At 67.5% G+C, this 57,671-nt stretch carries 42 protein-coding genes (2 of these 42 only partly in view); 19 read left to right on the forward strand and 23 right to left on the reverse strand.

Annotated features, from left to right (window positions below; all coding sequences use genetic code 11):
* Positions 1-799 carry the 5' portion of a PEN family class A beta-lactamase, Bcc-type gene (blaPEN-bcc, locus tag AB3K92_RS19445; RefSeq protein ID WP_369465633.1) on the reverse strand. The gene continues 140 nt to the left of window position 1, outside the view, so 799 of the gene's 939 nt are visible here — the first part of the coding sequence; it begins with the start codon at positions 797-799; its stop codon lies off the left edge, out of view.
* Between the two features lie 128 nt (positions 800-927).
* Here blaPEN-bcc and penR point away from each other — a divergent pair, with 128 nt between their 5' ends.
* Positions 928-1,818: a beta-lactamase transcriptional regulator PenR gene (penR, locus tag AB3K92_RS19450; RefSeq protein WP_059488332.1), complete on the forward strand. Its 891-nt coding sequence runs from the start codon at positions 928-930 to the stop codon at positions 1,816-1,818.
* Between the two features lie 499 nt (positions 1,819-2,317).
* Here penR and AB3K92_RS19455 read toward each other — a convergent pair whose 3' ends face one another.
* The 5 genes from AB3K92_RS19455 to AB3K92_RS19475 all read right to left on the reverse strand — a co-directional run bounded on the left by AB3K92_RS19455 (position 2,318) and on the right by AB3K92_RS19475 (position 16,194).
* The gene (locus AB3K92_RS19455) at positions 2,318-2,569 is read right to left on the reverse strand and encodes a hypothetical protein (protein WP_006482135.1); all 252 of its coding nucleotides are present in this window, start codon (positions 2,567-2,569) and stop codon (positions 2,318-2,320) included.
* A gap of 94 nt (positions 2,570-2,663) precedes the next feature.
* On the reverse strand, positions 2,664-4,886 hold the full coding sequence (locus tag AB3K92_RS19460) for an amylo-alpha-1,6-glucosidase (RefSeq protein ID WP_021158801.1): 2,223 nt from the start codon (positions 4,884-4,886) through the stop codon (positions 2,664-2,666).
* A gap of 155 nt (positions 4,887-5,041) precedes the next feature.
* Entirely contained in the window at positions 5,042-13,648 is an 8,607-nt protein-coding gene (locus AB3K92_RS19465) for an autotransporter-associated beta strand repeat-containing protein (RefSeq protein ID WP_369465634.1), read from the reverse strand.
* A gap of 552 nt (positions 13,649-14,200) precedes the next feature.
* Positions 14,201-14,890, reverse strand: coding sequence for a YdcF family protein (locus AB3K92_RS19470; protein ID WP_369465635.1), 690 nt, complete (start codon positions 14,888-14,890; stop codon positions 14,201-14,203).
* Between the two features lie 269 nt (positions 14,891-15,159).
* The gene (locus AB3K92_RS19475; RefSeq protein ID WP_027789592.1) at positions 15,160-16,194 is read right to left on the reverse strand and encodes a rod shape-determining protein; all 1,035 of its coding nucleotides are present in this window, start codon (positions 16,192-16,194) and stop codon (positions 15,160-15,162) included.
* Between the two features lie 271 nt (positions 16,195-16,465).
* On the opposite strand from AB3K92_RS19475, the gene AB3K92_RS19480 reads away from it, so the two are divergent.
* Positions 16,466-18,859, forward strand: a complete 2,394-nt coding sequence (locus AB3K92_RS19480) for a patatin-like phospholipase family protein (protein ID WP_059484033.1) — start codon at positions 16,466-16,468, stop codon at positions 18,857-18,859.
* 57 nt (positions 18,860-18,916) lie between these two features.
* Here AB3K92_RS19480 and AB3K92_RS19485 read toward each other — a convergent pair whose 3' ends face one another.
* The 3 genes from AB3K92_RS19485 to AB3K92_RS19495 all read right to left on the reverse strand — a co-directional run bounded on the left by AB3K92_RS19485 (position 18,917) and on the right by AB3K92_RS19495 (position 21,762).
* Positions 18,917-19,540, reverse strand: coding sequence for an FMN-dependent NADH-azoreductase (locus tag AB3K92_RS19485; RefSeq protein WP_021162770.1), 624 nt, complete (start codon positions 19,538-19,540; stop codon positions 18,917-18,919).
* A 316-nt stretch (positions 19,541-19,856) separates the two neighbouring features.
* Entirely contained in the window at positions 19,857-20,987 is a 1,131-nt protein-coding gene (locus tag AB3K92_RS19490; protein WP_021162771.1) for an ATP-binding protein, read from the reverse strand.
* A gap of 64 nt (positions 20,988-21,051) precedes the next feature.
* Positions 21,052-21,762 (reverse strand): response regulator, encoded by a 711-nt coding sequence (locus AB3K92_RS19495; RefSeq protein WP_027789596.1) that lies wholly within the window; start codon positions 21,760-21,762, stop codon positions 21,052-21,054.
* A gap of 218 nt (positions 21,763-21,980) precedes the next feature.
* Here AB3K92_RS19495 and AB3K92_RS19500 point away from each other — a divergent pair, with 218 nt between their 5' ends.
* The gene (locus AB3K92_RS19500; RefSeq protein WP_369465636.1) at positions 21,981-22,895 is read left to right on the forward strand and encodes a glutaminase; all 915 of its coding nucleotides are present in this window, start codon (positions 21,981-21,983) and stop codon (positions 22,893-22,895) included.
* 257 nt (positions 22,896-23,152) lie between these two features.
* On the opposite strand, the gene AB3K92_RS19505 is transcribed toward AB3K92_RS19500, so the two are convergent.
* Positions 23,153-24,043, reverse strand: a complete 891-nt coding sequence (locus AB3K92_RS19505) for a LysR substrate-binding domain-containing protein (protein ID WP_063806976.1) — start codon at positions 24,041-24,043, stop codon at positions 23,153-23,155.
* 233 nt (positions 24,044-24,276) lie between these two features.
* Between AB3K92_RS19505 and AB3K92_RS19510 the strand changes: the two genes are divergently transcribed.
* The 3 genes from AB3K92_RS19510 to AB3K92_RS19520 all read left to right on the forward strand — a co-directional run bounded on the left by AB3K92_RS19510 (position 24,277) and on the right by AB3K92_RS19520 (position 27,242).
* Positions 24,277-24,738: a Rid family hydrolase gene (locus AB3K92_RS19510; RefSeq protein ID WP_226286377.1), complete on the forward strand. Its 462-nt coding sequence runs from the start codon at positions 24,277-24,279 to the stop codon at positions 24,736-24,738.
* A gap of 556 nt (positions 24,739-25,294) precedes the next feature.
* On the forward strand, positions 25,295-26,173 hold the full coding sequence (locus AB3K92_RS19515; protein WP_369465637.1) for a hypothetical protein: 879 nt from the start codon (positions 25,295-25,297) through the stop codon (positions 26,171-26,173).
* 430 nt (positions 26,174-26,603) lie between these two features.
* Complete coding sequence (locus AB3K92_RS19520) at positions 26,604-27,242, forward strand: isochorismatase family cysteine hydrolase (RefSeq protein ID WP_369465638.1); 639 nt, start codon at positions 26,604-26,606, stop codon at positions 27,240-27,242.
* A 163-nt stretch (positions 27,243-27,405) separates the two neighbouring features.
* Here AB3K92_RS19520 and AB3K92_RS19525 read toward each other — a convergent pair whose 3' ends face one another.
* Complete coding sequence (locus AB3K92_RS19525; RefSeq protein WP_006498851.1) at positions 27,406-28,137, reverse strand: ribonuclease T2; 732 nt, start codon at positions 28,135-28,137, stop codon at positions 27,406-27,408.
* 230 nt (positions 28,138-28,367) lie between these two features.
* On the opposite strand from AB3K92_RS19525, the gene AB3K92_RS19530 reads away from it, so the two are divergent.
* The gene (locus tag AB3K92_RS19530) at positions 28,368-28,757 is read left to right on the forward strand and encodes an OsmC family protein (RefSeq protein ID WP_059649453.1); all 390 of its coding nucleotides are present in this window, start codon (positions 28,368-28,370) and stop codon (positions 28,755-28,757) included.
* A gap of 81 nt (positions 28,758-28,838) precedes the next feature.
* Here AB3K92_RS19530 and AB3K92_RS19535 read toward each other — a convergent pair whose 3' ends face one another.
* Together AB3K92_RS19535 and AB3K92_RS19540 are read right to left on the reverse strand one after the other, a co-directional pair.
* Positions 28,839-29,417, reverse strand: a complete 579-nt coding sequence (locus AB3K92_RS19535) for a hypothetical protein (protein ID WP_021162777.1) — start codon at positions 29,415-29,417, stop codon at positions 28,839-28,841.
* A gap of 96 nt (positions 29,418-29,513) precedes the next feature.
* A complete protein-coding gene (locus AB3K92_RS19540) occupies positions 29,514-30,917 on the reverse strand; it encodes an HdeD family acid-resistance protein (protein ID WP_369465639.1) in 1,404 nt (467 codons plus the stop codon).
* Positions 30,918-31,277: 360 nt separating this feature from the next.
* Here AB3K92_RS19540 and AB3K92_RS19545 point away from each other — a divergent pair, with 360 nt between their 5' ends.
* From AB3K92_RS19545 to AB3K92_RS19575, 7 genes are all read left to right on the forward strand, one after another.
* The gene (locus AB3K92_RS19545) at positions 31,278-31,955 is read left to right on the forward strand and encodes a hypothetical protein (RefSeq protein ID WP_059553059.1); all 678 of its coding nucleotides are present in this window, start codon (positions 31,278-31,280) and stop codon (positions 31,953-31,955) included.
* A gap of 54 nt (positions 31,956-32,009) precedes the next feature.
* On the forward strand, positions 32,010-32,567 hold the full coding sequence (locus tag AB3K92_RS19550) for a helix-turn-helix transcriptional regulator (RefSeq protein WP_059553061.1): 558 nt from the start codon (positions 32,010-32,012) through the stop codon (positions 32,565-32,567).
* Between the two features lie 82 nt (positions 32,568-32,649).
* Entirely contained in the window at positions 32,650-33,231 is a 582-nt protein-coding gene (locus tag AB3K92_RS19555) for an HD domain-containing protein (RefSeq protein WP_369465641.1), read from the forward strand.
* Positions 33,232-33,286: 55 nt separating this feature from the next.
* A complete protein-coding gene (locus AB3K92_RS19560) occupies positions 33,287-34,015 on the forward strand; it encodes a bifunctional 2-polyprenyl-6-hydroxyphenol methylase/3-demethylubiquinol 3-O-methyltransferase UbiG (protein ID WP_059553063.1) in 729 nt (242 codons plus the stop codon).
* Positions 34,016-34,302: 287 nt separating this feature from the next.
* Positions 34,303-35,496, forward strand: coding sequence for a macrolide transporter subunit MacA (macA, locus tag AB3K92_RS19565; RefSeq protein ID WP_369465642.1), 1,194 nt, complete (start codon positions 34,303-34,305; stop codon positions 35,494-35,496).
* 2 nt (positions 35,497-35,498) lie between these two features.
* Positions 35,499-37,559 carry a MacB family efflux pump subunit gene (locus AB3K92_RS19570; RefSeq protein WP_060280407.1) on the forward strand — a complete coding sequence of 687 codons (2,061 nt, stop codon included), beginning with the start codon at positions 35,499-35,501 and terminating at the stop codon, positions 37,557-37,559.
* A gap of 13 nt (positions 37,560-37,572) precedes the next feature.
* The gene (locus AB3K92_RS19575) at positions 37,573-38,946 is read left to right on the forward strand and encodes an efflux transporter outer membrane subunit (protein ID WP_369465643.1); all 1,374 of its coding nucleotides are present in this window, start codon (positions 37,573-37,575) and stop codon (positions 38,944-38,946) included.
* A gap of 51 nt (positions 38,947-38,997) precedes the next feature.
* Here the strand turns inward: AB3K92_RS19575 and AB3K92_RS19580 are convergent, their stop codons facing one another.
* On the reverse strand, positions 38,998-40,536 hold the full coding sequence (locus AB3K92_RS19580) for an MFS transporter (RefSeq protein WP_369465644.1): 1,539 nt from the start codon (positions 40,534-40,536) through the stop codon (positions 38,998-39,000).
* Positions 40,537-40,714: 178 nt separating this feature from the next.
* On the opposite strand from AB3K92_RS19580, the gene AB3K92_RS19585 reads away from it, so the two are divergent.
* A complete protein-coding gene (locus AB3K92_RS19585; protein WP_059485170.1) occupies positions 40,715-41,620 on the forward strand; it encodes a LysR family transcriptional regulator in 906 nt (301 codons plus the stop codon).
* A gap of 59 nt (positions 41,621-41,679) precedes the next feature.
* Here AB3K92_RS19585 and AB3K92_RS19590 read toward each other — a convergent pair whose 3' ends face one another.
* The 9 genes from AB3K92_RS19590 to AB3K92_RS19630 form a co-directional block, all read right to left on the reverse strand.
* Positions 41,680-42,723, reverse strand: a complete 1,044-nt coding sequence (locus AB3K92_RS19590) for an AbrB family transcriptional regulator (RefSeq protein ID WP_369465645.1) — start codon at positions 42,721-42,723, stop codon at positions 41,680-41,682.
* Complete coding sequence (locus AB3K92_RS19595) at positions 42,720-44,093, reverse strand: FAD/NAD(P)-binding protein (protein ID WP_369465646.1); 1,374 nt, start codon at positions 44,091-44,093, stop codon at positions 42,720-42,722. The genes AB3K92_RS19590 and AB3K92_RS19595 overlap by 4 nt, the downstream gene beginning before the upstream one ends.
* A gap of 90 nt (positions 44,094-44,183) precedes the next feature.
* Positions 44,184-45,407: an acetyl-CoA carboxylase biotin carboxylase subunit family protein gene (locus AB3K92_RS19600; protein WP_059675958.1), complete on the reverse strand. Its 1,224-nt coding sequence runs from the start codon at positions 45,405-45,407 to the stop codon at positions 44,184-44,186.
* A gap of 707 nt (positions 45,408-46,114) precedes the next feature.
* Complete coding sequence (locus tag AB3K92_RS19605) at positions 46,115-47,254, reverse strand: enoyl-CoA hydratase/isomerase family protein (RefSeq protein WP_060224656.1); 1,140 nt, start codon at positions 47,252-47,254, stop codon at positions 46,115-46,117.
* On the reverse strand, positions 47,251-48,042 hold the full coding sequence (locus tag AB3K92_RS19610; protein ID WP_059485175.1) for an enoyl-CoA hydratase: 792 nt from the start codon (positions 48,040-48,042) through the stop codon (positions 47,251-47,253). Before AB3K92_RS19610 ends, AB3K92_RS19605 begins: the two co-directional genes overlap by 4 nt.
* Positions 48,039-48,941 carry a 3-hydroxyisobutyrate dehydrogenase gene (gene mmsB, locus AB3K92_RS19615; RefSeq protein WP_369465647.1) on the reverse strand — a complete coding sequence of 301 codons (903 nt, stop codon included), beginning with the start codon at positions 48,939-48,941 and terminating at the stop codon, positions 48,039-48,041. Before mmsB ends, AB3K92_RS19610 begins: the two co-directional genes overlap by 4 nt.
* A 15-nt stretch (positions 48,942-48,956) precedes the next feature.
* Positions 48,957-50,486 (reverse strand): CoA-acylating methylmalonate-semialdehyde dehydrogenase, encoded by a 1,530-nt coding sequence (locus tag AB3K92_RS19620; RefSeq protein ID WP_059485176.1) that lies wholly within the window; start codon positions 50,484-50,486, stop codon positions 48,957-48,959.
* A gap of 108 nt (positions 50,487-50,594) precedes the next feature.
* Positions 50,595-52,301, reverse strand: coding sequence for an AMP-binding protein (locus AB3K92_RS19625; protein ID WP_021161956.1), 1,707 nt, complete (start codon positions 52,299-52,301; stop codon positions 50,595-50,597).
* Positions 52,302-52,485: 184 nt separating this feature from the next.
* A complete protein-coding gene (locus AB3K92_RS19630; RefSeq protein ID WP_059588757.1) occupies positions 52,486-53,619 on the reverse strand; it encodes an acyl-CoA dehydrogenase family protein in 1,134 nt (377 codons plus the stop codon).
* 137 nt (positions 53,620-53,756) lie between these two features.
* Here AB3K92_RS19630 and AB3K92_RS19635 point away from each other — a divergent pair, with 137 nt between their 5' ends.
* From AB3K92_RS19635 to AB3K92_RS19650, 4 genes are all read left to right on the forward strand, one after another.
* Positions 53,757-54,791, forward strand: a complete 1,035-nt coding sequence (locus tag AB3K92_RS19635; protein ID WP_021161959.1) for an AraC family transcriptional regulator — start codon at positions 53,757-53,759, stop codon at positions 54,789-54,791.
* Between the two features lie 121 nt (positions 54,792-54,912).
* Positions 54,913-56,505, forward strand: coding sequence for a nodulation protein NfeD (locus AB3K92_RS19640; RefSeq protein ID WP_369465648.1), 1,593 nt, complete (start codon positions 54,913-54,915; stop codon positions 56,503-56,505).
* Positions 56,502-57,275, forward strand: a complete 774-nt coding sequence (locus AB3K92_RS19645) for a slipin family protein (protein ID WP_059588752.1) — start codon at positions 56,502-56,504, stop codon at positions 57,273-57,275. Before AB3K92_RS19640 ends, AB3K92_RS19645 begins: the two co-directional genes overlap by 4 nt.
* Before the next feature lie 156 nt (positions 57,276-57,431).
* On the forward strand, positions 57,432-57,671 hold the beginning of the coding sequence (locus tag AB3K92_RS19650; RefSeq protein ID WP_369465649.1) for an Abi family protein. It continues 702 nt past the right edge of the window; 240 of the gene's 942 nt are visible here — the first part of the coding sequence; its start codon is at positions 57,432-57,434; its stop codon lies off the right edge, out of view.

The raw sequence follows: 57,671 nt of genomic DNA on the forward strand, positions 1-57,671 counted from the left end.
TGGTCGTCCCGTAGTCGCCGGTGCCCGTCTTGTCACCGACCGTCCACCCGGCCGGCACGCCCGCGCGGAGCCGCTTGTCGCCCACCTTGTTGCCACGCATCCACGCAACGAGCTGCGCACGCTGCGCGGCCGGCAGCGCATCGCCGACCATCAGCACGCGCATGCTCGCGGCCATCGCGGCCGGCGTCGTCGTGTCGCGCAGGTCGCCCGGCAGCGCGGTATTCAGTTCGGTCTCCCATCGATCGAGCCTGAACGTGTCGTCGCCGATCGAGCGCGCGTAGGCCGTCACCGCCGACGGGCCGCCGAGCAGCTCCATCAGCAGGTTCGCGGCCGAGTTGTCGCTGTACTGGATCGCGGCCTCGCACAGCGCGGCGACCGTCATGCCCTCGCCGACATGCTTCTCCGACACCGGCGAATAGTTGACGAGATCGGCCCGGGTATACGTCACGCGCTGTTGCAGCAACGCCGGACGCTCGACGCTCTGCGCCAGCACCGCCGCACTCAGCATCGCCTTGAACGTGCTGCAGAACGGGAAGCGTTCGTCCGCGCGATGCGCGATGACGCGGCCGCTCGCCGCGTCGATCGCGCACACGCCGAGGCGGCCGCCCACGCTGCTTTCGAGCTCGGCCAGCATCTGCCCGGCGGCGGCAGGCGCCACGGCCGCCGCAGCGGCCGCGGCGGCGGCGCTTGCCTCGTCGGGCGCGGCGGCCTGTCGCGACGCGCACGCGGTGACGGTAAGAACGAGCGGCGCCGTCGCGGCGGCCAGCAACAGGGTTCGACGTTTCGATGAGTAGGTCATGTCGGTTGTCTCGTGATGGAATGGAGGCGAATCGATAGTGAAAACGGCCGGCCGCCGAGACAGCACTATCGTGACTTTACGGTTGCCTGACAAGCAACGATAATTGAGCGCTGACAAAAGAAAATCTTATGACCAAGCTCCGCCCTCATCTTCCGCTCAATGCCCTGCGCGCGTTCGAATCGTCGGCGCGCCACCTGAACTTCACGCGCGCCGGCCTCGAGCTGAGCGTGACCCAGGCCGCGGTCAGCCAGCAGGTGCGCTCGCTCGAGGAGCGGCTCGGCTGCACGCTGTTCACGCGGCTGCCGCGCGGCCTCGGGCTCACCGACGAGGGGCGCGCGCTGCTGCCCGTGCTGAGCGACGCGTTCAGCCGCATCGAGACGGTGCTCAAGCAGTTCGACGGCGGGCGCTTCCACGAGGTGCTGTCGCTCGGCGTTGTCGGCACCTTTGCCATAGGTTGGCTAATGCCACGGTTGAAGCAGTTCGGCGATACGCACCCGTTCGTCGAGCTGCGGCTGCGGACCAACAACAACGTCGTCGATCTCGCCGCCGAGGGCCTCGACTTCGCGATCCGCTTCGGGGAAGGCAGCTGGCCGGCGACGCGCAACGAGCACCTGCTCGACGCGCCGCTCACCGCGCTGTGCGCGCCGGACATCGCGCGACGCCTCGCGCAACCGGCCGATCTCGCGAACGAAACGCTGCTGCGCTCGTACCGCACCGACGAATGGCTCGGCTGGTTCGACGCCGCGCAGCTCGCGCCATGGGCGGTCAACGGGCCCGTGTTCGATTCGTCGCGGCTGATGGTCGAGGCCGCGATGCAGGGCGCGGGCGTCGCGCTCGCGCCGGCATGCATGTTCGTACGCGAACTTCAGCTCGGCCTGCTCGCACGGCCGTTCGACATCGACGTGCGCGCCGGCGGCTACTGGCTCACCTCGCTGAAGTCGAAGCCGCTCACGCCGGCAATGACGCTCTTTCGCGACTGGATCGTGGCCGAAGCAGCCGCCGCGGCGCAGGCCGAATGACACGGCTCCGCTTGTCCACAGAAAGTGTTGGCAAGGATGTGGATATCCTGGGTACCCGGGGCGTAAGCCGTTGATCGCGCACGAATTAGCGTGCGGACGCAGACATCGGGCAGCCCGTGTGCACCGGGCTTCTCGAGCGGGCCCCTCGGCGGCCCGATCCTCAACTGTCGCGACGCAATCGATTGCGAGTTATCCACAGAATATGTTGGCAAGCCTGTGGATATCCCGCCGATGCGGCGCGTAACACGCTGATACAAAAGGGGATTCGATACCAGGACCTTGCGCGGTCAACCGTGTGGCACCGCACACGCTTTCGCACGGCACGCGCCGCACCTCCGGCCCGGGGCCGGACGGTTCTCCACAGATTGTGTTGGCAAGCTTGTGGATATCCTGCGCATCGGCCACCTAACTCATTGAGCGCACGGGGTTTTGTGCTTCGTCTGCGGAATCGGGCAGCGCCGGCGCAGCCCTTTCGGCCAACGCCGGCGCCAGCCGCGCATCAATGCCGGTCAAGCCCGCCGCGCAGTTCGCTCGCCTTGTCGCGCAGCGCCTCGTAACCCGAGCGCGCGTGCTCGGGCAGGTCGGGATCGCCGATCAGCGCGCCGAGCGTTTCGATCAGGCTGAACAGAATGCCTTTCGCCGCGCCGACCGCGATGCTCTGCGATTCGATCGACTTGTGCAGGTGGTCGACCGCCGCTTCCAGATTCTCGAGCTTGTGCTCGCCGTCGTCGGGCCGGTTGTCGGTCGTCATCGTTTACCTCCGCCATCGTTCAAGGGTCATGTCACGATTCTATGCCGCGTCGTGCGAACGTGGCGCGACATCGCGCAACGTTCGCGCGGCACCGCTACAGCACCGCGACCACCTTCACGCGGCCCGGCTGCTCCGCCGACGCGACGACCTGGCCGTCGACGCGGCGGAACGTGAGCGACACGGTTTCCTCACCGACGCGCAACGCGTCGATCCGCAGCCAGTCGACGCCTTCCGGCAGCGCCGGACGCTCGACGCGCACCTCGTGACGCGACGCGTCGATGCTCACGCCGAGGCAGGCCTGCAGCATCATGAACGGCGCGCCCGCCGCCCATGCTTGCGGCAGGCAGGCCACCGGATACGCGGTCGGCGGTTCGCCGCGCCGGCGCGGAAACCCGCAGAACAGCTCGGGCAAGCGCATCTCGAAACTCACCGCCGCCTCGAACAGCGCGCGCAGCAGGTTCACTGCGGCCGTCTTGTCGCCGTAGCGCGCGAGGCCGCGCGCGATCAGCGCATTGTCGTGCGGCCACACCGAGCCGTTGTGATACGCCATCGGGTTGAAGCGCGGCTGGCCGGCGGCCAGCGTGCGGATGCCCCAGCCGGTCTGGAACAGCGCCGAGCCGAGCACGCCGGCAACCGCCGCGCCGCGCTCGGCGTCGGGCAGCCCGAACGCGAGCAGGTGGCCCGCGTTCGATGCGAACACGCGGCACAGGTCGCCATGACCGTCGAGCGCGATGCCGTAGAAATCGCCTTCCGGCATCCAGAACAGCGCGTCGACCTGCTCGCGCAGCGCCTTCGCGCGCAGCGCATAACGCGTGGCGTCGGCCGCGTGGCCGCGCCGGTACGAGCACATCGACATCGCATCGAGCGCCGCGCACGCATACGCCTGCACTTCGACGAGCGCGATCGGCCCATCCGGAAAGCGGCCGTCCGCATGGAAGACCGAATCGTGGCTGTCCTTCCAGCCCTGGTTCGCGAGGCCGCGCTCCGACGTGCGCTGGTAATCGAGCAATCCGTAAGGGTTGCGGTCGCACTTGTCGATCACCCATTGCGCGGCGCGCTCGAGCGCGGGCCACAGTTCGTCGATCAGCGCATCGTCGCCGGTGCGTTCGACGTACGCGCCCGCGAGCACGATGAACAGCGGCGTCGTATCGACACCGCCGTAGTACAGCGCGAACGGCACCTCGCCCGTCGCGGCCATCTCGCTGCGGCGGAACTCGTGCATGATCTTGCCGGGCTCGGCATCGCGGAACGCGGAAGTCTCGCGCGCCTGGTGCTCGGCCAGGAACCGCAGCACGCCGCGCGCGAGCGACGGCTGCAGCCAGAGCATCTGCAACGACGTGATGACCGCGTCGCGGCCGAACGGCGTCGAGAACCACGGAATGCCCGCATACGGGTACGGCCCCGTGTCGAGCTGCGTCGTGAGCAGCCCGAGATCCGCGAGCGAACGGTCGAGCCACGCATCGAACAGCGGATTGCCGGTGTTCACGCGCGCCATCGATTCGCGCCGCGCGCGCATTTCGCGGTGCACGCCGACGAGCGCGGTGCGCAGCGCGACGCGGCCGCATCCCGGCCCTTCCTCATGCACCGGGCCGAGCGTCGCGTCGACGGTCAGGTAGATCGACACGCATGCCTGCGCGGCGATCGTCAGCGTGTAATCGGCACGATCGACCGACAGCGCGTCGGGCGCCGGCGAGAAATGCACGGTCACGTTGCGCTCGACGCTGTCGAGGCCGTCGTAGCGCAGCCGCACCGCGCCCGCGTCGACGCGCGGCGCCACCACGGTGCCGCGCTTCGGGCGCTGGGTGCCGCGCACCTCGAACATGTCCTTGAAATCGGCCGCGAACGACAGCGACAGCGGCACCTCGGCCTCGCTCGAGCCGTAGTTCGTCAGCGTCAGCGCTTCGTAAAGCACGTCGCCCGCGAGCACGCGCATCCGTTCGATGTGGATCACGCCCTCGGGCGTTTCGTGGCCGCCGAGCGGCGGCAGCGGGCGGTTCGTCAGGTGGGCGGTGAACGACGCGTTGTCGGCGCTCGTCGCGCCCGACAGCAGCGACGGCGCGCGGCCGCCGAACGTCAGGCGCCACTTCGACAGCACGCGCATGTCGTCGACGAACAGGCCGTCGTCATGACCGCCGATGTCGCCGAGCGCGTCGCTGACCACGAACGCGTTGCCGGATTTCAGCACGTACTGGTTGTTGCGCGCCAGTGCCTGCGGATCGGCTTCGGGCGCGATGAAGGCGGGGCCCGACGCGTGGGTCGGGGCAGTTGGCGCAACCTGCGGCGCCTGGGTCGTCGTGGCTTCGGCGTGATTCGGCATCGATGCTCCTGTGTCGAGCGCGACGCGCGTCGCGCGCCGCGTGGTTCGCACAGGATAGGACAGAACGGGGAACGTGCGCAGCGACGAAAAGAGCGCGACGCCATGCGACGTTGCCGTCGCCGCCTGGCGTCGCTTGCAGGCACATCAAGTGCGGATCAGAATTTCCACAGGATGTTGCCGAGGATCGCGTTGTCGCGCACGCCGCTGCCGTACTGGCCGCTGTACGTGAGGCCGAGCGTCAGGCGCTTCGTGATGTTCGCGTCGATGCCGGCCTCGAGCACGGCGCTGTCGCGAGCAATCGGCACGCCCGACACCTGGAACGACGTGCCGCCGTTCGCGAACGTGAACGCCGACGACGGCCGCACGTTGCCGAACGCATGCCGCCAGCCGACCGTCCCGCGCGCGGTGAACGTGCCGCTCCCGATCGAGCCGAGTTGCGACGCCGCGCGCAAGCCGAGCGTCGAGAAGCCGACGTGGGTCGTCTCGCCGCCGGCACGCAGTGCGGCCGCGCCGCCCGTTTCCGTATAACCGTCGGTATGCAGGTTCACATACGCGAGGCCCGCGAACGGTTCGATCGCCACGGGCCCGACCGGCAGCGCGTAGCCGACTTCGCCGAACACCTGCGCCGAATTCGCGTCGTAACCGGCCGAATCGTGATCGGAGAAGCCCGCGAAGCCCGGATTGCGGTCGCTGTTGATCCGGTACCACGTGTACGACGCGCCGCCGCGCACGCCGAGCGCACCGTACTGCGCGCCGCCGTACAGCGACAGGTAGTAGCTGTTCACCGACGCCGACGAACTCTGGGCGTTGTCGAGCGAGCTGTGCGTGACGCCCGCGGCCAGGCCCGCACGCCACTTGTCGTTAAGCGCCATGTCGGCACCGGCGATGAAGCCCGTCATGCTGCGGTTGATCGTCGACGCGTTGCCGTCGCCGGTGAGCCGGCTGCGGCCGCCGAACGCCTGCCCCCAGACCACCGGTTGATAAGGCGTGCCGCCGTAGCAGCCCTCGCGCGAACCGATCCGGCGTTCCGGCGGCAGCGTCGGGTCGACCGCGCCGGCCGTGTTGTCGCCGCACAGCGCGGCACCGCCCGACGACAGCGCGGCAAGCGGGCCCGATCCGGGCGCGAGGCCCTGGCGGACGCGATCGGTCACCGCGTCGCGCACGTAGCGGCTGTCGAGCAGCAGCATGCTCTTCAGGCTCGCCTGCAGTTCGCCGTCGAGCAGCCCGTATGCGCGGCGTGCGGTCGGCACGTCGGTCGTCAGGACTGCGTCGTACAGCGGATTGCCGGCGCCGAGCCCGCCGAGCGCGGCCGCGACCGCGCGCTGGTTGGGCGTCGTCGCGACGTCGGGCAGCGACGTGCCGTTCTGGACCAGTCGCAGGTACACGTGATTCGGGTCGTAGCTGAGCGTCGGCATCAGGAACGCATAGTTCGCATTCACCTGGCTGAACGCGCCCTGCACGCCCGATGCCGCGGTCACGATCGTGTAGGTCGTGCTCGGCTGGTAGCCGCTCTGGTTCGCGAGCACCTGCACGGTGCCGCCGTTCAGCGTCGCCGTGCCGCCTGCCGCGAGGCTGCCGCTTTGCTGCGGCGACGCCGCGACCTGGAACGTCGAGCCCGGCTGGAACGTGACGTTGCCGCCCACGTTCAGCGCCGCGCCCGGCTGCGACGCGGCTGCCGTCGCGCCGCCCTGCACCACGAGGCCGCCGATCGTGCCGGTGCCCGTGACCGTCGCGCCGTTCTGCACGGTGACGGTCGACTGGCCGAGCGACCCGTTGACGGCGAGCGTGCCCGCGCTGACCGTGGTCGGCCCGCTCAGGGTGCTGGTGCCCGTCAACGTCAGTTGCCCGCTGCCGACCTGCGTCAGCGAGCCCGCGCCGGACAGCACGCTCGCAATCGTCACGTTGCCGGATTGATTGACGATCAGCGCGCCGTTGTCGACGACATTGCCGGCGATGCTGCCCGACGTGCCGCCGTTGCCGAGTTGCAGCGCACCGCCGGCCGCGATCGTGGTGCCGCCCGTGTACGTGTTCGCGCCCGTCAGCGTCTGAACACCGGTGCCGGCGATCGTCACGCCGCCCGCACCGCCGATCGTCCCGCCGAACGTGCCGTTGCCGCTGCCGTTCAACGTCAGCGCGTTCGCGCCGAGATTGATCGTCGCGCCGGTCGCACCGTTCAACGTGCCGATCGTCTGCGCGCCCGTCGCGGCGCTTACGTCGAGCGTCGCACCCGTGCCCGCGAGATTCACCGCGCCCGCCGACGCCAGGCTGCCGCCCGCGCCCAGCGCGAGCGTGCTGCCGCCGTTGATCGTCGTGCCGCCCGTGTAGGTGTTCGCGCCCGTCAGCGTTTGCGTGCCGCTACCGGCAACCGTCACGCCGCCCGTGCCGCCGATCGTCCCGCCGAACGTGTTGTTGCCGCTGCCGTTCAGCGTCAGCGCATTCGCGCCGAGGTTCACGTTCGAGCCGCCCGTGCCGGTCAGCGCACCGATCGTCTGCGCGCCCGTCGCGGCGCTTACGTCGAACGTCGCGCCCGTGCCCGCGAGATTCACCGCGCCCGCTGACGCGAGGCTGCCGCCCGCACCCAATGCCAGCGTGCTGCCGCCGTTGACCGTCGTGCCGCCGGTGTACGTATTCGCGCCCGTCAGCGTTTGCGTGCCGGCACCCGCGAACGTCACGCTGCCCGTGCCGCCGATCGTCCCGCCGAATGTCCCGCCGCTTCCGTTCAACGTCAGTGCGTTGCCGCCGAGGTTCACGTTCGTGCCGACCGCGCCGCTCAGCGCACCAAACGTCTGTGCGCCCGACGCGCCGCTCACGTCGAACGTCGCACCCGTGCCGGCGAGATTCACCGCGCTGCCCGAAGCCAGGCTGCCGCCCGCGCCGAGCGCGAGTGTGCTGCCGCCGTTGATCGTCGTGCCGCCGGTGTACGTATTCGCACCCGTCAGCGTTTGCGTGCCGGCACCCGCGAACGTCACGCTGCCCGTGCCGCCGATCGTCCCGCCGAATGTCCCGCCGCTTCCGTTCAACGTCAGTGCGTTGCCGCCGAGGTTCACGTTCGTGCCGACCGCGCCGCTCAGCGCACCAAACGTCTGTGCGCCCGACGCGCCGCTCACGTCGAACGTCGCACCCGTGCCGGCGAGATTCACCGCGCTGCCCGAAGCCAGGCTGCCGCCCGCGCCGAGCGCGAGTGTGCTGCCGCCGTTGATCGTCGTGCCGCCGGTGTACGTATTCGCACCCGTCAGCGTTTGCGTGCCGGCGCCCGCGAACGTCACGCTGCCCGTGCCGCCGATCGCGCCGCCGAACGTGTTGTTGCCGCCGCCGTTCAGCGTCAGCGTATTCGCACCGAGGTTCACGTTCGTGCCGGTACCGCCGGTCAGCACGCCGAGCGTCTGCGCGCCCGATGCGCCACCGAGGTTGAGCGTCGCGCCCGTGCCGGCGAGACTCACCGCGCTGCCCGACGCGAGGCTGCCGTTCGCGCCGAGCGCGAGTGTGCTGCCGGCGTTGATCGTCGTGCCACCCGTGTACGTATTCGCACCCGTCAGCGTTTGCGTGCCGGTGCCCGCGTACGTCACGCTGCCCGTGCCGCCGATCGTCCCGCCGAACGTGCCGCTGGCCGTGCCGCTCAGCGTCAGCCCGTTCGCGCCAAGATCCACGTTCGTATTCGCCGCGCCGTTCAACGCGCCGATCGTTTGCGAACCCGATGCGCCGCTCAGGTTGAACGTCGCGCCTGCGCCGGCAAGGTTCACGGCACCGCCCGACGCCAGGCTGCCGTTCGCGCCGAGCGCCAGCGTGCTGCCGGCGTTGATCGTCGTGCCGCCGGTGTAGGTGTTCGCGCCGGTCAGCGTCTGCGTGCCGGTGCCCGCATACGTCACGCTGCCCGTGCCGCCGATCGTCCCGCCGAACGTACCGCTGGCCGTCCCGCTCAGCGTCAGCCCGTTCGCGCCAAGATCGACGTTCGTATTTGCCGCGCCGTTCAGCGCGCCGATCGTTTGAGAGCCCGATGCGCCGCTCAGGTTGAACGTCGCGCCTGCGCCGGCAAGGTTCACGGCACCACCCGACGCCAGGCTGCCGTTCGCGCCGAGCGCCAGCGTGCTGCCGGCGTTGATCGTCGTGCCGCCCGTGTACGTATTCGCACCCGTCAGCGTCTGCGTGCCGGTGCCCGCGTACGTCACGCCGCCCGTGCCGCCGATCGTACCGCCGAACGTACCGCTGGCCGTGCCGCTCAGCGTCAGTCCGTTCGCGCCAAGATCCACGTTCGTATTTGCCGCGCCGTTCAATGCACCGATCGTTTGCGCACCCGACGCGCCGCTCAGGTTGAACGTCGCGCCTGCGCCGGCAAGGTTCACGGCACCACCCGACGCGAGGCTGCCGTTCGCGCCGAGCGCCAGCGTGCTGCCGGCGTTGATCGTCGTGCCACCCGTGTACGTATTCGCACCCGTCAGCGTTTGCGTGCCGGTGCCCGCGTACGTCACGCCGCCCGTGCCGCCGATCACGCCGCCGAAGGTGCCGCTGGCCGTACCGCTCAGCGTCAGCCCGTTCGCGCCAAGATCCACGTTCGTATTTGCCGCGCCGTTCAACGCGCCGATCGTTTGCGGGCTCGACGCGCCGCTCAGGTTGAACGTCGCGCCTGCGCCGGCAAGGTTCACGGCACCGCCCGACGCCAGGCTGCCGTTCGCGCCGAGCGCGAGTGTGCTGCCGCCGTTGATCGTCGTGCCGCCGGTGTACGTATTCGCACCCGTCAGCGTTTGCGTGCCGGCACCCGCGAACGTCACGCTGCCCGTGCCGCCGATCGTCCCGCCGAACGCGTGGTTGCCGTTGCCGCTCAACGTCAGCCCGTTCGCGCCAAGATCCACATTCGTATTCGCCGCACCGGTCAGCGCGCCGATCGTTTGCGAACCCGAAGCGCCGCTGAGGTTGAACGTCGCGCCCGCACCGGCGAGGTCCACCGTGCCGGTCGACGCGAGGCTGCCGCCCGCGCCGAGCGCCAGCGTGCTGCCGCCGTTGATCGTCGTGCCGCCCGTGTAGGTGTTCGTGCCGGACAGCGTTTGCGTGCCCGTGCCGGCCACGGTCAGGCCGCCAGTGCCGCCGATCGTGCCGCCGAAGTTGCCGCTGGCCGTCCCGCTCAGCGTCAGCCCGTTCGTGCCGAGATTCACGGCCGAGCCGGCCACGCCGCTCAGTGCACCGATCGTCTGCGCACCCGTCGCGGCGCTCAGGTCGAGCGCCGCGCCCGCGCCGGCCACGTTCACCGTGCCCGTCGCCGCGAGGCTGCCGCCGGCACCGAGCGCCAGCGTGCCGGCGTTGATCGTCGTGCCGCCCGTGTAGGTGTTCGCGGCCGTCAACGTCGTGGTCGCCGCGCCGTCCTTCACGAGACCGCCCGCGCCGGCGATGCCGCCGGTCAGCGTGAGCGCGTTGCTGCCGCCGAGCGTCAGCGTCGAACCGTTGCCAAGATTGACCGCGTTGTCGACCGACAGGTTCGTGTTCGTGTCGAGCGTCGCCGCACCGCCGACGTTCAGCGTGCCCGTGCCGAGTGCCGAGTTGTTGCCGAGCACGACGCTGCTGCCGCCGTTCAGGTTCGTGCCGCCCGAGTAGGTGCTTGCGCCGTTCAGCGTCTGCGTGCCGGTGCCGGCCAGCGTCAGGCTGCCCGTGCCGCCGATCGCGCCGCTGAACGTGCCGCTGGCCGTCCCGCCCAGCGTCAGCCCGTTGCCGCCCATGTTGACGTTCGTCCCGGCCACCCCCGACAGCCCGCCGATCGTCTGCGCGCTCGTCGCGGCGCTCAGGTCGAGCGCCGCGCCCGCGTTGGCCAGATTCACCGCGCCGGTGGCCGCCAGGCTGCCGCCCGCGCCCACCGCGAGCGTGCCGGCGTTGATCGTCGTGCCGCCGGTGTAGGTGTTCGCGCCCGTCAGTGTCGTGGTCGCCGCGCCGTTCTTCACGAGAGCGCCCGCGCCGGCGATGCCGCCGCTCAGCGTGAGCGCGTTGCTGCCGCCGAGCGTCAGCGTCGAACCGTTGCCAAGATTGACCGCGTTGTTGACCGACAGGCTCGTGTTCGTGTCGAGCGTCGCCGCGCCGCCGACGTTCAACGTGCCGGTGCCGAGCGCCGCATTGTTGCCGAGCACGACGCTGCTGCCGCCGTTCAGGTTCGTGCCGCCCGAGTAGGTGCTTGCGCCGTTCAGCGTCTGCGTGCCGGTGCCGGCCAGCGTCAGGCTGCCCGTGCCGCCGATCGCGCCGCTGAACGTGCCGCTGGCCGTCCCGCCCAGCGTCAGCCCGTTGCCGCCCATGTTGACGTTCGTCCCGGCCACTCCCGACAGCCCGCCGATCGTCTGCGCGCTCGTCGCGGCGCTCAGGTCGAGCGCTGCACCCGCGGTGGCCAGGTTCATCGCGCCGGTCGCCGCCAGGCTGCCGCCCGCACCCACCGCGAGCGTGCCGGCATTGATCGTCGTGCCGCCGGTGTAGGTGTTCGTCCCCGTCAGCGTCGTGGTCGCCGCGCCGTCCTTCACGAGGGCGCCCGCGCCGGCAATGCCGCCGCTCAGCGTGAGCGCATGGCTGCCGCCCAGTGTCAGCGTCGAACTGTTGGCGAGGTTGACGGCGTTGTTGACCGACAGGTTCGCGCTCGTATCGAGCGTCGCCGCGCCGCCGACGGTCAACGCGCCCGTGCCGAGTGCGGAGTTGTTGCCGAGCACCAGGCCGCCGGCATTCAGCGTCGTGCCGCCGGCGTAGTTGTTCGCGCCGGACAGCGTCACGGTCGCCGCGCCGTTCTTCACGAGACCGCCGCCGCCCGAGACCGTGCCGTTCAGGCCGACATCGGCGCTGCCGACGAGCGTCAGCGTCGTGCCGGTGGCGACGTTGACATTGTTCGCGAGCGATACGTTGGCGGTCGCGTCGAGCGACGACGAGCCGTTGACGTTCACCGCGCCGATGCCGAGCGCCGTATTGCTGCCGACCGCGAGGTTGCCGCCGTTCAGGTTCGTGCCGCCCGAGTACACGTTCGTGCCCGTCAGCGTCTGCGTGCCGCTGCCGGAGAGCGTGATGCCGCCCGCGCCGCCGATCGAGCCGGCATACGTCGCATTGGTGGTGCCGTTCAGCGTCAGCGAATTGCCGCCGAGGTTCACGCTGGTACCGGCCGAGCCCGCCAGCGCGCCGATCGCCTGAGCGCTCGTCGCGGCGCTCAGGTCGAGCGTCGCACCCGCGTTCGCCAGGTTCACCGCACCGGTCGCCGCCAGGCTGCCGCCCGCGCCCACCGCGAGCGTGCCGGCATTGATCGTCGTGCCGCCCGTGTAGGTGTTCGCGCCCGTCAGTGTCGTGGTCGCCGCGCCGTTCTTCACGAGACCGCCGTTGCCGCTGATGGTGCCGGCCAGCCCGAGATTGTTGCTGCCGCCGACCGTCAGCGTGCTGCTGTTGGCGAGATTGACGTTGTTGCCGAGCGTCGTGTTCGCACTCGAGTCGAGCGAGGCCGCGGCGTTGACGTTCAGCGCACCGCTGCCGAGCGCCCCGTTGTTGCCGACGACGATCCCGCCGCCGTTCAGGTTCGTGCCGCCCGTATAGCTGTTCGCGCCGTTCAACGTCAGCGTGCCGCCGTCGTTCTTCGTCAGCGCGCCGCCGCCCGTCACCGCGCCCGACAGCGTGAGCCCGGTCGCGCCCTGCACCGTCAGCCCGCCCGCGCCGAGCGTCACGGTATTGGCGACGTTGAGCCCCGCGGCACCCGCCTGCAGCGCGCCGCCGTTGGCCGTGACGTTACCGGTGCCGAGCGACGCGTTGTCCCCGATGATCGCGACGCCGCCCGCCAGCGTCGTGTCCTGCGCGGTCGACGCGCCGTTGATCGTCCAGTTGCCGCTCTGGACGTCGACGTGATTGAAGTTGACGTAATTGTTGACCGCGATCGTGCCGTTCGCGCTGGTGCCCTGCTGCAGGTTGAGCGTGTTGTTGCCGCCCGCGCCGCCGTCGACCGTTCCCGTCGCCGCCACGTTGATCGTGTTCGGGCCGATCGTGATGTTGAACCCGCCGCCGGTGCCGCCCGCCGTGTTGACCGACGAACCCGTCACGGCATTGAACGTGTTGGTGCTGTTCGCGCCCATCGACACGCCGCCGTTGATCGTGCCCGAGTTGGTAAACGTATTGCCCTGGCCGGGCGTGCCGTTCGAGCCGAGCGACACGCGGCCGTTGATCGTCCCGCTGTTCGTCATGTTGACCGTGGCGCCGCCGTACGCAGCCACCACGGGCGCGTCCGCGCCGACGAGGGTCGCGCCGACCAGCGGGTTCGAGCCGATCGTGCCGGTGTTGTTGATCGTCGACGTACCGCCCGTGCCGTTCTGGACCGACAGCGCCATGCCCGTCACGCCGCTGATCGCCACGCCGGTCGAGCCGTTCATCGTGCCGTTGTTGACGACCGTGGTGTTCGCGCTCGCGGACGCATTGCCGACCACTGCCCCGCTCGACAGCACGCCGAGGCCCGAGCCGAGTGCGGATGGATCGATCGTGCCGTTGTTGGTCAGCCTGACGCCGTTGCCGGTCAGCGACATCGCGGTGCCGCCGACGCCGAGCAGAACGCCCACGCTCGCGCCGGGATTGACGGTGGCCTGGACGTTGTTCGCGCTGTTCGCATAGCTCGGCGCAAGCGGGTTGGCGACCCCGGAGCAGGTCACCGTCGTGCCCGCCGTGCTGCAGGTCGCCTGGGCGGGCACGATACCGGCGCCGGACAACGCCAGGAAAACGCCCGTCGGCAACAGCAATCTCGGAAACGGTTCGCCGGCTTTTTTCGAACGCGCAAGATTCATGCTTTCCCTCGTTATTGGAATTGGTATTACCGTGAAATCGAACGGCCGGCAGCAGAAAATCGCGGACAAAAGCATCCACGCCGCCTGTCGCGATGCGACGTCGGTTAATTCATGGACGTATCTTTAATTGGCCCGGGAAGGCAGGCGTGAAACTAGTCGAATGACATGTCGATGGCCCCTGTTTTTCTGCAGCGATTTTCTGGTTGATTTGATCACCGCCCTGCTTTTGTCAGACAAGGCTATATCAAAAAAACAGGCTTTTCCAGTCGATCTTTTCCCCATTTGATCGAGGTCCGGCGGGCATGCATTTTTTACTTATCGGGACGCGTCAGACAGGTAAATCGGCATTCCTTTTTTGTCAATTTCCCGGATATTTATTTACAGCAGCGAAAATGACGCATCCGTGAAAACACGGATATCCACGCGATTATCACGGCCGAATTTTTTTGCAACGCAATATCCACATGCGCGGGAAGTATCGACACTCGATAATCCACCCGCCCTAATTCGTCAGACGAAACATCCGGGATGTCCAGGGTTAGTCGATGTTCGTCACGCGTCGACCGGAAAACCCGCACCGCGTGACGAAAACAGCCGTATCAGATAAAGCATCGGCCGGAACGAGACGGGCCGCGCATCGGGGTTGACCCACAACCGCACCGCATACACCGCGTAGGCCGGCACTTCGCGCCAGCTCGAATAGATGTCGCGCAACTGGAAACGGGCCGGGTACGCGGCGGAGATGTTCGCCCGCGCGATGCCGACGCGCTCGAACGCGAGCCGCGCCCGCGCGAGGTGGTAGAACTGGCTGACGATCAGCACGCGCGACACGCGGTGCGCCTGCAGGTAAGCGAGCGTGTGCTGCGCCGTCGCGAGCGTGTTGTTGCCCTGGTCGTCCACCGCGATCCGGTCGGCCGGCACGCCGCGCGCCACCAGATAGTCGCGCATCGCGGTCGCCTCGTTCAGCCCGGGGCCGTCGATCGCGCCGCTGACCAGGAACGCCGGGCACTGCCCCGTGCGGTAGCAGCGCACGCCGACATCGAGCCTGGCGGCGAGTACGGGCTTCGGCGCGCCGGTCGCGTCGAGCGCATTGCCGAAGATCACGGCAACGTCGGCCGGCTCGCTCGGCATCCGCAGCCCGTGCGCGACGAGCGCAACGGCTGCGACGATCCACAGGCAGGCAACGATGGCCAGCAGGCGGCCCGTTCGGGCGAAGAAGCCCCGTTTGGTACGGTTTTCCAAGGTTTTCGGTCTCTCAGGTCGTCGGACTCGTCGGGCTCGCCGGGCATTTCGGCGTGCCCGGCCCCGCGCGGGCGCGTAACGCTAGCACGGTGCGCGTTCGGATGTCCACGCGGCGGACCGATGCCGGACGATGGCCGGCCTTCCGGCAAGTCGACCGGAGCAGCGTGCCCGGCGAAGCGGGCAGGCAACTGGAAAGGGAAAGTCTCCGGAAATTTACGGAGATCGAAGAAACGTGAATGACCGTGCCGCGATGCACGGCCCAGCCCGAATCAGTCGACCGGGCACATCGCGAGCCGCCCCATCGCCTCGCCGGCGCCGCGCACCGCGCAGGTGGCCGGCTCGTCGGCGATCCGGGCGACGAGGCCCGTCTCGTCGTACAGCAGGCGCTCGAGATCCGCGAGCAGCGCGCCGCCGCCCGTCAGCACCACGCCGCGATTCGCGATATCGGTCACGAGCTCGGCCGGCGCGTTCTCCAGCACCGACTTCACCGCGCCGATCACCTGCTTGAGCGGCGCGACCAGCGCGTCCGCCACGTCGTGGTTGGACAGCTCGATCGAGCGCGGCAGGCCGTCGCCGACGCTGCGCCCGACCGCGCGCGTCGACCTGCGCGGCACCGCGCTGGTGGCCGAGCCGATCGACTGCTTCACGTGCTCGGCCGTCTGCTCGCCGAGCAGCACGCCATACAGGTTGCGGACATGATTGACGATCGCCGCGTCGAACTGGTTGCCGCCGACGCGGATCGCCTCGCGGTAGACGATGCCGCCGAGCGCGATCACCGCGACTTCCGTCGTCCCGCCGCCGATGTCGACGACCATCGAGCCGACCGGCTCGGTCACCGGCAGGCCCGCGCCGAGCCCGGCCGCCAGCGATTCCTCGATCAGTTCGACCTCCGATACGCCCGCCGCGAACGCGGCCTCGCGAAGCGCGCGGCGCTCGACGGCCGTCGCATCGGACGGCACGCACAGCGTGACCTCGACGCGGCGGCCGAAACGCGACCGCGTGCGCGACATGTCGATGAAGCTGCGGATCATCTGCTCGGCCGCGTGCGCGTCGGCGATCACGCCGTGCCGCATCGGCCGCACGGCTTCGAGATGCCCGGGTTCGCGGCCGAGCAGCGCCTTCGCGAGCTCGCCGACGGCCTCGAGCGTCGGCCGTGCGTCGGTCGCGCCGGCCTTGCGGAAGCAGACGACCGACGGCTGGTTCAGCACCACGCCGCGTTCGTGCGTATAAATCCGCGTACTTGCCGTTCCAGGGTCGATCGCAACGGGTTGCGCAAACAACTTTCCGAACAGCGGTGTCGACATATCAAACCCTTGTAATCGAACGGACGCGGGGCAGCCGCGCCGCATTTCCGTGGCGCGGCCATGCCGCTCCATCACGGACTTAGCGGCAAATCGTTCCGATACTTTAGGCAATTCCAATGATTTTTTCGCGACGCAATTGTCAAATGTGCCGTTCCGGACACATCCGGCTACGCCACAGCCTCTCGCATTGCGTCTGTAAAACACGGTAATCTCTCGGTCTTGCCTGCTCCCGGCAGGCCTCAGACGCCCGATCACGCCAGGTATTTCCTCCATGACAGCGACCGTTTCCTTCCGCTGGGCGCGGGTGCGCCCGCTTTGCACGACGCTCGTCGCCTTCTGGTGCTGCACGGTCGCCGCGCAACCGCTGCCGGCCCCCGAATCCGCCGCCGCCCAGGCCACCGCCGCCAGCGCGCCGGCTGCCACGCCCGCCGCATCCGGGCACACCTGCGACGCCGACGGCGGCCCGGCCGGCCGCCCGTCGATCGGCCTCGTGCTGTCCGGCGGCGGCGCGCGCGGTTACGCACACCTCGGGGTCCTGAAGGTGCTGGAGGACAACCGCATCCCGATCGACTGCATCGCGGGCACCAGCATGGGTGCCGTGGTCGGCGGGCTGTATGCGAGCGGCATGGCCGCCGGCGAGATGCAGAAGCGGCTCTCGGAGGTCAACCTCGCGGACATCGCGTTCGACGTGACGGACCGCGCGGACCTGCCGCAAACCAGCCGGGAGGACGAACGCCTGTACATCAACGGGCTGACGCTCGGTTTCGGCAAGAAAGGCGTGAAGGCGCCGGTCGGCCTCGTGCAGGGCAACCGGCTGCAGGCGCTGCTCGCGAACTGGACGGCCGCCGTGCCGACCAACCAGCCGTTCGATCGCCTGCCGATCCCGTACCGCGCGGTCGCGACCGACCTGCAGACGGGCCAGATGGTGGTGCTCGACCACGGCTCGCTGCCGCTCGCGATCCGCGCGAGCATGGCCATGCCGGGCCTGTTCGCGCCGGCCGAGATCAACGGGCGCGCGCTGGTGGACGGCGGGCTCGTCAGCAACCTGCCCGTCGACACCGCGCGGCAGATGGGCGCGAACGTCGTGATCGCGGTCGACATCGGCTCGCAACTGCGCCCGCTCGACGCGCTCGCGTCGCCCGCCGACGTGATGCAGCAGATGGTCGGCATCCTGATCCGCCAGAACGTGACCGCTCAGCGAAAGCAGCTCGACGCGCAGGACGTGCTGCTCACGCCGGACCTCGGCTCGCTCGCGTTCACCGATTTCCAGAACGCGAAGCAGGCGATCGCCGCCGGCGCGGCCGCCGCGACCGCGGCGCTGCCGAGGCTGCAGCGCTTCGCGCTCACGCCGGAACAATATGCGGCGTACCGCTCCGCGCACGCGCAACCGCTGCCGCCGCCGATCCGGATCACGCGCATCGAGATCAAGACCTCCGGCGGCGTGCCGAAGCGGGTCGTCAGCAACGCGCTGCACGTGAAGCCCGGCGACACGTACGATCCGAACACCGTCAGCCAGGATCTGCTCGGCCTCACGACGGGCGGCAACTTCGAGAGCGTCACGCAGCAGATCGTGAGCCGCGGTGACGAGAACGTGCTCGAAATCGACGCCCGCGAGAAATACTGGGGGCCGAATTTCCTGCTGTTCGGGCTCGGCATGTCGAGCAGCTCGACCGACGAGGGCGGCTTCCGCCTGCATGTCGGCTACCGGCGCCCGTGGCTGACCGAATCAGGGCTCGAATTCCGCGCGGACACGACGATCGGCAGCGACCTGCAATCGGCGCGCGTCGAATTCCGCCAGCCGCTGTCGATGGCGTACGGCGTCTATCTGTCGCCCTACGCCGAATACCAGCGCCGCTACGCGAACCTGTACGACGACTCCGGCGACGTGAAGATCACGCAGTACCTGATGCAGACCGCGCGCGCCGGGCTCGATTTCGGCCTGCCGATCGCGCGGCTCGGCGATTTCCGGATCGGCGTCGGGTACGTGACCGGGCACGGCTCCCCGACCTACAACGTGCCGTTCGACGACGGCAGCGGCCAGACGCTGCTGTGGCCGAGCTTCACGTCGCAGGCGCTGATCGCGCGCGCGCGGCTCGTCATCGACCAGCTCGACGATCCGCTGTTCCCGCGCAAGGGTTATTTCACCGAGTTCCGCGTCGAGCGCTCGCTGGTGTCGCGCAACGGGGGCTCGGCAAGCGAATTCGACGACAGCATCAACAACGCGCCCTACACCGAGATCTACGGCAAGGCGATGGTGGCGCAGCAGTTCGGCAGCCACAGCGTCAGCGCGACGATCGAAGGCGGCAAGAGCATCGGCGGCACCAACCTGATCAATGCGTTCAACTTCACGCTCGGCGGCTTCCAGCATCTGTCCGCGTATGCGGCCGACCAGCTGAACGGCAACGAACTCGCGTATGCGCAGGTGACCTACATGAACCAGCTGATGACGTTCAACGCATCGCCGATCAAGGCGCTGTCGGTGGGCGCCAGCGCGGAAGTCGGCAACGTCTGGTCGAGCGGGCAGCAGATCGGCGGCGGCGCGCTCAAGCAAAGCTATACGTTCTTCACGAGCCTGTCGACCGCGTTCGGGCCGGTCTATCTCGGCGTGGCGCTCGCGCCGGGCGGCCGCCGCAACTTCTACCTGCAGCTCGGCCGCACGTACTGAGCGTGCGCGGGTGCCGCTTCGGCGGCATCCGCCACGCCTTCGCGCGACACGCCCGGATCAGAACGCCGCGGCCATCGCGACCGCCCGGGCCTGTGCCTGTTCGATGCTGTCGCTCGCCCGCGCCCCCCACGTGTGTTCGACGGTCAGGCTCCTGACCTCGCTCACGCCGATGAACTTCAACCAGAATTCGATGTAGTCGGCCTGATGCCGGAACCCGGGATTGTCGGCACCCGCGCCCGTCTCACGGCTCTGTCCGCGAACATGGATGACCAGCGCGCGCGGAATCTCCAGCAGCGGACCGTAGGCCTTGCCGTCGAACGTGAACAGCATGTTCCGCTGGCTGACGAGATCGATCAGCTGCTTGAGCTTGTACGGATAGCCGAAATTCCACATCGGCACGCCCACGACGATCCGGTCCGCTTCCTGAAAGCGCTTCACGAGCGCCTGGATGCGCCGCCAGACCGACTGTTCCGCGTCGTCCATCGGCGCGTTGGCGACGCCTTTGTACTTCGCGCCGATCGCGTCGCTGCCGAAGTCCGGCAAGTCTTCTTCCCAGACATTCAGCGTATCGACGTCGATCGATGCGCCCGTTTCCCGGAACGCATCGACAAAGGCATTGGCGACCGCGATCGACGCCGACCTCGCGCCGCGGGGAGAAGACACGATATTCAAAAGCCGCATGACGTATGACCCTGACAGGAATGCATGAACAACGGAGCGGCCATCGTGGCTGCCCCGGCTTCACGGCTGCGTCGCGGGCCGCCCGCCTCCATTGACACGGATCGGCCCGCCCACACAGTTGCAATTGCAATCGTAATGCAAAGCGCGCACGTGCGGCAAACGAATCGTCATGCGGTGGCGGTGCGGGCAGACATCGGGACGGGAAAGGAACGGCGGGACAAGCCGGCGACGCGCTCGAATCCGGCGCGCGCGGCTGTCGTGGGGTCGTGCGGGGTTGCTGTCGAGTCCCGGGGCCCGGGATTCGTGTTGCGGATCGTCAGACCGGCCAGCTGATCTCGAAGCGTGCGCCGCCGAGTTCCATCGGGTCGACGACCGCGATCCGGCCGTTGTGCGCGTGAAGCACCTGCCGCGTGATCGACAGGCCGAGGCCATAACCGCCGGTGCGGCGGTCGAGACGCACGAACGCGTCGAAGATCCGCTCGCGCTCGCTCTCCGGCACGCCGGGGCCGTCGTCCTCGACGAAGATCCCGATGTTGCCGTGCACGAGCGAGATCCCGACGACGATCCGCGACCTCGCGTACTTGCTCGCGTTGCGCAGCAGGTTGCGCATCGCGTACGACATCAGCCGCCGGTCCATCTTCACCCGCAGGTCCGACGCGATCGCGATACGCGACTCGATCGCGCGTTCCGGATACAGCAGCTGCGCATCGTTGACCTGGTGTTCGAACCACGCGACGGGGGCCGTCATCTCGAGATTCGACTGCAGCGAACTGTATTCGAGCCGCGCGAACGTCAGGCTCATGTCGATCAGTTCCTCGAGCTCGGTCACGTCCTGCGCGATGCTCTCGAGCGCGCTCTGGTATTCGGCCGCGGAACTTGGCTCGCGCAGCATTTCGAGCGCGAAACGCACACGTGCGAGCGGCGTGCGCAGCTCGTGCGAGATGCCGTTCGTGAGGTCGCGCTGCGCGGCGATCAGGCGCTCCATCCGCATCGCGAGCGCATTCAGCGTCCGTGCGAGCGGGCCGATGATCACGCTGTGCGATTCGCGCGCGCGTGTGTTGAAGCGGCCGCCCGTGAAGTCGATCGCGCGCTCGCGCACCATCACGAGATCCGACCACACCGGCCGCATCCACCGGTACGCCGCGAGCGCGGGTGCGGCGAACACGAACGCGAGCACGATCCAGATGTCGCCGGGCAGCGAATCGAACGCATGCCACACGACCTGCGGCGACAATTCGACACACAGCGCGAGCGCCGGCACGAGCGCGGTCAGCAGCACGAGGCCGAGCAGATGCAGGTAGGTGCGCACGTAAAGGCGCGACCAGCTCGGAATGCGGTCGGCGCGCGTATCGGTCCACGCGCGGCGGAAATGCAGCCAGCGCCATTTGACGTAGCGCAGCGTCGGCAGCGGCGGTGCATCGGGGTGCGAACGGGTTCGTCGGATCATCTCGGCTCCCGGCCGGCAGGGGGAATGCCCGCGCGGAACGTGACGGCATCGCCCGAAGGCCGCGTCATTCCCACGCGTGCTTGCTGAATTGATAACCCTTGCTGCGGATCGTCTTGATCCGCTGCGGGTTGCTCGCGTCGTCGCGCAGCTTGCGGCGCAGCTTCGAGATGCGCCCGTCGATCGTGCGGTCGAGGCCGTCGAACTCGACGCCGCGCAACTGCAGCATCAGGTCGTCGCGGCTGACGACTTCGCCCGCGTGGCACACGAGCGCCCACAGCAGGTCGAATTCGGCCGACGTCAGGTCGGGCGTGCTGCCGTCGGGCAGCACGACGGAGCGGTCGGTGCGGTCGATCGAGAACTTGCCGAACGCGTAGCGTTCGGGCTGCGGCGCGCTGCTCTCGGGCGCGCGCGCGGGCGCACGGCGCAGCTGGGCCTTGATCCGCGCGAGCAGGATGCGCGGCTCGACCGGCTTGTGCACGTAGTCGTCCGCGCCGAATTCCAGGCCGAGCAGCTCGTCGAACGGCTCGTCGCGGGCCGTCACCATGATGATCACGCCGTCGTACTGCTTGCGCGCCTCCCGGCAGATTTCGAAGCCGTCCTTGCCCGGCAGGTTCACGTCGAGAATGACGAGATCGGGGCGAATGGACAGGATCGCCGGCACCGCGGCGTCACCATGCAGCACAGTGTCGACTTCATAGTCGTTCTTGCGCAGGTAGCCGGCGATCAGCGTGGACAGGCGGGTGTCGTCTTCGACGAGCAGGATGCGAAAAGACATGGGCAGCGGTCGGTTCATCGGGGAAGCCGCGGCGGCGCCGGCCGGTGCCGGACGCCGGCCAGTGGCCGAAACGTACCGCATGATACTGCGACAGCCGATTGCCTGTTTAGCGGTCTTGAAAATAAGGGAACGATATCGGCCGAGCTTGACGAATCGGCGCCGGGACGGTTCCATACGGGCTCGCCTGAATCCGGGCCATGCGCTGCCCGCCTGACTTGATGAATTATCAAACGATCCTCGAACGCATCCACACCGAACTCGCCCCCTGGATTGGCCAGGGACGGGTCGCCGATTACATTCCCGAACTCGCGAAAGTGCCCGCCGACAAGTTCGGGATGGCCGTCGTCACACTCGATGGAAACGTTTGCACGGTCGGCGACGCGCGCGAGCGCTTCTCGATCCAGAGCATCTCGAAGCTGTTCGCGTGCACGCTCGCGTTCCAGCTGCTGGGCGACGACCTGTGGGAACGGGTCGGCCGCGAGCCGTCCGGCAACGCATTCAACTCGCTGGTCCAGCTCGAGAGCGAGCGCGGCAAGCCGCGCAACCCGTTCATCAATGCGGGGGCGCTGGTCGTCACCGACGTGCTGTGCCGGCGTTTCGTGAAGGCCGAGACGGCGCTCGTCGAATTCGTGCGGCGGCTGATCGGCGCGAACGACATCGACTACGATTCGCGCGTCGCGACGTCGGAGTTGCAGCATGCGGAGCGCAACCGCGCGATGGCGCATTTCATGGCGAGCTTCGGCAACATGCAGATGCCGCCGGATACGGTGATCGACGCGTATTGCCGGCAGTGTGCGATCGAGATGAACTGCGTCGAGCTGGCGAGCGCGGCGCTGTTTCTCGCGAATGGCGGGGTCGCGCCGGTGACCGGCGAGCGGATCGTGGATTCGAGTTCCGCCAAGCGGCTGTCGGCGTTGATGCTGACCTGTGGCACTTACGATGCGGCGGGGGATTTTGTGTATCGCGTCGGGTTGCCGGCGAAGAGTGGTGTCGGTGGCGGGATCGTGGCGGTGCTGCCCGGGGAAATGGCGGTTTGTGTGTGGGCGCCGGGGCTCGATGCTAATGGGAACTCGTTGGCGGGGACGCTGGCGTTGGAGTGGTTGACGACTTATTCGGGAAGGTCGATTTTTTGAGGGGGTGAGCAGAAGCACGCTTCATCTGGCGCAACGGCGGTCGATTCATATCTGCGTGGCCCGCTCGATTTCGGAATTCGGCCATTGGCAGCCGCCCCGAAACAGTCACATGGCTTGCCCGGTACCGAACGTTCGACATGGGCGTGGAAGGTGCCCTTGTATTGCCCGGCTACCGGAGCATGCTGATCTGTAGTGGCAAAGCGCCACCACGTGCGAATTGTCGCAGACCCAATTCACTCGGCCACAGATTACGTTTTCTAGTCGCGCCGCAGATTTGCGGACGCGGCTTTCAGCACGTCTGCGAAAGTGGTTGCGGCACGAGTTCGCCCCGTTCCTTTCGGCCACAACAAACCGAGTTTTCGAGACAACTCCGGATGCGTGACGGGTATCAAGTTGACGCGTTCGAAGCCGGAACCAGCACGTTCCGGAACGATAGTTGCAAGTTGCCCTTCTGCGGCAACTGCCAGAAGCGACTCCGTGGTATCCATTTCCACAACTACCCTCGACTGGACGCCGGCAGTTTTGAACGCCTCTTCGATCAGGGTGCGCGTCGAGAATTTTGGTGTCAGCAGCGCAAGGGGAATTGAATCGAGCGCTTTCCATTGGACCCGGCGCCTCTGTGCGAAGGGGTGGCTCCGGCCGACAGCAAGGACAAGTCGCTCCGTGAAGAGATACTCGGATTCGACATCGTCCCGCGAAGCTGGATGGAAGGCGAGACCGAGATCGAGTGTTCCGAGTGCCAGTTTCTCCTCGAGCTCAGTTGCGAGTAGATCCTCAACTACGATCCGGACCTTCGGATACTGCTGATTAAAGGACGAGACCGCTCGAGGTAGAAATGACAGCGGAAATATCGGGATCGCACCCAAGGTAAAGGTGCCCGCGTTGAGCTCGTTCAGTTCCTGTAGGGCACGTCTTGCTCGTATCGTTTCATTGCAAGTGCGTGCGGCATAGTCGCGGAAAACCCGGCCGGCCTGTGTAAGGCGAATGCCACGCCCGACTCGATCGAACAGAGCAATTCCCAGTTCCTCTTCGAGTTGCCGAAGGGCGTGCGATAGCGTGGATTGCGCGACGCACATTGTTTCGGCCGCACGGGAAAGGTTGTTGAGTTCGACGATGGCCAGAAAATAGCGAAGGTGGCGCAGTTCCATATGTCTCCCAGTGGGCTTAGGCAGACGCAGCAGCATCGATCGACGCTGTCGAATGATTTTATCGAATCAATTCATTTTCCCGATCGTCGATACCTCCGTATTATTCCCCGTCGACACAGCCTCGATATCCGCATCGACAACGAGCGGGCTCGTCGCAAGTGGCAGATGTACGTCACGGAAAGGCAATTCAACTGACGGCACCAGGACCGTCAGTCTCACCTCTGGAGCACCTGATGAGCGTCACCATTGTGCGGCACCCTACCCCCGCGTATCTCGAAGAATCGTGGGCACGCGAATTTTCGGAAGCAATCGAGATCCCTGCATGCGCGACAACCATTACGTTGAGCGGGATAGGCGCACTGCCGTCGAACCTCGATGCCGAGCCGCACACGATCGACTATTTCGGTGATATACAAACACAGACTAAAAGTGTGCTGGATCAAATCCAGCGAATCCTCGAAAGAAAAGGGTATGCATTGGGGGATGTGATTGCCGTGCAAGCGCTTTTCGTCGCTAATCCCGCGAGCGGCGGTGCCCCGGACTACGAGCGTTTCTCGAGTGTCTATGCTGAATATTTTGGTTCGGCCGTGCAACCAAACCTGCCGGTCCGAACTCGCGCACAGGTAGTTGGGCTTGTCGAGCCCGGCTGGCTGGTCGAGGTGACCGTGACAGCAGCGAAGGTCACGAATGCCTGATCGCGCTACTTTCAATCCGACGCATTTGTTTATCGATTCCGCAACATTGTCGACAATCCTGACACGTCGGTGAGCGGCCCTCTTGTGGCCAATCTCGGACGCCAAAGGAGGCGTGCCGCTCGCCCGTCGGTCTGTGCCGAAGGAATCACATGAGAGCCATATTTCCTGAACACATGCGCTCAGGGGCTTGAGCAATTGGCAACCTACACCAGCGGTTCAATATTCTGATCCGGTCGCCATCGGTTTACATTCACGGAGTGCGGGGACGCTGGCGTTGGAGTGGTTGACGACTTATTCGGGAAGGTCGATTTTTTAGAGCCGGGCGAAGTCAGACATGGTTAATTCAGCTGCAAAAGCAGTAACACAATCGAAACTCCAAAGGCGTGCGGATAAGCAACGCACGCTTGGCGAATCGCCCGGACCACGGTGTTTTCAATAGCGGCCCCCGACACATAAGCTATGCTCGCTGCACATCTGCCCGACATCAGGGTCTGGTCGATACGGACAGCACTTCAACGAGGATCGTGGCAGAAACTGATCAAACGGAGACTCGATCGTGGCGTTATACGGGATATCAGACTGGGCGATTCTGTTTTTTCTGGCGCTTGCCGCCACCATACCGGTCACGCTGATCGTCGCGGCCTTCGGGTTAAACAGTCGCGTTCGAGCGCATAAGACATGGAGACGCGGCGTCGTATTTCTCTGCTGCCTGGTGTTCGTGCAGGCTATCGCATTTGCCAACCATCGTTCAATTGCTGACAGCTATGACCATGCTATAAGCGCCTGGTACACCCACCACCTCACACGGGCAACGGTATTTGACGGAATGACGTTTCCGCCCGGCTCAACGGTCGTTCTCGAAGTGAATTCACCCCATTCGGTCAAAAGCGGCACCGTCCCGTCGAACACACCGCTTCTGGGACTGAACGTGAGCGGCGACTTCTACGTGCTACGTTCCGACGACAGCACGAGCTACATTAATTACGGGACGCTTGCGAAGCCGGCGTCGATCGGCGGGATCGAGTGTGCACCCGGCCAATTTACACATCGTAAGGAGCGCACCTTCTTCGACCACGAAAAATATCTGGACGACGTGGAGTGCACGCTTGCCTCCGGGTTTCGAGACCGCGAACTCGATCTCCCTGCTGGAGCCCGCGTCAAGGCGCACGCTGTCGACGGTACCGTCTCAGAGTCGATTTCGGGAGAGCTACCCCACTCGTGGAAAATTTTCGGCATTGAATGTGGTGCAGGGGCATTTGAATACGACACACTCAAACACCTCTCCTGCATCTCGGCCGTAGATCAACGTGTGGGGGACTACGAGCTACCTCGCGGGAAAACGATTAGGGTATCGAGGGACCAAGACGGCAGTCTCACGCTCTTTGAGGGGTATCGAAAAGTCGGTGAGCGTATTGCGCACCCCGGTCAGGAGTAAAGACAACTAGTGCCGTGGCAGCGGCTTGTCCGGCCCCCACCCGCGACGAATGGGCCGGTATTTTCGGCAACAACGGACACGATGTCGATCGAACGCATATCGACGCTTCCTTCAGTTTGAACGGTCGCCGCATACGTATGTTGCGTTGGACGTATTCAAATATCCTTTCTGGCAGCGACGTTGCGTGCAACGATGCGTGTCGGCCCTCGGGCAGATCCGGGCCGTGCTGATGGACCACCGGTTTCAGATTCACCGCGAACGACCGTTGGTCTCTAATTGCGGCTGCGCACAAACGTGGCGCCGGTGTGACGGAGACCACCGCGCGACGCAACAAAATGCCCCTACGAAAATCGCATCGGCAACCACCCCGATTTTCCGGTACAAATCGGGGACGCTGAAATTCCCCGCGAGCTATCGGAGACCCTCGTTCATGACTCGGCAAAACGCACCGGAAATCGCCACAACGGCCCCCCGCACGAACCCCGGCGACGCCCCATCCGCACCGATTCCCGCGATCGTGCCGTCGAGCACCGCGCTGCTCGTCATGCATTACCAGACCGACATCCTCGGCCTCTTTCCGTCGGTCGCGCCGGGTTTGCTCGCCAATACGCGCCGGCTCTGCGACGCGGCGCGGGCAAGCGGCATCGGCGTCTGGTTCGCGAACCTCCGGTTCAAACCCGGCTATCCGGAAGTCAGCCCGCGCAACAAGAACGGCCAGGGCATCAAGCAGCTCGGCCGCTTCATCGACGACGGCCCATGCCCGGAGTTGGGTCGGCAGGCCGACGAGCCGCTGATCGTCGCGCACCGCGCCAGCGTGTTCTTCGGCACCGATCTGCAAGCGCGCCTGGTCGAGCAAGGCGTCGATTCGCTGATCATGGTCGGCATCGCGTCGACGGGCGTGATGCTGTCGTCGGTCGCCCACGCGAGCGATGCGGACTTCCGCCTCTTTACGGTCAAGGATTGCTGCTACGACCCGGACCCGGTGGTTCACGAACACCTGTTCGCCACCGCCTTCGAATCGCGCACGACGGTACTGTCGCTCGAAGACGCGTTGCAGCTGCTCGCGTAAACGCACGCACGCACGCACGCGAGCGTGACAGGCCAACGTCATCCCCCGAGTCGACCTGCAGGGTGACGGCCACCAGCCCCGGCTGCCGTGGTCGAGCGTCCCGCCGAACCCGTAACGGGCGACGGCGTGCGCGATGCCGCGCGCGCCGCCCCCTTCTTCCGCGTTACTTCGCGATAAACACACCCGAAGTCGGGCACGTGCCCTGCGTATTGCCGTCGGTCACGAGCGACGCGGCGCTCGGGAACTGCGCGGTCGCATTGGTCTTCACCGCGATCCACGCTTCGGTGAAATAGCTGACGCCATTCGTCTTCGTGCACTTCAGCGACACCGCGCTGCGCGTGTTGCTGCCGAACGCGCCTTCGAATGCGGACAGCAACTGATTACGCGTGACCGTCTTGCCCGCATTAGCCTGCAGGAACGCGTTGAACGACGTATTGCCGAGCCGGCTGATCATGCCGGACGCCTGGTTCCAGTACGCATCGGGCGTCGCCGAGTTCGAGCAGGTGCCGTGCTTGAACCATTCGTGCTTGTCGAGGCACGACGCAACGCCCGGCATGTACGTCGACAGCGTGTTGCGGGTCGCGCTGCTGATCGGGTAGGCGTCCATGCTGCACCACTGGTGCGCGTTGTCGAGGTCGATGTCGTTCTGCGGCACGCCGCAGTAGAACGGCTGGTTGCCGTCATAACGATTCGGCCACAGGCCATGCAGCGACAGGCTCGTCGCCGCATACGAGCCGGCGAGGTTCGTGCATTCCGGCGTGTCGTGCGACGCGCAGAAGCCGGGCTCCCACGATGCGGCGAGCAACAGGTAGTCGTAGCTGGTCTGCGCGGCGGCGTGCAGCGACACGGAAGCAACGGCGAGTGCGGCAGCGGCGCGGGCGAGCGTCTTGAGCATGGCGTGTTTCCTCGGAAAAGGCATGCGGTCGCGGGATGCGCCGCACGGTTGTCGAATGTCCGACCGCGATTGTTGCCGTCGCAACGTGGCACGAATGTGAAGGTGGACGAAAGAATGCGCGGGTCGCCGCCGAGCCGGTTACAACCGGTACCGGTACCAGCGGTTGCCTTCCGCCGCACGCGACGCCGGCGTACCGTGTCGCCACCCTCATCCTGCAACGGAGCATCGCCATGGTGACCGCGACACGGCTCGGCAAGCCATATTGCGTCGAGATCGGCAACGGGCGCAGCGTCGTGCGCTCGGACACGCACAAGGACGGCCAGGGCGGCGACGCCGGCATGCGGCCGCACGAACTGCTCGAAAGCGCGCTCGCGGCCTGCGTCTGCATGTCGATCGACCTGGCCGCACGACGCGCGGGCGTGACGCTGCCCGCTTGCACGGCGGACGTCGCCGTCGATCGCCTCGACCACGAAACGGGCTTCGACATCGCACTGCGCTTCGCGGTGCCGCTGTCGCACGCGCAGCAGACACTCGTGCGCGACGCGGTGCAGGCTTCTCCGGTCGCCCGGACGCTCGGCAGGCCGATACGGGTCAGGCCGGCCACGATCGTCAGCGGCTGACCGTCACGGCGCGCCGGACTCGGCACGATCGACGGCCGCGCGTCGATGAACACACGACAGGCATCCGTGGCGAACAGGCACTCACGACCCGGTGCCGAGCTGTGTGCACGCGCGGGCGGACGCTTCGGGGCCTTCGAGCGCGAGGATCTGCCACACGCCGATGCTGACGCGCTGGCGCGCCGCCGTCGACGCATCGGCCAGCAATGCCTCGACGCGCGGCGCCGCGTCCGGCGCCTGCTGCTTCAACGCCGCGTGATGCCGCGCACGCGATGCCGGTTCGGATTCGTACACGTCGCACAGGCGCACCATGCCGGCGAGACCGGCAACGTCGTCGTCCTTGTCGATCGCGCGCGGCTCGACAGGCGCGAGCCCCTTGCGCTCCGCCGCCGGCAGCTTGTTGCGCGCGCCTTCGTCGATCGACACGGCGGATGCCGGCGGCAGGCCGCCGATCGCCGCGACGATCCGGCTGCCCGCGGCAATCATGTCGCCCTGGCACGCGATCTTCTCCGCGGCCGCGACGTTCGAGCAGAACGACACCGAGGTGCGGTACACGTCGTCGCTCATGTGCGGCACTTCGTCCGCGCTCGCCTGCGCGAAACCGGCGCTCGTCAGCGCCAGCACGGCGGGAATCAGGATGCGGAATGCGCTCGTCTTGTTCATTGTTGTTCGTATCTGTGGGTTCTTGTGGCGGGCAACATCGCCGGGCCGCGCAGTGGCGGCCTCAGTGGCGCCGGGCCCTCGTCCGGCGGCACGCGGTCACTTCAACGACGCGGCCTCCGATCCGCCTGGCGACAGCGCCGCGTTGTCCTGCTCGCGCCACGTGCGGCGCGACTCCATGATCGCCTTCACGGCCGAGCGCGCGACCTTCCACCACGCGAACGGCCGCGGGTCGGCAAGCATGCTGAGCGCGCGCGCATAGTCGAGCGTGAGCCCGGGCGTCCATGCCATCGTCACCGCGCGCTTGCGGATCTGCGCGGCAACCCACAGCTCGGGCGTGAGCAGCAACCGCACGAACGCGCCCCATCCGGCGCGCGCCCCCTTCAGCCGCCACACCGCGCCGTCGAGCGCGGCTTCGAGTGCGTTCGACACGGTGCTCGAGCAGTTGCGGTGCGTGAGGTTGTACGTCACGTTCTGCCGGTACGACGACCAGAACGCGTCCAGCTTCGCCGGATCGTAGTTGCGGATCCGCACGCGCACGGTCGACGGGCACCATGCCTTCGACTCGGTCGCGTAGTCGGGCTGGAACAGGCCCGGCACGTCGTTTTCGCGGGTTGCACGCAGGATGCGCGTGAATTCGTCCGGAGAACGATCGATTTCGACGCCCGGATACAGGCTGATATAGATGCCCTCCGGCGATTCCAGTGCCGCGTGCCCGGTCGAGATCACGCCGTTGACGTCCACCGCCGCGATATAACGGTCGATCACCGGGTAGCGTTGCGCTTCGGCTTTCGACGTGCCGGTCGGCGTCCACACGTGCACAGTGAGCGCATGCTCGCCGTCGGCGGGCGGGCCGTCCCATTCGGATTGGGAAAAATGCGGCAGGTCGCGCGCATCGTCGAGGTCCGGTGCGAGTGCCGGCGCCGGCGAGGTCGCGAACGCCGGATTGCGCGTCAGTCGCCGCACGCGTGCGGCGAGGCTCAGCATGTGCATCCCGCCGAATATCAGCAGCAGGCCGAGGCAGTACGGCACGGTGCCCACGTAGTGGGTCGGGTACGGCTGGTAGAAGAAGATCGCCAGCAGGATTTCGACGACGCCCCACGCGAAGGCGACGTTCCAGCGGCGATAGCGCACCATCCACGCGGCGGTGCACTGCAGCAGCCCGTCGACGAGGAACAGCGTGCCGAAGATCATCGACAGCAGGAAATGGCCGTGATGATGCCCCGCGAACACGAGCCCGGCGGCCACCACGACCGCGATCCCCTTCACGTAGCGCAGGACGCGCTGCCCGCCGACGCCGCTGCCGGCCACCGCGAGCGTCGCGAGCCCCTCGATCAGGAACAGCCACGCGAAGATCTGGATCGGAAAATGCAGCGCGCCGTCGAGCGCGTCGACGAAGATCACCACACCCGCGCCGACCCACACCCAGCCAAGTGCGGTCAGCCCGCGCCAGCGGGTGCGCAAGTATTCGATGCCCAGCAGCAGCAAGACCAGTCGTACCATCGCGCCCTCTCGTGATTTTTTTGGGACACGCGCTGGCCACGCGGGTCCTGTCGTTTCGACCGAGCGTCGAGCGACGCACCGGCCGAAAAGCGGTCATTCATGCCGGCGCGTCATGCCTCGACATGACCGTTGGCGGCCGGTACGCCTCCGCACTGGCCGAATAATAAGATATGGCGGAGGCGGTTGAAAGCGCGACGAAAACGTTGGCGGCGGGTCGGGAGAGCGCAGCATGCCGCCGGACAGGGCCGGATTGCGAGCGCTGCCCAGGCAGATTTCCCGTTCGACAACGCGCGGCGGATACGCGAGAATCCGGCTTCCGAGGGCGTCAAAAGACCAAACCGCACAAGACGGGACGAGACCATGACCATATCGATCGCACGCCGACGGTGGCTCGCCGCCGCATTTGCCGCGGGCTGCGTCGCGCTGCCGGGCTGTCACAAGCCGCAGGCGCAAGCCGAGCCACCGCCATCCGAGGATCAGCTGTTCAAGTCGGGGCTGGTACGGGACGCGCCGTACGACGAAGTGGTATCCGGCTTCATGACCACCGCAGACCATACGAAGCTGGTCGTGCTGGGGCGCCCCGTGCACTTCGTCCTCGATCTGCCGGACACGCTGCGGTCGGCCTTGTCGTCCCGCTACCGGGCGTCGCTGCGTTGGTCGTTTACCGAATTCCAGGCGATCGGCGGGCATGTCAAAGGCCATTACCGTGTCGTGCTGCCGGATGGCGCTTCGGCAATCGATCGGCTGGCAGCGGTCGCGCACGGGTACGTCGCCGTGCGGGACGGTTTCGCGCTCGAGGGCAATATCGCCGGTATGCGTTATTCCACCCAGGGTTTCGACATACCGCCGAAGGTCGCCGCCCAGTTGCTCGACCGGCCGTACACGATCCCTGCCCGGCATGTGACAACCGCACTGGCGGGCCTGAATCTCACGATGCAACCCACGCCGATCACCGCCACCGCCGATGGCGATCTCGTCGTCGGCGGCGCGGCACTGGTTCCGGTCGAACTCGTCGTGCTTCAGGCGCCGCAGGAATGACGATTCCATCCACCGCAGCCGCCACGCGACGCACACACCGAACGGAGCATCGCCATGTCTGCCTCACCGCTACACACGCCGCCACTCGGCCCGCAACTCAAGCGCTGGCGTGCGCTGCACCGCGTGAAACAGAGCCACGCGGCGGAACTGTTCGGCGTGGCGCAATCGACGATCTCGCGCTGGGAAGCCGGCCTGCAACAGATGTCGCCCGGCGAACGCGCGACGGCCGAACGGCTGCTCGCCGCGCGCCTCGATTCCGCGGGCGATCACGCGCTTGCGCGGCTCGTCGCGGGCAGCGCGGGCCGCATGCATCTCGTGTGCGACCTCACGCACCGGCTGCTCGCCTGTTCGCCTGCGCGTGCAGCCGAATTCTCGCAACCGCTGTCGATGCTGCTCGGCACGTCGCTGTGGCGCTATGCGACGCCGGAAATCGTCCGCATGGAAACCGCGCTCGATACGCTCGGCTGGCATGATCGCGCGGGACCGCCGAGCGTCGAATTCGACACCGGCGCGAATGCGTCGCGCGTCGTGCCAATCCGCGGCAGCCTGTGCCGGTGGACACGGATGACGTTGTCGGACGGGTCGGCCGCGCGGCTCGTGGAAACGCTGTAGTACGACCCCGCGCATATTTCATGCGTGGACGAACCGTGCGTGGCCGCCTTACGCTTGACGGCTCATCGCACGGACACCGACCATGAATCCCGATACGATCCACGCGCGGCTCGCGTTCCTGCGCGAAGCCGAACGCCTGAAGGATGTGCTGCGCAGCGGCCACACGTCGGCCGGGCGCGCGGAAAGCACCGCCGAGCATAGCTGGCGGCTGTGCCTGATGGCACTCGTATTCGCCGACGCGCTGCCCGGCATCGACACGCTGAAGCTGCTGAAGCTGTGCGTCGTCCACGATCTCGGCGAGGCGCTGCACGGCGACATCCCCGCGATCGAGCAGGCCGCGCACCCCGACAAGAGCACGCACGAACGCGACGACCTGCTGACGCTGACCGCGCCGCTCGATCCGGCACAGCGCGACGAGATCGTCGCACTGTGGGATGAATACGAAGCGGCCGCGTCGCCGGAAGCGCGCGCGGCAAAAGCGTTCGACAAGCTGGAGACGATCCTGCAGCACACCCAGGGCCGCAATCCGCCCGGTTTCGACTACGCGTTCAATCTCGGCTACGGCCGCCGCTATACCGACGCCGCACCGCTGTTCAGCGCGATCCGCGACATCGTCGACGCCGACACGCAACGCCGGATCGACGCGAGCGGGCAGCACGCGTAAGCTCGCGGAACCGGGCGCGCGACACCGCGCACCCAGCCCGCACGAGGCCCTACGCATGACGCAGAACATCTACGACGACCCGGCCTTCTTCGAAGGCTACAGCCGCCTGAACCGCTCGATCCACGGACTCGACGGCGCCCCCGAATGGCCCGCGCTGCGCGCGCTGCTGCCCGACCTGCACGGTCGCCGCGTGCTCGACCTCGGCTGCGGCTACGGATGGTTCAGCCGCTGGGCCGCCGGCCAGGGCGCGGCAAGCGTGCTCGGCATCGACGTGTCCGAGCGCATGCTCGAACGTGCGGCATCGAGCGCCGCGCATCCGGCGATCACGTACCGCCGCGCCGACCTCGAAACGCTCGCGCTGCCGGATGCCGCGTTCGATGTCGCGTACAGTTCGCTCGCGTTCCATTACATCGCAGACCTCGATACCTTGTTCCGCACGCTCCATCGTGCGCTCGTGCCGGGCGCGCGGCTCGTGTTCTCGATCGAGCATCCGGTCTATACGGCGCCGCGCCGGCCCGGTTTCGTCGTCGACGCGCAGGGCAACCGCTCGTGGCCGCTCGACGGCTATCAGCGCGAAGGCGAACGCGTGACCGACTGGCTCGCGCCGGGCGTCGTCAAGCAGCACCGCACGCTCGGCACGCTCGTGAACCTGCTGATCGGCAGCGGCTTCACGCTCACGCACCTGGACGAATGGGGGCCGACGCAGGAACAGGTCGATGCCCTGCCCGCGCTCGACGAGGAACGCGACCGGCCGATGATGGCACTCGTCGCCGCGCAGCGATAACGCGGAGCGCGGTACGCACGCGGGCCGTCGTCCGCAGACTTCACAGATCGCAACAATGACGCCGCGCGGCCCCCGCTCCGGCGCGGCGTCCGCACAATTCAGCACAATTTCCACACGATTTGTCGTGAATTCCTCGCTTACCATGAGCGCCTGATTCGAATCGGCACGCCCGCGCGATGCGTACGCGGATTCCGTCGCGGGCGACACGCCCTGCATGCGACGCCGGCCGGATCGTCCCGGTCGGCCGCACGCATCGCCGGCGCCCGCTTCATCCTCGCTGCGCTCTCATGACTCAGAAGACCCATCGCCGCCGGCGCATCGTGCTGGCTTCCCTCGCCGTCGTCGCGATCGCCACCGGTGTCACGCTGAAGGCGTGCGCACCCGACAAGCATCCGCAATACCTGTCCGCGCCCGTCTCGCGCGGCGACCTCGAAAACGCGGTGCTGGCCACCGGTGCGCTGCAGGCATTCAGGCAGGTCGACGTCGGCGCACAAGTCTCGGGGCAGTTGAAATCGCTGAAGGTCAAGCTCGGCGACAAGGTCACGAAGGGCCAGTGGCTCGCCGAGATCGACCCCGTGCTCTCGGAAAACGCGCTGCGCCAGGCACGCGCCAGCGAAGAAAGCCTGCGCGCGCAGCAGCAATCGACCGCCGCGCAACTCACGCAGGCGGAACTCGCGTTCCGGCGCCAGCAGGCCATGCTGCCCGACGACGCGACGTCGCGCGAGTCGTTCGAAGCCACGCGCGCGACGCTCGACGTGCAGCGCGCGACGCTCGCGTCGCTCGCCGCGCAGATCCGCTCGGCCCGCATCCAGATCGAGACCGCGCAGGCCAACCTCGGCTACACGCGCATCGTCGCGCCGATCGACGGCCAGGTCGTCGCGATCGTCACGCAGGAAGGCCAGACGGTGATCGCGCAACAGCAGGCGCCGGTGATCCTGAAGCTCGCGGATCTCGACACGATGACCGTGAAGGCGCAGGTGTCGGAAGCCGACGTGATCCGCGTGAACGCCGGCCAGACCGCGTATTTCACGATCCTGGGCGAACCGGACAGGCGCCACTACGGCAAGCTGCGCGCGATCGAGCCGGCGCCGCAGAACTACGCCGAAACGCAAGGCGCGCTCGGCGGCGGCGCGGGCGGCGGCGCGAAACCGAATTCAGCGGTGTTCTACAACGCGTTGTTCGAGGTGCCGAATCCCGAGCACCGGCTGCGCATCTCGATGACCGCGCAGGTCAACATCGTGCTCGGCAACGCGCGCAACGCGCTCAGCATTCCGGCCGCCGCGCTCGGCGAGAAACGCAAGGACGGCACCTACGCGGTGCGCGTGCTGCGCGCCGACGGCAGCACGGAAACGCGCAACGTCCGTATCGGCATCAACAACAACGTGCGCGTCGAAGTGCTGGCCGGCCTGAAGGACGGCGAACGCGTGGTGATCGGCGAAGCGTCCGCGGACGACCACGCGCCGCTGGCGGACGTGGTGTGACGATGAGCCAGCCCCTGCTGAAACTCTCCGCCGTCACACGACGCTTTCCGGCCGGCGACAAGGACGTCGTCGTGCTGAACAACGTCAACCTGTCGATCCACGCGGGCGAGATCGTCGCGATCGTCGGCGCATCGGGCTCCGGGAAGTCGACGCTGATGAACATCCTCGGCTGCCTCGACCACCCGAGCGAAGGCACCTACACGGTCGGCGGACGCGACACGCACATGCTCGACAGCGACGAGCTCGCGCAACTGCGTCGCGAGCACTTCGGCTTCGTGTTCCAGCGCTATCACCTGCTGCCGCACGTCGATGCCGTCGCGAACCTCGAAATGCCCGCGATCTATGCCGGCACGCCGCGCGCGGAGCGGCACGCGCGTGCACGCGAGCTGCTCGCGCGCCTCGGGCTCGCGGATCGCGCGCACCATCGCCCCGGGCAACTGTCCGGCGGCCAGCAGCAGCGCGTGAGCATCGCACGCGCGCTGATGAACGGCGGCCACGTGATCCTCGCCGACGAACCGACCGGCGCGCTCGACACGAAAAGCGGCCAGGACGTGATCCGCATCCTGCACGAGCTGAACGCGCTCGGCCACACGATCGTCATCGTCACGCACGACAAGGCCGTCGCGCGCCATGCGCGGCGCATCATCGAGATCAGCGACGGCGAGATCGTCGCCGACCGGCCGAACCGCCACCATGCGGAAGCCCTCGCGGAAGCAGCCGCGGGCGCAGATGCAGCGGAAGCGAGCGAAGCGGAAACCGGCACACCATCCACCCGCGATCGTCACGACACGCTGTCGCCGCCCGCGGCAGTCGCGCCCGACCCGCAGGCCGATGCCGCCCCGCGCGTGCGCCGCTTCGCGGCCGGCTCCGGACGCTTCGCCGAGGCCTGCCGGATGGCGTGGATCGCACTCGTGTCGCACCGGCTGCGCACGCTGCTGACGATGCTCGGCATCATCATCGGCATCACGTCGGTCGTGTCGATCGTCGCGATCGGCGAAGGCGCGAAGCGCTACATGCTCGACGAGATCGGCAGCATCGGCACGAACACGATCAACATCTACCCGGGCACCGACTGGGGCGACAGCCGCGCCGATGCGATCCAGACGCTCGTGCCCGCCGACGTCGCCGCGCTCGCCGAGCAGCCGTATGTCGACAGCGCGACGCCCGAAACGTCGCGCACGCTGCTGCTGCGCTACCGCAACGTCGACGTGAACGCGCTCGTGAGCGGCGTCGGCGACCGCTTCTTCCAGGCGCGCGGGATGCGTTTGGCGCTCGGTGTCGCATTCGATGAGGATGCAGTGCGCCGCCAGGTGCAGGTGGCCGTGATCGACCAGAACACGCGCCGCAAGCTGTTCGGCGCGACGCGCAACCCGATCGGCGAAGTGATCCTGGTCGACAACGTGCCGTGCGTGGTGATCGGCGTGACGGCGGACAAGAAGAGTGCATTCGGCAGCGTGAAGAGCCTGAACGTATGGGTGCCGTACACGACCGCGAGCGGGCGCCTCTTCGGGCAGCGTTATCTCGACAGCATCACCGTGCGCGTGCGCGACGGGCAGCCGAGCGCCGCCGCCGAAAAAAGCCTCGAAACGCTGATGAAGCAGCGCCACGGCCGCAAGGACTTCTTCACGTACAACATGGACAGCGTCGTGAAGACCGTCGAGAAGACCGGCCAGTCGCTGACGCTGCTGCTGTCGTTGATCGCCGTGATCTCGCTCGTCGTCGGCGGGATCGGCGTGATGAACATCATGCTGGTGTCGGTTACCGAGCGCACGCGCGAAATCGGCATCCGGATGGCGGTCGGCGCGCGCCAGTCCGACATCCTGCAGCAGTTTCTCGTCGAGGCCGTGCTGGTCTGCCTGCTCGGCGGCACGATCGGCATCGCGCTGTCGTTCGGGCTCGGCGCGCTGTTCTCGATGTTCGTCGCGCAGTGGAAGATGGTGTTCTCGGCCGGCGCGATCGTGACCGCGTTCGTCTGCTCGACGCTCACCGGTGTGATATTCGGCTTCATGCCCGCGCGCAACGCATCGCGGCTCGATCCGATCGATGCGCTCGCGCGCGACTGACGCAAGGCCCGCCATGACGCATTCCTCACCGTTTCAGCGCCTCGGCGCATTCGCATGCGCGGCCGCGCTGCTCGCCGGCTGCGCGGGCGCGCGCCATGATCCGCTGCCCGCCGTCGCGATACCCGCGAACTGGGCGGCGCCGGTTTCCGCCGACGCACCGGCCACGACGCGCGACTGGTGGCGCAGCTTCGGCGATCCGCAACTCGACACGCTGATCGACGACGCGCTGCGCGCCAACAACGACCTCGCGATCGCGGCGATCCGCGTGTACCGCGCGCAACTGCAGGCCGGGCTCGCGAATACGAACCTGACGCCCAACGTGACGCTCGGCGCGAACGGTGCCGTGTCGCGCACGCTCGATACGCACCAGATGAGCCGGTCGAGCAACGCGAACGCTTCGCTCAGCTATGAAATCGACCTGTGGGGCCGGCTGGCCGCGCTGCGCGACGCCGCGCGCTGGGAAGCCGACGCGACGGCCGCCGATCTCGAAGCCGCGCGGCTGTCGCTGATCGGCACGACCGCGTCGCTGTACTGGCGGATCGGCTTCCTGAACCGGCAGATCGCGCTCGGCGACGCGAACATCGCGTATGCGGTCCGCACGCTCGCGGTCGTCCGGTCACGACACACGGCCGGCGCCGTGTCGGGGCTCGACCTTGCGCAGGCCGAACAAAGCCTCGCCACGCAACGGGCCGCGCAGACACGCCTGATCCAGCAGCGTACCGAGAACCGTCACGCCCTCGCGATCCTGTTCGACCGGCCGCCACAACAGCGCGCGGCCGAACCGCCGACGCTGCCCGACGCGCCGCCGCCGGAAGTGGCGGCCGGCCTGCCGGCCAGCCTGCTCGGCCGGCGCCCCGACTTGCGCGCGGCGGAATTCAGGCTGCGCGAATCGCTCGCACAGGTCGACGCGACACGTACCAGTTTCTACCCGACCTTCACGTTGACCGGCGCGGCCGGTACGTCGAGCACGAGCCTCGAGCGCGTGCTCGCGAATCCGGTCGGCACGCTCGGGCTCGGCCTCGCCCTGCCGTTCATCCAGTGGAACACGATGCAGCTGCAGATCAAGGTGTCGAAGACGCAGTACGAGGAGGCCGTCGTCGGGTTCCGGCAGAAGCTCTACACGGCACTCGCGGAAGTCGAGAACGCGCTGTCGGCGCGCGTCCAGCTCGAACGCGAGGCCGAACAGCGCGCGCTGTCGCTCGAACAGGCGCAGCGCGCGGAACGGCTCGCCGCCGCGCAGTTCGCGGCCGGCGCGACCGCCGTGCAACCGTGGCTCGACCAGCAGCAGCGGCTGCGCGATGCGCAAAGCGCCGACGAACAGACGCGGCTGGACCGGCTCAACAATCAGATGACGCTGTACCGCGCGCTCGGCGGCGGGATGTCCTGACCGGCCCGCGCACCGGGCCGGCCGCCCCTGCCCCGCCAGCCACGGGCGGCGTCATTCGCACACGGCCGCCCCGCGCCGCGCCGGCGCGAACGCCACCGCGCTCGCCGTCGCGAGCACGGCCACGCCGGCCGCGCCGTACACCATCACCCAGCCGAACCCATGCACGAGCGCCGCATGCAACGCCGCGCCGGTCGGGTCGGCCTGTGCGAGCGCCGGTGCGATCTCGTGCAGCCCGTCGGTTCGCCCGGAAGCAATCTCCTGCGCGAGCCGGCGCAGCGCCCCGTCGCCGATCGTGCCCGCGACACCGCCCTTCAGGCTCGCGACGATCCCCGCGACCAGCACGAAGCCCATGGCCGCGATATTCAGTGCGAGCGAGATCATCCGCGCGCTCATGTCGATGCCCGACGCCATCCCCGCCCGCGCGCTCGGCACCGCACCCGTCGTCGTATTGGTCACCGGCGTGTTCGTGAGCCCGAGCCCGATGCCGGCGATCACGCAGCCGGGCAGCATCGTCACCCAGCTTGCGTGGTCGGCCGCGCTGCCGATCCGCATCAGCACAAAACCGGCGGCAATCGTGAACAAGCCGCCCGGGATCACGACGCCCGGCCCGTAGCGCAGCGCGAGCCGTTCGCCGAACGGCGGCGCGACCAGCGTCGGCAGCGTGTACGCGAGCAACGCGAGGCCGGCCGTCACGCTGTCGTAGCCGAGCGCGACCTGAAACCAGATCGGCAGGTAGATCATGAACGGCCAGAAGCTGAAGTTCATCCCCATCGAGCCGAAGATCGCGCCGGTGAACGCGCGGATCCGGAACACCGAGAAGTCGAACATCGGCCGCGCGCTCACGCGTTCCGCGAGGAAGAAGCCGGCCACCGCCAGCACGGTCGCGCCGAGCACGCCGAGGCCGGCGGCACTCGTCAGCCCGAGTTCCGCACTTTGCGTGATGTAGAAGGCCAGGCCGAGCACCGCGAGCGACAGCGTGACGATGCCCGCCACGTCGAGGCTGCCCGCGTGCGGATCGCGCGACTCCTGCACTGCGCCGCCGATCAGCGCGAGCGCGACGGCCGCGAGCGGTGCATGAACGAGGAACACCCACGGCCAGTTCGCCAGCGCGACGATCGCGCCGCCGACGATCGGCCCGAAACCGAGCCCGATGCCGAACACGATCCCCCAGATCCCGAATGCGCGGCCGCGCTCGCGGCCCTCGCGGAACTGGTGCGACAGCACCGCAATCTGGCAGATCAGCATCGCGCCGCCGCTGGCGCCCTGCAGCAGCCGGCCCGCGACGAGCACCGGCACGTTCGGCGCGAGCCCGCACAGCAGCGACGTCGCGCCGAACAGCAGGGTGCCAATCACGTACACGCGCTTGCGGCCGAACCGGTCGGCGAGCGTGCCGGCCGCCATCAGCACGGTCGTACACGCGATCGTGTACGCGTTCATGATCCACTGCATGCCGTTGAAATCGCCATGCAGCACGTGTTCGAGCGTCGGCAGGATCACCGGCACGCTCGAGATTTCGAGGCCGAACATCAGCGACGTGAGACAGACGGCCGCGAGCGCGACCGCATTCCTGCGGGAGTCGGATAGCGTCATGCGTATTGCGCGGCGGCCCGGCAACGGGCCGCGCGCCTCCAGATGAGAAGGATGGGTCGCGCGCGGCCGGCAACGCACGCTGAACCGGAATCGGTACTATAGTGAGAATTCCCATCCCCATTGACGCAAGCATTTCTCCAGACTGGGGAACCATAGGACTCAATCACCCCTCCTTCCGATGACCGACAGACTCGACGGCGTGACGACTTTCGTCCAGGTAGTGGAATCGGGCAGCTTCGCGCTCGCGGCGGAGCGGCTCGACATGACGCGTTCGGCCGTCGGCAAGGCGGTCGCGCGGCTCGAGAAGCGGCTCGGTGCGCGGCTGCTGCAGCGCACGACGCGCAGCCAGAGCCTGACCGACGACGGCCAGGCGTACTACGACCGCTGCGTGCGCGCGCTGGCGGAACTGGAAGCGGCGGAGGCCGACCTCGACTGCGGCCGCAACGAGCCGCGCGGCAAGCTGCGCCTGAGCGTGCCGCTCGCGTTCGGGCACCACTGCGTGACGCCCGTCGTGCTCGATCTCGCACGCACCTACCCGGATCTGCGGATCGACGTGTCGATCACCGACCGTTTCGTCGATCTCGTCGAGGAAGGCATCGACCTCGCGGTGCGGATCGGCACGCTCGCGGACAGCACGAGCCTCGCGGTGCGGCGGCTCGGCACGCAATACGGGAGCCTCGGCGCGGCGCCGTCGTATCTCGCGCGCCACGGGATGCCGAAGACGCTCGACGACCTGAAGCATCATCGGACGATCGCGTATTCCCGCTCGGGGGTCGTTCAACCGTGGGACTTGCGCGCGCCGGACGGCACGACGGTCCGTATCGACATGCCGCACCAGCTCAGTTTCGACGACGTGCAGGCGATCGCGGCGGCCGGCGCATCGGGTTTCGGGATCGCGTGGCTGCCGAGCTGGCTGCTCGATCACTACGTGAAGCGCGGCGAGATGACGGTCGTGCTCGACCGCTGCTTCGTCTGCGAAGGCGACATCCACGCGATCTGGCCGAAGACGCGCTACCTGCCGCGCAAGACGCGCTGCGTGATCGACGCGTTCGCGCAGGCGATTCCGCCGATGATCGAGCGGTGACGGTACGTGGCAGTGCGTGACGGGCCACATGCCTGTACGGGCCGCCCGCTGTCGTGCGTCTATTCGCCGGCTTCGCTCCCGATCGCCGGCACGCGTCGGCGGCGCGCACGGACGAGCACCGCCGGCGCGAAGTGCAGCACGACCAGGCGCGTCAGATGATGCATCAACACGAACACGACGCTCAGGCCGCCGCCATACGCGACGATCGTGATCGTCTCGATGGCGCCGGGCGCGTACGAGAGCCACAGCGGCAGCACGCCGTAGCCGGACAAGCGCGCCGTCACCCACGCGAACGCACCGGCAACCATCAGCATCAGCGCGATGCACACGAGGCCGGTGCGGCCGTAGCGCAGCCCGTCCGCGATGCTGATCTGCCTGAACTGCGCGCCGATCAATGCTCCCAGGATGACCGATGCCGCATCGACGCTCCACGTCGGCATCTCGAACGCATGCAGCCAGCCCGCCTTCACGAAGACGCCTGTCAGCACGATCGCGGTGATCATGAACGGCGCGGGTACGCCGAGCCCGAGCAGCGCGCGCCCGACCAGCACGCAGAGCGCCACCAGCACCGCCAGCGCCAGCACTGCCGCTGCCGGCAGTGCGGCGCCGGTCGCCGGCAGCGATACGCCGCCGTGCATGGGGATGAAGAAGCTCACCAGCATCGTTATCGAGATGAGCCGCACCAGATGCACGACGATCACCTTGCTCGACGCGCGCTCGGACTCCAGCAGGTCGAATACAGCGGCGAGCGCGCCGGGATAGACGGCCAGCAGCGCGTCGGTCCGGTTCCAGCGCGATACGCGAGACAGCCAGAGGCTACCGGCCGCGACCTGTGCCGCCAGACAGACGAGCAGGACGCCGAGGCTCGGCACGATCGAGACGACCATCTGCGTGTCCCATGACTTGAACAGCAAGCCGGTTGCCATGCCGAGCACGATCTGCACGTACTCGAGCCCGAAACGCATCCCGGGCGCGAGGCCGAACCGGCTGGTCACGATCGAAGCGGCGAGGATCGAGCCGAGCAGCAGGCCGTGCGGGACGCCCGCATACTGCAGCGCCATGCCGACCGCGGCCAGGCAGGCGAGATAGGCGAGTGTCTTCATCGGGCAGCGTCCCGGCGGCCGGCCAGGCTTCGGCAGATCGTGTCCGCCTGCATCTGCAGGACGTCGATGTTGCTGACCGCATAGAACACGCCCGCAGTCGGATTGCCGATCGCGAAGATGTCCGACGGCCCGTGAGCCCCGATCACGCGGCAATCGTCGTAACGCACCTGGATGCCGCCATACGGGTGCCGGACGCACATTCCGGACGCCGACATGTTCGCGTAGATCGCGCTATCCATCGCATTGCCCGCGCCCGTGGCGTTGATGATGTGCGAGAACGCGCCGGTGAAATCCCGTCCTTGCGCGACAAACCCGTCCGCACACGCGCGAACCTCGCGCACCCCGACGTGGCATGCAAGCCGTCCGGCGCGCAGGTAATGCTGAATCTTCATCCAGTTGTCCTTGGGAATCGGCACCCGAAGCTGGCGCCACGGCCCCCGGAGCTTGCGGATGAAAAGCTTCCGTTCCCGCTCGGGCAACGCATGCCAGAGCATCGGCACGACGAGGTTGGTGGCCGACAGCACGGAATAGATCGACTTGCGCGACGCCGACACGCGGCTGTGGTCGCGCATCAGATCGCGGAGGTTCACGTCGATGCCTTGCGCATCGAACTCCTCGTCGAACAGCCGCTCGACGGCTTTCAGCGTCGCGCCGCCACTGCGCAGCCGGCGCTTGATCGTATCCTCGTTGAGCACTTTCAACTGGCAGGGCACGTATTCGTCGCTATAGTTCGGCAGCTTGCTGTGCCGCGTCAGCATCGTGACGCGATTGGCCGTGTTGGCGGCCAGCAGTGTCAGCGCGACATCGATCGCCGACAACTGATTGCCGAGGATACCGATGCGATCCGAACGGATGCCCTTGAGATCGACCGTCGGATAGGGATTGTTGATATAGCCCGATTGCCCGCGAAGCCGGTACAGGTCGGTCGGCTCCGTATTGCCGGTCGCGAGCACCAGCGCGTCGTATCCCTGCTGCATCCCGATCGTCGTGCGCAGCGTGTAGCGCCCGTCCGACGACGTCACGTCGAGCACGTCCGCACGGTGGTAACGGATCGCCGGATGCGCGTACATCGACGAGCGCAGCGACTCCTCGATGAATCTCCCGAACACCGGCCTCGGCTGGTAGGAGTCGCCGCCCGCGCCATCGTCGCCTTGCAGCCATTGGCGAAAGTCGCCCCGCTCCCGCAGATACATCAGGCTGGCGGGCCGGTTCACCAGATTGCCCGGCGTATCCGACTGATAGGCCAGGCCGGCCCCGACACTGCCGGCCGCATCGTAGACGTCGATTTCCATCGCGGGCACCAGCTGCTTCAGGCGCTCGAGCACCACAGCGCCGCTGTAGCCGAGACCGACGATCGCCACTTTTTTCATGCCGCTCCTTGCCGTATCAAAAGAATCGCATCGGCGCACGGCTTGCGCGCGCCGACCTCGTTGCGTCATTGCATGCCGCGCGACGCCCACTCAATCCCACACGAAGGTATGGCGTACCCAGTCGTCGAGCGCCGCGAGATGGCGGCTGACCGCCTGTTCGCTGTCGCCGTCGACGATGGCGGACACGATCTCGGCATTCGTCATCTGCATGCCGGAATACGTCATTCCCTTCTTCGCGGTCACGGCGCAATAGCGGATGAACGGCAGCTCGATCTGCTCGGGAAAATCGCGCAAAGTGCCGGCCCTCGGCGGAATATTGAGTTGCCCGAGCAAATGCTTCGCCTCGATGGGCTGCGCGAGGCTCGATGACTTTCCGCCCCGTAATGCGTCGATCAGCGTCATGCGCGGGTCGATGCCGTACGCGGCGGTCAACTCTTGGTTGACGCTGCAGCCGCCCAACCGGCAAGCGATCTCGCACACCACGAGTTCGTCGCCATCCAGGAACACCTCGAGGTGAAACAGCATCGTCGGAATCCGCGGCAGCGCGCGCTCGATGATGTTCCGCGTCAGTTCCACGCATGCGTCGCGCAGCGGGTTGGCCGCGTCCAGCATCTGGAATCCAAGGCTCGCGCCGCCGAGAAAATCGAGGCAGGTCACCGTCGACCTGACCGGTGAGACGATGATGGGCTTGCCGTTGATGTACAGCCCGTTGACGTTCAGCAGCGGCGCGTCGAGGAATTTCTCGACCATCAGGTTGTGGAAGGTCGTGCCGTCCTGCTCCGCGAGGTACGCCAGCAACGCGGGACGGTCGCGCAACACGCGCACGCCGCCCGAGCCCCGGCCATCGCGCGGCTTGACCACGACCGGATAACCGTAGCGTTCGATGAAGTCGTCGATGTCGCACGCGGAACGAACCGCCGCCATCGGATTGATGCGGATGCCTCGCTCGGCCAGCCGCTGCTTCATCAGGAACTTGTCCCGGTACAGCAGCGTCGCGGCTTCGTGGCCGCCGCCTGCGTCCAAGCGGTCCCTGATCCGCGCGGCCCGCAGCAAGTCGACCTCAGCCAGCGCGATGACCGCATCGGTATGCAGGGCACGCGCGTCGGCCAGCGCATCGAGTTCGACCCGGGCCGAATCGTTGAACCGTTCATACAGGCGAAACATGTGCGACAGCCCCGGGAAACGGGCATGCAATGTATCCCTGGCCGCCAGGTCGCTATAGATCAGCGACCGATCGCCAAGCACCTCCAGCCACGCCGCTTCGGTATGCTGAAGCAGGATTTTCGCGGGTGCGAACAAGATTGCCGGGTTCAATCCATTCCTCCAATTCTTGGTTAACGATTCAAGCCAGATCTACTCATTACCGAACAACCATCATCACGCCCCGCAAACCCGGTCGCAATTTCAAAAAGCAATCCAACGAATTCGATTGATTCGCTTCTCTGCCAAAGCTTTCATACGAGAAAGAAACGAGCCACACCAATTCAATCAATTCGCAATGAAACTGCATTGACGCGATCGACAGGCGAGCGAACTCCCGGACGTCAACCGACGTCCGTACGACAATCGAAATTCGGAATTGTGTTGCGAACCGCCTGAATGGCGGGACTCAGCGCCTTGTCATGGGTGAGAGGCCGTCAGCGACGTGACGGAAACGATATCGAAATACCGGATGCCGGGCACGACCGTACCCCGCGTGAAATACACCATTTCTCTCATGCCTGCCTCGGATCATTTATCGAAAGCGCTTCATTATCATAATCGCCGCAATTACAGCGACATTACATTATCGAAACGCCCATCAAACTTTATTTGATGATATTAATGGCTGATCCGATTGAATGGCAAGTCAAAAATTTCCGCATGGCCATTGTGCGAGCGGGTACACAGGATCGAGTGTTCCGGCCGCCGTGAACGGTGGCGAAGTCATGTGGTTCACGCTGGCATCGCGCGGCATGAAAAAAAGGCGGCCATACCGGAGCATGGCCGCCTTGCATGTCGCCCGGGGGTAATACCGTGCGTCAACCCGCGCCGAGATCGGCGAGCGGATGCGCGAACAGCTTCCACGGCGACGTGAGGAAATGCCGCACGCGTTCGGCGCGCAGCTCGACGAGCGACGCGGGCGCCCAGCGCGGCTTGCGATCCTTGTCGACGAGATGCGCGCGCACGCCTTCGCAGAAGTCCCCTTCCTCGATCGCGCGCGCGACGATGCCGAGCTCCATCCGGAACGATTCCGCGAGCGTCATCTGGCGGCCGCGCAGCAGCGCCTCGCGCGTCACGTAGAGCATCGTCGGCGAATGGCCCGTGAGCGCATCGAGCGTCGCCTGCAGCCATTGACGGTGCTCGCGCGACAGTTCCTCGCGCGCGAGTTCCTGCGTCAGCGTCGCGACGATCCGCTCGACGGTCGAGCGCTTGTCGAAGTGACGCACGATCCACGGCATCTGCCCGTCGAGCGCCGCATGCGGCACAACGTTGCACGGCGGCTCGAACACCTTGCGCAGCAGCGGCAGCGCATCGCCTTCCCACTTGACGCTTTCGATGCGCGTCTCGAACGTGTCGAGCCACGCGGACGGCACGCACAGATCCGCGAGCTTCGCGGTCAGCGCGTCGGCACCCGACAGCATCGCGCCGGTCAGCCCGACGTACAGCTCGAGTTCGACCGGCATGCGCGACAGGAAATGCGTCGCGCCGACATCGGGCACGAGGCCGATGCGCGTTTCCGGCATCGCGATCTTGCTGCGCTCGGTCGCGACGCGCAACGCGGCGCCCTGCGCAAGGCCCATCCCGCCGCCCATCGTCACGCCGTCCATCAGCGCGACCACCGGCTTCGGGAACGTATGGATCGCGTAGTCGAGCCGGTATTCGTCGACGAAGAACGGCAGCCAGGTCTCGCGCTGCGCGACCATCCGGTATAGCGCGCGCACGTCGCCGCCCGCGCAGAAGCCCTTCTCGCCCGCTCCGCGCAACACGACCGCGACGATCTGGTCGTCATGGCGGCAGCGTTCGAGCAGCGCGGCCAGCTCGCCGATCATCGCGTACGACAGCGCGTTCAACGCGGCCGGCCGGTTCAGCGTGATCAGCGCCACGCGATTCACCACACGGAACAGCACCTCGGGGGCATGCTCCGCGAACGCGTCGTGATTCGTGACCGGCGTGCTCATCGTTGCCCCTCCCCGTCGGTGTGCCACTGCGGCGCGCGCTTGCCGAGGAACGCGGCCACGCCTTCGCGCGGATCGCTGGTATCGAACAGGTCGACGAAGCGTTCGCGCTCGACCGCAAGCGCCGCACCGCGCGGCACGCCGCGGCGCGCGAGACCGATCAGTTCCTTGCTGTACGCGACCGCGTGCGGGCTCTGCCGCGCGACGTTGCGCGCCAGCGCCAGCGCCGCATCGCGCGACGCGCCCGACTCCACGACGTCCTCGACGAGGCCGATGCGCAGCGCGGTGGCCGCGTCGACACGCGCGCCGGTCAGGATGATCTTCTTCGCCCAGCCTTCACCGACGAGCCAGGGCAGCGTCTGCGTGCCGAGCCCGCACGGCAGCAGGCCGACCGACGGCTCGGGCAGCGCCATCTGCGCATGGGTCTCGGCGATCCGCAGGTCGCACGCAAGCGCGCATTCGAGGCCGCCGCCCATCGCGTAGCCGTTGATCGCCGCGATCGTCACGACACGCGCGTCGTGCAGCGCCTCGAACGCCGCGCCGAAACGCGACGCCATCGCGCGCGCGACCGCGCGGTCGCCTTCGGCGAAGGTGTTGAGATCGGCACCCGCGCTGAAGAATTTCGGGCCGTCGCCCGTGATCACCAGCGCGCGCACGCGCGGGTTCGCATTCAGTTCGGCGACGGTGTCCTGCAGTTGCCGCAGCCCGTCGGCGGTAAAGGCGTTCGCGGGCGGACGCTTGAGCGTCGCGCACGCGATCGCGCCGTCGTCGACGTAGTCCAGTTCGATCATGACGCGTCCTTCTTGCTGGCCGGTTGATACAGGCGGATCACCGCCGAGAAATCGAGCTGGCCGTCGCCACGGCTGCTCATCGTCTGGTACAGCTGCTGCGCGAGCGCGCCGAGATAGACGGGCTGGCGCGCCTGCTTCGCGGCATCGTTCGCGAGGCCAAGATCCTTCAGCATCAGGTCGGTGCCGAAGCCGCCCGAGTAGCCGCGCGACGACGGCGCGGTCTCGATCACGCCCGGATACGGGTTGTAGGTGTCCGAGCTCCAGCAGCGGCCCGTCGACGTGTTGACGATGCCGGCCAGCACCTTCGGGTCGATGCCGAGCGCGACACCGAGCGACATCGCCTCGGACACCGCCGCCATCGAGATGCCGAGCACGAGGTTGTTGCAAACCTTCGCGACCTGCCCCATCCCCGTCGCACCGCAATGGACGATGTTCTTGCCCATGCCCGCGAGCACGGGCTTCACGCGCTCGAAATCCGCGTCGCTGCCGCCGACCATGAAGGTCAGCGTGCCGGCCGCCGCGCCGCCGGTGCCGCCCGACACGGGCGCATCGACGAACGCGCCGCCGTGCTCGCGCACGAGCGCGCCGAACGCCTGTGCGCTCGCCGGGTCGATCGTGCTCGAATCGATCACGGTCGCGCCCGCGCCGAGGCCGGCGAGCACGCCGTTCTCGCCGGACAGCACCGAGCGCACGTGCGGCGCGGCCGGCAGCATCGTGATGACGAACGTCGCGCCCGATGCGGCATCGCGCGGCGACGCGGCCACCTGTGCGCCGGCATCCTGCAGTGCGCGCAAGGCGTCGGTGCTCAGGTCGAACGCGTGCACTTCGTGGCCGGCTTTCAGCAGGTTCAGCGCCATCGGCGCGCCCATGTGGCCGAGGCCGATAAAACCGATTTTCATGTTGTCCTCCACGGCTCAGTGGAGCCGGATCGTCGTATTCACCGGGCCGGCAGTCGTGTCGTCGTCGAACCAGCGCGCGGTGACCGTCTTGGTCTGCGTGTAGAACTGCACGACCTGCTTGCCGTACGGGCCGAGATCGCCGAGCTTCGAGCCGCGCGAGCCCGTGAAGCTGAAGAACGGCACGGGCACCGGGATCGGGATGTTGATGCCGACCTGGCCGATGTCGATCTCGCTCTGGAACTTGCGCGCGGCCGCGCCGCTTTGCGTGAACAGGCCCACGCCGTTGCCGAACGGGTTCGCGTTGACGAGCGCGATCGCGTCGTCGAGCGTGTCGGCTTCGAGCACGACGAGCACCGGGCCGAAGATTTCGTGCGTGTAGATCGACATGTCGGTCTTCACGCCCGAGAAGATCGTCGGGCCGATGAAGTTGCCGCTTTCGTAGCCGGCCACCTTCACGTCGCGGCCGTCGAGTTCGAGCTTCGCGCCTTCGCTCACGCCCGCTTCGATCAGCGACAGGATGCGCGCCTTCGCGGCCTTCGACACGACCGGGCCGACGTCGGTGCCGGCTTCCGCGCCCGCATTCACCTTCAACAGCTTTGCCTTCGCGACGAGATCGGGCAGCCAGTCGCGCGCTTCGCCAACCAGCACCGCGACCGACGTCGCCATGCAGCGCTGCCCCGCCGCGCCGAAACCGGCGCCGACGAGCGCATTGATCGTCTGCTCGCGGTTCGCATCGGGCAGCACGACCGCATGGTTCTTCGCGCCCATCATCGACTGCACGCGCTTGCCGTGCGCGCTGCCGAGGTTGTACACGTGCGTGCCGACGGCGGTCGAGCCGACGAACGAGATCGCCTTCACGAGCGGATGCGTGCAGATCGCGTCGACGACTTCCTTGCCGCCGTGCACGACGTTCAGTACCCCTTTCGGTACGCCGGCCTCGATCGCGAGCTCGACGAGCTCCATCGTCGACATCGGGTCCTGCTCGGACGGCTTCAGCACGAACGTGTTGCCGCAGACGATCGCCATCGGGAACATCCACAGCGGAATCATCGCGGGGAAGTTGAACGGCGTGATGCCCGCGCACACGCCGAGCGGCTGGCGCAGCGTGTAGGTATCGACGCCGCCCGCGACGTTCTCCGCGAATTCGCCGAGCTGCAGCGAGCCGATCGAGCACGCGTGCTCGACCACTTCGAGGCCGCGGAAGATGTCGCCTTCGGCATCGGGGATCGTCTTGCCCTGCTCGGCCGTCAGCGTCTTCGCGATGCGCTGCTGGTTCGTGCGCACCAGATCCTGGAACTTCAGCATGATGCGCATGCGCGCGGCGATCGGCGTGTTCTTCCACGTCGCATACGCGGCGTGCGCGGCCTGCACGGCCGCGTCGACTTCCTCGACGGTCGCGAACGGCACGCGCGCGAGCACCTGCTGCGTCGCCGGGTTGACGATGTCGCGCCACTCTTTCGTGGCGGACTCGACGAAAGCGCCGTCGATCAGCAGCTTGACGGTCGGCACGTCTTGCCCCGTCCGGGGCGTCGGATTCGCGTTCATCGATCCCTTCTCCTTGCAGAGGGCCGCGAAGCGCGATATCGCCGCGCGGCCGGTTCAGTTCGGCTGCGGGCGGCGGCCGCGGAATGCGGCGCGCGGCCCGCGGTCACGTCATTTCAATTCGGCAGCAAAATCTTCTTCCCAGTATTCGCCGGGCATGCGCGCGGTCGCGTCGTCGCCGCGCTCGATCTCGCGGCGGCGCAGCTCGACGCGGCGAATCTTCCCCGAGATCGTCTTCGGCAGCTCCGCGAACTGCAGGCGGCGGATGCGCTTGTACGGCGCGAGCTTCTCGCGCGAGAAACGGAAGATCTCCAGCGCGAGCGCGGGGCTTTCCTCGTAGCCCTGCCGCAGCGTGATGAAGGTCTTCGGCACCGACAGCCGCACGGGGTCGGGGCTCGGCACGACGGCCGCTTCCGCGATCGCCGGATGCTCGATCAGCACGCTTTCCAGTTCGAACGGGCTCAGCCGGTAGTCGGACGACTTGAACACGTCGTCCGCGCGGCCGATGTAGACGTAATAACCGTCGTCGCCGCGCATCGCGATGTCCGACGTGCGGTAGTGGCCGTCGCGCATCGCGTAGGCGGTTGCATCGGGGTTGTTCGCATAGCCTTTCATCAGGCCCACCGGGCGCGTGACGTCGGCGCCGATCGGGAGCGCAACCTCGCCTTCGGTCACGGGCGCGCCGTCCGGGTCGAGCAGCGTAATGCGGTAGCCGGGCAGCGGCCGGCCCATCGAGCCCGCGACCACCGGCTGGCCCGGCGAGTTGCCGATCAGGCAGGTCGTCTCGGTCTGGCCGTAGCCGTCGCGAATCGCGATGCCCCACGCCTTCTTCACGCGCTCGATGATCTCGGGATTCAGCGGCTCGCCCGCGCCGACGATCTCGCGCAGCTTCACGTCGAACGACGCGAGCGGCTGCTGCACGAGCATGCGCCACACGGTCGGCGGCGCGCACAGCGTCGTCACCTGGTATTTGACGAGCGCATCGAGCACCACCTTCGGCTCGAAGCGCGCGTAGTTGAATGCGAACACGCAGGCCTGCGCGTTCCACGGCGCGAAGAAGCAGCTCCACGCGTGTTTCGCCCAGCCCGGCGAGCTGATGTTCCAGTGGATGTCGCCCGGCTGCAGGCCGACCCAGTACATCGTCGACAGGTGCCCGACCGGATAGGTGCGGTGCGTATGCTCGACGAGTTTCGGCTTCGACGTCGTGCCCGACGTGAAGTACAGCAGCATCGGATCGTTCGCGTGCGTGACGGCGTCCGGCTCGAATTCGGCACTCGCCGCATAGCCGTCGTTCATCGCGAGCCAGCCGGCGCGCGGTGCGCCCGCGACGATCTTCTGCGCGAGGCCGAGGTCGGGCTGGTCGAATTTCGCGGTTTCGTTCTCGTCGACGATCGCGTATTTCGCGCCGCCGATCTGCACGCGGTCGCGCACGTCGTCGGGCGACAGTTGCGTGGTGGCGGGCAGGACGATCGCGCCCAGCTTCATCGCGGCGAGCATCGCGTCCCACAGCTCGACACGGTTCGGCAGCATCAGCAGGATACGGTCGCCGCGCACGACGCCGATCGAGCGCAGCCAGTTCGCGATCCGCGACGAACGCTCGGACATCTGCGCGAACGAATACGGATCGCCCGTGCCGGTGGCCGCGTCGACGATCCACAGCGCGGGCTGGTCGTTGCCGCGCGCCATCGGGTCGAAGTAGTCGAGCGCCCAGTTGAACGCGTCGAGCACCGGCCATTCGAAATCGCGGTACGCGGTTTCGTAGTCGGTGCGATGGCGCAGCAGAAAGTCGCGTGCGTTCAGGAATGCCTGTACCGTCATGTGTGTCTCCGTCCAGTCTCCATGCCCAGCGGTCAAGCGGCGCCTGTGCTGCAGCACAGGCTGCCGTTCCGTGTTGCACGGCGCACGGTCACGTCTTTGCGTGCCGCGTTCGCCGCGCTGCCCTCGTGCCTGCGTCGTGCGCCTGCTCGTTCGATTGCGTGATGCCGGATCGGAGCACCGCGGCTCAAAGCTGCCGCGCGATCACCATCCGCTGCACTTCGCTGGTGCCTTCGTAAATCTGCGTGATGCGCGCGTCACGATAGTGGCGCTCGACTTCGTAATCGACCAGGTAGCCGTAGCCGCCGTGGATCTGGATCGCGTCCGAACACACGCGCTCGGCCATCTCCGACGCGAACAGCTTCGCCTGCGACGCTTCCGACAGGCACGGCAAGCCGGCCGTCCGCAGCTTCGCCGCGTGATGCACGAGCAGGCGCGCGGCGTTGATCTGCACGGCCATGTCGGCGAGCTTCTGCTGGATCGCCTGATGCTCGGCGATCGGCTTGCCGAACTGCACGCGCTCGCCTGCGTAACGACGCGCCTTGTCGAACGCGGCACGCGCGATGCCGAGCGCCTGCGCGGCGATGCCGATGCGCCCGCCCTCGAGATTCGACAGCGCGATCTTCAGCCCTTCGCCGCGATTGCCGAGCAGGTTCTCTTCCGGAATCGCGCAGTTCTCGAACGTGATCGGGCACGTATCCGATGCACGGATGCCCATCTTCTTCTCGGGCTTGCCGACGATGAAGCCCGGCGTGTCGGTCGGCACCAGGAACGCGGAGATGCCGCGCTTGCCGGCTTCCGGGTCGGTCATGGCAAAAACGATCGCCACCCCGGCGCGCTGGCCGTTGGTCACGAACTGCTTCGCGCCGTTCAGCACCCATTTGCCGTCGCGCAGTTCCGCACGCGTGCGCAGGTTGTTCGCCTCGGAGCCGGCCTGCGGCTCGGTCAGGCAGAATGCGCCGATCACGCGGCCCGCCGCCATGTCGGCCAGCCAGCGATCCTTCTGCGCGGGCGTGCCGAAACCGAGGATCGGCCCGCAGCCGACCGAGTTGTGCACGCTCATCATCGTCGCGCACGCGGCGTCGCCGGCGGCGACTTCTTCCATCGCCAGCGCGTAGGCCACGTAGTCCGTATACGAGCCGCCCAGCTCCTGCGGCACGATCATCCCGAGCAGGCCGAGTTCGCCGAGCTGCGCGACGATGGCGTCGGGCAGGTGTGCTTCGTGGTCCCACTGCGCCGCGTTCGGCGCCAGCATCTCGGTGGCAAAGGCGCGTGCGGCGTCGCGGATCATCCGCTGGTCTTCGGTGTAAAGCTCGTCCATGGTGCTGCTGTCTCCCGCGGCCGCCGGGCGCGACCGTCCTTGCGTTTCGATGCAACAAGTGTAGGCAAGCACGCGCGACTGTTCGATGCTCGCGCCGCTCATTTACACTGAGCGTTTTTGCCACACCGGCGGCACGGATGAAGCAGGAAGACAAGGGAACCGTCGCGATCAGCCTCGTCGCTTACAGCGTCGCGCTCGCGACCCGGCGCGGCGTCGCGGCCGAACCGCTGCTCGCGCAGGCCGGCATCGCCCCGGCGCTGCTCGGACAGCCGCGCGCACGCGTGTCCGCGCAACAATACGGCGCACTGTGGAACGCGATCGCGCGCACGCTCGACGACGAATTTTTCGGGCAGGATCGCCACCCGATGCGCAGCGGCAGTTTCATCGCGATGAGCCAGGCGGCGCTGACCGCGCGCGACGGCCTGCACGCGATGGCGCGCGCGGTGAATTTCATGCACTGCGTGCTCGACGACCTGCACGCCGAGCTCGACGCGAACCCGCAGCGCGTGCGGCTGCGCTTCGTGCACCGCAACAACGGCGCGACGCCGGCGATGTTCACGTATGCGACCTATTTCATCATCGTCTACGGGCTGACCTGCTGGCTGATCGGGCGGCGCATCCCGCTGCTGCATGCGAGCTTCCGCTGCGACACGCCGCCCGCCGACCATGAATACCCGGCGATGTTCTGCGACGACATGCGTTTCAACGAACCCGATTCGTATGTCGATTTCGATCCCGAATTCGCGACGCTGCCGGTCGTGCAGAACGCGAAAACGCTGAAGACGTTCCTGCGCAACGCGCCGGCGAGCTTCATCGTCAAGTACCGCAACCCGAACGCGCTCGCGCAGCGCGTGCGCGCGGTGCTGCGCGGGATGCCGCCCGCCGCGTGGCCGGGCGCGGGCGGGATGGCCGCGCGGCTGCACGTGGCCGAGGCCACGCTGCGCCGCAAGCTGCACCAGGAAGGCCACGCGTACCAGTCGATCAAGGACACGCTGCGGCGCGACCTCGCGTTCGAGGCGCTGGCCGACCCCGCGCGCACGATCGCCGACGTCGCGGCTGCAACCGGTTTCGCGGAACCGAGCGCGTTCTACCGCGCGTTCCGCAAATGGAGCGGGCGCAGCCCGGCCGACTATCGCGACGAAGTGCTTGCGCGCGGCGGCGGCGCGAGCTGAGGCCGGGCGGCACGGCGCTCGCTTCGCGCTTTCCGCCGAAACCGCCTAATCTTTAAGCATCGGGCCCACGCCCTTTCCGCAAGCCGGATGGCGCACGGCCACGCGCCGCCCGGACGCCCCGATGCACTTTCACCGTCACGGGCCGCCGCCGGTGCCTGCCACGCCCGGCGGCCACCCTCGTCACCCGCTGTCCGCGCGGGTCGCGCGCGCCGCGCTGTTCGCGGCGCTGCTGGTCGTGTGTGCCGCGGTCGCCGCGCCGCCGTCCGCCGACACACCCGACACACCCACCGCACCCGCCGCCGCCCGCCCGGTCATCGTGATCCCGATCAACGGCGCGATCGGGCCCGCCAGCGCCGATTTCATCGTGCGCTCGCTCGACCGTGCGGCACGCCAGCACGCGCCGCTCGCGATCCTGCAACTCGACACGCCCGGCGGCCTCGACACGTCGATGCGGCAGATCATCAAGGCCATCCTCGGCTCGCCGGTGCCGGTCGCCGCGTTCGTCGCGCCGGGCGGCGCGCGGGCCGCCAGCGCGGGCACCTACATCGTCTACGCCAGCCACTTCGCGGCGATGGCGCCCGGCACCAATCTCGGCGCGGCGTCGCCGGTGCAGTTCGGCATCGGCGGCGCCGCGCCGCCGGGTGCGAACCCCGCTGCACCACGCCCGCCGGCCGGAACCCCGGGTGTGTCAGGGGCATCCGGTGCATCCGAGGCCGCCACGCAGGCCGCATTGCCGACCGACACGCAATCGACCGAGATCCGCAAGGCGATGCAGGACGCGTCCGCCTACATCCGCGGCCTCGCGCAGCTGCGCGGGCGCAATGCCGAATGGGGCGAGCGTGCGGTGCGCGAAGCCGTCAGCCTGTCGGCCAGCGAGGCGCGCGCGCAGCACGTCGTCGACCTGATCGCGCAAGATCCGGCCGACCTCGCGCGGCAGCTCGACGGCCATACCGCAACGACCACCGCCGGCACGGTGAAGCTCGCGACCACGCATGCGCCGCTCGTCATCGTCGAACCCGACTGGCGCAGCCGCTTCCTCGCGATCATCGCCGATCCGAACGTCGCGCTGATCCTGCTGACGATCGGCATCTACGGCCTCTTCTTCGAGTTCGCGAACCCCGGCTTCGTGCTGCCGGGCGTCGCCGGCACGATCTGCCTGCTGGTCGGGCTGTTCGCGATGCAGTTGCTGCCGATCAGCTATGCGGGCCTCGGCCTCGTGCTGCTCGGCCTCGGCTGCCTGGTCGCCGAGGCGTTCCTGCCGACCTTCGGCGTGCTCGGTTTCGGCGGGATCGTGTCGTTCACGATCGGCGCGCTGATGCTGATCGACACCGACGTGCCCGGCTACGGGATTCCATGGCCCGTGATCGCGAGCCTGGCGCTCGGCGGCGGGCTGCTCGTCGCGGGCGTGTCGAGCGTCGCGCTGCGCGCGCGGCGGCGCCCGGTCGTGACGGGTGCCGAGGCGATGGTCGGCAGCATCGGCGAAGTGCTCGACGACGGCCTGCGCGCCGACCAGCCGCACGACGCGGCCGGCACGGCTACATCGGCCGCGGGCTGGGCGCGCGTACACGGCGAACGCTGGCGCGTGGCCAGCAACGCGCCGCTTGCCGCGGGCTGCCGCGTGCGCGTCACCGGCCGCCAGGGGCTGCTGCTCACCGTCGCGCCGCTGTACGACGTGCCGGCGCAGGAACAACAACACCAAGGTGAACCAACATGATCGGCTACACATTCGGCTTCAGCAGCGTCCTGATCGTCTTCGCCGTGGTGCTCGTCGCGTCGTCGATCCGCATCTTCCGCGAGTACGAGCGCGGCGTGGTGTTCATGCTCGGCCGCTTCTGGAAGGTGAAGGGGCCGGGGCTCGTGCTGATCATCCCGATCGTTCAGCAGGTCGTGCGGATCGACCTGCGCACCGTCGTGTTCGACGTGCCCGCGCAGGACGTGATCACGCGCGACAACGTGTCGGTGAAGGTCAATGCGGTCGTGTATTTCCGCGTCGTCGATCCGGAGAAGGCCGTGATCCAGGTCGCGCGCTTCTTCGACGCGACGAGCCAGCTCTCGCAGACGACGCTGCGTTCGGTGCTCGGCAAGCACGAGCTCGATGCGCTGCTGGCCGAGCGCGAGCAGCTGAACGCCGACATCCAGAAGACGCTCGACGCGCAGACCGATGCGTGGGGGATCAAGGTGTCGACCGTCGAGATCAAGCATGTCGACCTGAACGAGACGATGATCCGCGCGATTGCGCGACAGGCCGAGGCCGAACGCGAGCGGCGCGCGAAGGTGATTCATGCGGAAGGCGAACTGCAGGCGTCGGAGAAACTGCTGCAGGCCGCGCAGCGGCTCGCGCTGCAGCCGCAGGCGATGCAGCTGCGCTACCTGCAGACACTGACGACGATCGCGGCGGACAAGAACTCGACGATCGTGTTTCCGCTGCCGATCGATCTGCTGGGGGCGTTGCTGGAGCGGCTGGGAGGAAAGCGGGAGGAATGAGGCAGACATTCGGATCCTCCCCGGATTCGCCGGACGAGAGGCAGCAGGCATCGATACCGACCGGCGCCCCCATCTGCCGAATGGTATGGAAGGTGGCCGCTTACGGTCCGATGGCGTATACAACGAGATCCTCATGCATGGCAGTACGGATCGACGATGGGCAAGACTCGGACAAGGAAGACGGCACCGGCGACGCCAACCAGGGCCTATGGCAAGGTGGCCCTCAGTGCCGAGGAAACGCTTCATCGGCTGTGGCAACGCGGCCTGCGCATCGACGATCGCCCGGCGAACTTGCGCATGCTCCGGTCGATCGGCCATTTCCGGTTGCTGGTCTACATGCGGCGGTTCCAGAACCCCACGACCAGGCGATTCTGGCCTCGAACCCGATTCTCCGAC

The sequence above is a fragment of the Burkholderia sp. Bmkn7 genome (assembly GCF_041103175.1).
Lineage (GTDB): Bacteria > Pseudomonadota > Gammaproteobacteria > Burkholderiales > Burkholderiaceae > Burkholderia > Burkholderia cepacia.

Coding starts and splice junctions, on each gene's coding strand:
- penR (WP_059488332.1), top strand. CDS start 928: ATGACCAAGCTCCGCCCTCATCTTCCGCTCAATGCCCTGCGCGCGTTC.
- AB3K92_RS19455 (WP_006482135.1), bottom strand. CDS start 2,569: ATGACGACCGACAACCGGCCCGACGACGGCGAGCACAAGCTCGAGAAT.
- AB3K92_RS19460 (WP_021158801.1), bottom strand. CDS start 4,886: ATGCCGAATCACGCCGAAGCCACGACGACCCAGGCGCCGCAGGTTGCG.
- AB3K92_RS19465 (WP_369465634.1), bottom strand. CDS start 13,648: ATGAATCTTGCGCGTTCGAAAAAAGCCGGCGAACCGTTTCCGAGATTG.
- AB3K92_RS19475 (WP_027789592.1), bottom strand. CDS start 16,194: ATGTCGACACCGCTGTTCGGAAAGTTGTTTGCGCAACCCGTTGCGATC.
- AB3K92_RS19480 (WP_059484033.1), top strand. CDS start 16,466: ATGACAGCGACCGTTTCCTTCCGCTGGGCGCGGGTGCGCCCGCTTTGC.
- AB3K92_RS19485 (WP_021162770.1), bottom strand. CDS start 19,540: ATGCGGCTTTTGAATATCGTGTCTTCTCCCCGCGGCGCGAGGTCGGCG.
- AB3K92_RS19490 (WP_021162771.1), bottom strand. CDS start 20,987: ATGATCCGACGAACCCGTTCGCACCCCGATGCACCGCCGCTGCCGACG.
- AB3K92_RS19495 (WP_027789596.1), bottom strand. CDS start 21,762: ATGTCTTTTCGCATCCTGCTCGTCGAAGACGACACCCGCCTGTCCACG.
- AB3K92_RS19500 (WP_369465636.1), top strand. CDS start 21,981: ATGAATTATCAAACGATCCTCGAACGCATCCACACCGAACTCGCCCCC.
- AB3K92_RS19505 (WP_063806976.1), bottom strand. CDS start 24,043: ATGGAACTGCGCCACCTTCGCTATTTTCTGGCCATCGTCGAACTCAAC.
- AB3K92_RS19510 (WP_226286377.1), top strand. CDS start 24,277: ATGAGCGTCACCATTGTGCGGCACCCTACCCCCGCGTATCTCGAAGAA.
- AB3K92_RS19520 (WP_369465638.1), top strand. CDS start 26,604: ATGACTCGGCAAAACGCACCGGAAATCGCCACAACGGCCCCCCGCACG.
- AB3K92_RS19525 (WP_006498851.1), bottom strand. CDS start 28,137: ATGCTCAAGACGCTCGCCCGCGCCGCTGCCGCACTCGCCGTTGCTTCC.
- AB3K92_RS19530 (WP_059649453.1), top strand. CDS start 28,368: ATGGTGACCGCGACACGGCTCGGCAAGCCATATTGCGTCGAGATCGGC.
- AB3K92_RS19535 (WP_021162777.1), bottom strand. CDS start 29,417: ATGAACAAGACGAGCGCATTCCGCATCCTGATTCCCGCCGTGCTGGCG.
- AB3K92_RS19540 (WP_369465639.1), bottom strand. CDS start 30,917: ATGGTACGACTGGTCTTGCTGCTGCTGGGCATCGAATACTTGCGCACC.
- AB3K92_RS19545 (WP_059553059.1), top strand. CDS start 31,278: ATGACCATATCGATCGCACGCCGACGGTGGCTCGCCGCCGCATTTGCC.
- AB3K92_RS19550 (WP_059553061.1), top strand. CDS start 32,010: ATGTCTGCCTCACCGCTACACACGCCGCCACTCGGCCCGCAACTCAAG.
- AB3K92_RS19555 (WP_369465641.1), top strand. CDS start 32,650: ATGAATCCCGATACGATCCACGCGCGGCTCGCGTTCCTGCGCGAAGCC.
- AB3K92_RS19560 (WP_059553063.1), top strand. CDS start 33,287: ATGACGCAGAACATCTACGACGACCCGGCCTTCTTCGAAGGCTACAGC.
- macA (WP_369465642.1), top strand. CDS start 34,303: ATGACTCAGAAGACCCATCGCCGCCGGCGCATCGTGCTGGCTTCCCTC.
- AB3K92_RS19570 (WP_060280407.1), top strand. CDS start 35,499: ATGAGCCAGCCCCTGCTGAAACTCTCCGCCGTCACACGACGCTTTCCG.
- AB3K92_RS19575 (WP_369465643.1), top strand. CDS start 37,573: ATGACGCATTCCTCACCGTTTCAGCGCCTCGGCGCATTCGCATGCGCG.
- AB3K92_RS19580 (WP_369465644.1), bottom strand. CDS start 40,536: ATGACGCTATCCGACTCCCGCAGGAATGCGGTCGCGCTCGCGGCCGTC.
- AB3K92_RS19585 (WP_059485170.1), top strand. CDS start 40,715: ATGACCGACAGACTCGACGGCGTGACGACTTTCGTCCAGGTAGTGGAA.
- AB3K92_RS19590 (WP_369465645.1), bottom strand. CDS start 42,723: ATGAAGACACTCGCCTATCTCGCCTGCCTGGCCGCGGTCGGCATGGCG.
- AB3K92_RS19595 (WP_369465646.1), bottom strand. CDS start 44,093: ATGAAAAAAGTGGCGATCGTCGGTCTCGGCTACAGCGGCGCTGTGGTG.
- AB3K92_RS19605 (WP_060224656.1), bottom strand. CDS start 47,254: ATGAGCACGCCGGTCACGAATCACGACGCGTTCGCGGAGCATGCCCCC.
- AB3K92_RS19610 (WP_059485175.1), bottom strand. CDS start 48,042: ATGATCGAACTGGACTACGTCGACGACGGCGCGATCGCGTGCGCGACG.
- mmsB (WP_369465647.1), bottom strand. CDS start 48,941: ATGAAAATCGGTTTTATCGGCCTCGGCCACATGGGCGCGCCGATGGCG.
- AB3K92_RS19620 (WP_059485176.1), bottom strand. CDS start 50,486: ATGAACGCGAATCCGACGCCCCGGACGGGGCAAGACGTGCCGACCGTC.
- AB3K92_RS19625 (WP_021161956.1), bottom strand. CDS start 52,301: ATGACGGTACAGGCATTCCTGAACGCACGCGACTTTCTGCTGCGCCAT.
- AB3K92_RS19630 (WP_059588757.1), bottom strand. CDS start 53,619: ATGGACGAGCTTTACACCGAAGACCAGCGGATGATCCGCGACGCCGCA.
- AB3K92_RS19635 (WP_021161959.1), top strand. CDS start 53,757: ATGAAGCAGGAAGACAAGGGAACCGTCGCGATCAGCCTCGTCGCTTAC.
- AB3K92_RS19640 (WP_369465648.1), top strand. CDS start 54,913: ATGCACTTTCACCGTCACGGGCCGCCGCCGGTGCCTGCCACGCCCGGC.
- AB3K92_RS19645 (WP_059588752.1), top strand. CDS start 56,502: ATGATCGGCTACACATTCGGCTTCAGCAGCGTCCTGATCGTCTTCGCC.